A 48,554-nucleotide genomic window follows, 5' to 3' on the forward strand; every position below is an offset into this window, starting at 1 on the left:
CTTACACCACCAGCCAACCCCCCCACCCCCCCCCCCCCCCGCCCCCGCCGGCGGCGGCGGGCCCCCCCCCCCCCCCCCCCCCCCCGCCTCTTGGCTTCATGCCGCAGCCGTTCGCGGACACACCCACCCGAGTGCGGGTGCCCCCAGGCCAGCCTGCTCATCGACCGCTTCGGGGTAACTGTGCACCGAAGTGGAGTTGTTGGCTCCGTCGGGTAACGGACCCCGTGTTCGGGGCCAAGATCATCGTGTGCAGAATGACCGGTATGTCGAATGCGAACACTCCGCGGGCGGCTACGCCCGACGATGCGTCAACCGTCAGCACCACTCTCGCCCGTGCCTTCGGCGACGACCCGATGATGCGCTGGTTCTTCCCCGACGGCGCCTCCCGCGAGGACGGGATGCGGCGCTACTTCGCCACCCTCTTCACCCGGCAGTACGGCCGCCACGGCGTCTGCGAGCTCACCGACGCGGCCGCCTCCTTCTGGGTGCCGCCGCACGCCCTCGACAAGGCCGTGCCCGACGCGGAGACCGTCGCGGAGCTCCAGGGCATCCTCGGTGACCGGGCCGGCCTGTTCCGGGACGCCGTCGAGGCGGCCGCCGCGGCCCCGCCCAAGGACCCCCACTGGTACCTGGCCGTCGTCGGCGCCGACCCCGCCGCCCAGGGCCAGGGCCACGGGGCCGCGCTGCTGCGCTCGGGCCTGGCCAAGGCCGACGCCGAGGGCATGCCGGTCGCCCTGGAGTCCTCCAAGCCGGAGAACATCCCGTTCTACGAGCACTTCGGCTTCGCCGTGGTCGCCGAGATGGAGCTCCCGGGCGGCGGCCCCGAGGTGTGGGCCATGTGGCGCACCCCGCGCCCCGACGCCGGCTAGCGGTCGCGGGCAGTCGGCAGTCGGGCGGCGGTAGTCGGGTCCATCCGGGCGGGGCGTCCGGGTCGTACGGCATGGCGCCGGGGGTCGTCGCGTCCCGCGTCGGATGCTGGGCCTCCCCCACCCCCGCCGCAGGAGAGGCCCGTGAGCGATACCGGTCGCCGGGGAAGCCCGGACACCCGCGCAGCCCCGGGGCCGGCGCCCGCCGGGGCGGGTGACGACCTCCCCGTCCCCGGGGTCATCGGCATCGGGCTCGCGGCGGTGCTCACGTTCGCCCTCGCCCAGGGCTCGTGGCAGTGGTTCGCCACCTTCATCGGGGTGACACTCCTCGCGATCATGCTCGCCTTCCAGCGGCGGGCGGCGTGGTCGCCGGACATCCGCTCGCCGTACATGCGCGGCCTGGTCGCGTACGCCCTGGTCGTCGGCCTGTGCGTGGCGATCGCGCTCGCCCCCGCGCTCCAGCGGCGGGCCTGGCTGTTCCCGATGCCGCAGACGCGAGGCAGCTGCGCGCTGGCCGGCCAGTACGCGGCCCTGCAGGCGGAGGCCGCGTTGGGGAACCTGGCCGGCGGCGACGCCGCGGCCCTGGCGTTCGCGCAGGCGGACCAGAGCCGCCAGGCCGTCGCCGACTGCCTGGCGGCCACGACGACCCTGTGGCTGCCCGTGTACGCCGTGGGGGTGGCCCTGCTGGTGGGCGCGGTGGCGTGGACCCGCGACCGCGCCCGGGCGGCCGCCGGTGCGGCTAGTGCCCGGCGCGAGGGGTCGGGTCCAGGATGACCAGGGGGATCACGCGGTCCGTGTGCTCCTGGTAGTCGTCGAACGCGGGCCACAGGGCCGCCAGGGCCGGCCAGTACACCTCGCGCTCGTCGGCCGTTGCCCGGCGGGCCACGGCCGGGCGGACCACCGGCCCCACCTGGACGCGGACCTCCGGGTGCGAGGCCAGGTTCCGGTACCAGGCCGGGTGCCGCCGGGCGCCCCAGCCGGCGGCCGCGACGACGAGGCGGTCCTCGTCCTCGGCGTAGATCAGCGGGGTGCGGGAGGTGCGGCCGGTGGCCCGGTTCAGGGTGGTGAGCAGGAGGGTGGGGACCCCGTGCCAGAGATGGCCGTCGATGCCACCCGTGCGCACGTAGTCGCGTACGTGGTCCCGGGCGAGTTCCGGCGCGGGGTCGGCGGGGTGGTCCCAGTCGACGGTGATCGTCTGCATGCTGCCTCCGAGTAACGACCCCCGGCCGCCTTAACGATCCTTCAGGCCGGTCGGACACGGTGCGTCACACCCATGGCGCAACGCCGGCGGTCCGGACCTCCGCCGGCGCCGGGATCGGGCCGCCGACCGGGGCCAGCCGTCCCGCCGATCCGTGTCGTACCGGGACATGCCGGACGCGGGTGGTGAGGATGGTCCGCGCCGGGGCGGTCGACGCCGTCGACGGAAGCCGACGGAAGCCGACGGAAGGGTGGTGGCCGAGATGGCGGAGGACCCGGCGGGCGCGCAGGGCGCCCAGGACGCGCGGGGCGCGCAGGACGGCGGGAACGCCGTCGAGCTCGGGGGCTACCAGCAGGAGCTGAAGCGGACCCTCGGCTCCTTCCAGGTGTTCGCGATCTCGTTCGCGTTCATCTCGGTCGCGGTCGGGATCTTCGCCACGTACGACGACGTCCTGCAGAACGCGGGGCCCGTCGGCATCTGGCTCTGGATCGTCGCGGCCGTCGGGCAGACGCTGGTGGCGCTGGTGGTCGCGCAGTTCGCGGCCCGCATCCCGCTCAGCGGCTCCTCCTACCAGTGGGCCTCGCGGCTGGCCAACCCGAAGATCGGCTGGGGGTTCGGCTGGCTGTCCTTCTGCTACCTGGCGGTCGCCGTGGTGGCGATCGCCAACGCGCTCGCCAGCCAGGCGTTCATGCCGCTCCTCGGCATGCGGCCGGACGAGGGCACGGCGCGGGTGATCACCCTGGTGGTGCTGTTCCTGCAGACCGTGATCGCCCTGGCCTCCACGCGCCTCGTCAGCCTCATCAACACGGCGGCCGTGGCGCTGGAGGTCACCCTGGTCGTGGTGGTGGCGATCGCGCTCGTCCTCGCCGTCGTGATCACGGGCGACGGTGCGGCCGGCAACCTCGTCTCGCGCGGTGTCGCCGAGGACGCGCCCGGCTACTTCGCGATCGGCGGCGGGCTGATGATCGCGATGATCATGGGTCTCGCCACCCTCGTCGGCTTCGACTCGGCGGCGAACCTGGCCGAGGAGGCCAAGGACCCCTACCGCACCGTCCCCCGGGCGATCGTGGGATCGGTGGTCGCGGCCGGGGTGCTCGGCATGCTGTTCCTGATCACGCTCACCGTCGCGATCGACGACATCCCGAAGGTCACCGAGAGCGGGTCGCCGGTCGCGGCGATCCTGCGGGTCCAGCTCGGACCGGCGACGGAGAAGGTGCTGCTGGTCGCGATCACGATCGCGTTCTTCGGCGCCGGGATCGTGGCGATGGTCGCCTGCGCGCGGCTCGTCTTCGCGATGGCGCGCGACGGGCGCTTCCCCGCGCACCGGCTGATGCGGCGGGTCGGCCCGCGCACGCACACGCCGGTCCCGGCCACGGTCCTGATCTTCGTCCTCGGAGTGGTCCTGATGATCGTGCTGCCCGGTGCCGCCCTGTTGGAGCTGATCACGGCGTCGACGATCCTCCCGGCGCTCACCTACGCCGCCACGATCGTCCTGTACCTGTCGGTGCGGGGACGGCTGGGGCGGAAGGAGGGGGCGTTCGACCTCGGGCGGTTCGAGCTGCCGGTCGCCGTCTGCGCGCTGGTGTGGACGGTGATCGCGCTGTTCGTGCTCGTGGCACCCCGGGAGGCGCTGGTCTCCGTCGTGATCGTCGTCGGTCTGCTGATCGCGGGCGGGGTCTTCTTCCTGATCATGCTGAAGTACGACCGCCAGGCCCTCGAATCCGAACCGGGCCGCCTCCCGGTCTGACCGGCCCCCGCCGTCCCGCCGTCCCGCCGTCCCCGCCCGGCCGGTGGCCTGGTGCCGGCCTGCGGTGGTGCCGGCCAGCGGTGGTCACCCGGCCGGCCGGGCCAAGGGCAGGGCTTGGCCCCGGCCGGAGGGGTCCGGCCGGGGCCGACCGCAGCCTTCGTACGCGCCCCGTTACGGGAGGAAGCGCTCGATGACCGCCTTGCCCTCCTTCTCGATCAGCTTCCGGGCCTTCTCGACCCGCTCCGGAGTCGGGTCGGCGCCCGTCGCCATGACGAGGTCCTCGGGGTCGTACGCGCCCTCCCCGCCGGTGTTGAGCCTGACCGGCCGGGACGCGGCCTGGGGCTGCTGGTCCGATTCAGATCCCATCGGTGCCTCCATTGCAGTGCCCTGCGTGGTTGCCCCCATCCTCCGGCCGCGGAGTCATGAACGCACTTCGGCGGGCCGCCGGCCGCCCCCCGGCGCTACACGACGAGTGCCGCCACCCCCGTCGCCGCGACGATCGCCCCGCAGACCACCAGGTTGACCAACCGGTGCTCCCAGAACACGGCGACGAACTCGCGGATGGTGGCGCTCGGCCAGAAGTAGCGGGCCGTCGGGGAGCCCACGACCTGCCCGTTCACCCCGGCCTTGCGGGCGGTCATGGCGGCGCGGAAGGCGTGGAAGTTGTTGGTGACGACCACGCACCGGTAGTCCGGCCCGGTCTCCTCCTCCATCACCGCCCGGCTGAAGGCGAGGTTCTCGTCCGTCGTCCGGGACCGGTCCTCCAGCCGGACCAGCTGCTCCGCCACGCCCTGCGCGATCAGCCAGTCGGCCATCGCCCGCGCCTCCGCCAGCTTCTCGTCCGGGCCCCGACCTCCCGAGACCAGCAGCAGCGGCACCTTCCCGCCCCGCGCCGCCTGCGAGGCCTGGATCCGCCGGCCCTTCTCCAGGCGGGAGGCCAGCAGCGGGGGCACCCGCTCGCCGCCGATCAGCCCGGAGCCCAGCACCACCACGTAGTCCACCTCGCTGCGCACATGGGTCCGCCCGTACAGGAAGGCGTACGCGAGGAAGCACGCGAAGAGGAAGGACACGTAGCCGACGAGCAGCACCAGCCCGCCGACGGCCGCGTCCATGGCCGGCGAGCCCCGGTCGCCGGTGTAGGCGATCAGCGCGATCAGCCCGAAGATGCCCAGCCCGGCGGCCAGCGACAGCAGGTTGGCGGGGCGGCGGCCTTCCTTGCGGAGCATGGTGATGCCGTTGCGCACGAGGAACACGCCGAGCGCGAGCGTGCCCAGGGCCGGCACCAGCAGGACCAGGGCCACCGCGGTGATCGCGAGCACCGGCGGCAGCGACGGGATCAGGAACAGCACCCCGATCGAGGCCCATATGAGGGTCAGCCCCAGCAGGACGGCATTGCGGAAGCGCCGGCGGTCCTTCCACATGCTCGCCAGGAACAGCAGCAGCAGGACAGCGGCCGGCGCAAAAGCGATCATGCGTTCAGCCTAGGGGCGGACCGCCCCGTACAGATCAGCCCCGAGGAGGACCCGCCCCGGGGGACGGCCCGCCCCGAGGAGGAGACGCCGCACGGAACGGACACGACGCACGGAACGGAGACGCCGCACGGAACGGCCCGCCCCGGGCGGGGACGTCGTCCTCAGCGCCCCCGGTACGGCGTGCGGCGGACCGCCCGTCCCGCGAGGACGTCCGTGCGGCGGCCGTCCCGCATGACGAAGCGGCCGTCGACCAGCACGTACGGGATCCCGGCCGGCAGGGCCCGCGGGCTGTCGTACGTGGCCCCGGCCGCGACCGTCTCCGGGTCGAACAGGACCAGGTCGGCGCGGTGTCCCACCCGTACGAGCCCCCGGTCCGGCAGCCGCAGCCGGGCCGCCGGCCGGCCCGCCAGGTGTGCCACGCACTCCTCCAGCGTCAGCACGCCCAGCTCGCGCACGTACCGGCCGAGGTAGTGCGGGAAGGTGCCGTACGCCCGCGGGTGCGGCTTCGCGCCCTGCAGGATGCCGTCGGAGCCGCCGGTGTGCACCGGATGCCGCATGATCGCCCGGACGTTGTCCTCGTGGCCGACGTGCTGGAGTACGGTCGGCCCCAGCCGGTCGGCCAGCAGCAGCCGCCGGGCCTCCTCCCAGCCGCGCAGCCGCCGGCCCACCCACCCGCCGTGCGCCGGGTCCGCGGTCCCCGACACCTCGACCGCCGGCCAGTCCACCGGCACGCCGTGGCAGCCGTCCGACCCGGTCACCTCCAGGGCGTGCCGGATCCGCTCGGCGGTCGCGTCGTCCCGCAGCCGGGCCAGCAGCGCCCCGGGGCCGCCCTCGCCGGCCCAGCCCGGCAGCAGCGCGGCGAGGGTGGTGCAGCCGGGCGTGTACGGGTAGCTGTCCAGGGTGATGTCGGCGCCCGCCGCCAGCGCCCCGTCCAGCAGGGCGAGGAGCTCGGGGGCCCGGCCCGCGTTCTCCGGGAAGTTCAAGGTGGCGTGGGCCAGGTGCAGCGCGCAGCCGGTGTCCCGGGCCAGGGCGATCATCTCGGCGTACGCGGCGAGCGCGCCGCGGCCGTAACTGCGGTGGTGCGGGCAGTGGTAGCCGCCGTACGCGGCGACGACGCGGCACAGCGCGGCCAGTTCGCCGCCGGTCGCGTACGTGCCCGGCGGGTAGGTCAGCCCGGAGGACATGCCGACGGCGCCCTGCGCGAGGCCCTCGGCGACGAGGGCCCGCATCCGGTCCAGCTCGGCGGGGGTCGCGGGCCGGTCGGCCCAGCCGACGGCGTACGCGCGGACGGTGCCCTGCGGGACGAGGTAGGCGGCGTTGACGGCCGTGCCGGTGCGGTCGATCCGGTCGAGGTAGCCGCCGACCGTGCGCCAGGTGAAGTCGCCGTCCTCGCCCGGGCCGTTCCAGCCGGTGACGGCCGCCCGGACGTCGGCCAGGGTCCGGTCGTCGACGGGCGCGTACGACAGCCCGTCCTGGCCGAGGACCTCCAGGGTGATCCCCTGGGCGGCCTTGGCGCTGTGGTCCGGGTCGCGCAGCAGGGCCAGGTCGCTGTGGGCGTGCATGTCGGTGAACCCGGGGGCCAGGGCCAGCCCGTGTGCGTCGAGGACCGCTCGCCCGCCGGACCGGATCCGGCCGATCTCGGCGATGCGGCCGGCGCGGAGGCCGACGTCGGCGCGGTAGGAGGGCCCGCCCGTGCCGTCGACGACGCGGGCCCCCCGGATCACCAGGTCCATCAGCGGCCCCCCGGGGCCTCGGACGGGGACGGGGACGGGGACGGGGACGGGTCAGAAGAAGGTGCGCACGAACTCCGTGACCGTGCCGTCCGCCTGGACGACCGGGATCAGCGGCCACTTCTCGAAGATGGTGCACGGGTGGGACATGCCCAGTGCCACCCAGTCGCCCACCTCGACGGCGTCCGCGGAGTCGGTCTCCAGCCAGGCGTGCTGGTCGGACAGCTTCACCACCCGCACCCCGGCGGCGGGCCGTTCCTCGCCGGTCAGGGCGTCGCGGACCAGCTCGGCCGCGGGCAGGCCCAGGTCGTAGGCGATGTCGCGCTTGCCCGCGTTGACGAACGCCTGGGTGGGGGACGGCCGGGAGACGACCTGGGTCCACAGCCGGAAGGCGGGCCGCAGGCCGCCCTCCTGCGGTACGCGGTTGAACGGGGTCAGGCGGGTGTACCAGCCGTGGTCGTGGGAGACGTACGCCCCGGAGCGCAGCAGCCGCAGCACCGGCCGGGACAGCTCCGGCAGCTCGGCGAAGACGTCGGCGACGGCGTCGAACCAGGAGGAGCCGCCCGCGCTGACGACGATCTCCTCCAGGTCGGGGGCGAACCGCCCGGCCTTGTCGAAGTCGACGGCCAGCGCGGTGAGCCGGCGCAGCCAGGCGTGCACCGATTCCGGGTTCGCGTCGGGCACCTCCGCCTCGTACCCGGCGACGCCGACCAGGCGCAGGGATGCGGCGTCGGCGACCGCGTCGGCGACGGCCCGGCAGTCCTCCTCGGTCCGCGCTCCGGTACGGGCCCCCTCGCCCGCGCCGAGTTCGACGACGACGTCGACCACGGCCGCCCGGCCGCGCAGGGCCCGGTCCATGAGGTGGACGCCGCGCACGGAGTCCACGTAGCAGACGAACCGGAAGTCGGGGTCGGAGGCGAGCTCCTCGGCGACCCAGTGCAGGGCGGCCGGGTCGACGAGCTCGTTCGCCAGGAAGATCCGGCGGATCCCGAAGGCCCGGTAGACGCGGGCCTGGTGGGGCATGGCCGCGGTGATGCCCCAGGCGCCGTGCTCCAGCTGCCGCTCGAACAGCTGCGGGGCCATGCAGGTCTTGCCGTGCGGGGCGAAGGCCAGGTGGTGGCGGGAGGCGTACTCGCCGAGCGCGGTGAGGTTGTGCTCCAGCGCCTCGGCGTCGAGGGTCAGGACCGGGGTGGTGAACCCGCCGGTGAACAGGTTCCGTTGCTGCTCCGCGAGTCCGCCGACGGTCAGGGCGACCCGTTCGGCGTCCGGGGGCAGGCCCTTGAAGCGGTGGTCGACGAGCTCGTCGGCGAGCCCCCGGACTGCGTCGTTGCTGCCCATGCGGATCCTCCTCGCGTTGCACGCTCTGCAACGTTTGTTACGGGTAGTACCGCCTGCTGTCTAACATCCCGGGCGGCGACGGGTCCACCGGGACCGGGACCGGGATCGGGATCGTGACCGGAATCGGGACGGCCGCCGCCCGCAGCGGGAACGGGGCGCCCCCTGTCGGCGGGGGCGCCCCGGGATCACGTGCGCGGACGGAGCGCTAGGCGGCGCAGTACTGCGCCTCCTTGCCGATGGAGCGGTACATGCAGTCCGCGTTCTCCAGGAGTTGGAGCACCGCGTCCTTGTTGCGCGCCGTCTCCCGGTCGATCACCTCGTCCGGCGGGTAGAAGCCGCCGCCGCCCGACTCCGGGTACATCTCGAAGGTGTAGCCGAAGATCTTCTGGTCGCCCCACAGCCAGTCGTCGATGGTGCCGTCCGTGATGTACAGGTCGCTGGACTGCTCCGGGGTGTAGCCGTTGCTGCTCGCCATGCGCGTGCCGATGGTCTTGAACACGGCGAGGTCGTCCGCGGTCAGGCCGGGGGCGGTGTCGTTGTACGTCCACCCGTACGGCCACAGCACCAGCTCGCTGTAGGTGTGGAAGTCGATGGCGGCCTTGATCTGCTGCTTTCCGCCGACGATGCGGCTGCGGACGAAGTTCGCGACGGCCTTGACCTCGGGCGTCGACTCCGCGGCCGGGCCGCGGTAGGTCTCGGAGCCCTTGCTGCTGCTGGAGCCGCCGCAGCAGCCCCACTTGTAGTTCCAGTTGCGGTTCTCGTCCGTGCCGACGTAGGAGGAGCCGGAGTTCGGCTGCCGGTTCTTGCGCCAGGAGCGGTAGGAGCCGGTGGCGATGTCGTACTCGCCGCCGTCCGGGTTGAGGTCGGGGATGATCCAGATCTCCCGGGAGTTGACCGCGTTGGTGACGCGGGCGTCGCTGCCGTAGCCGGCGCCGAACTCCTTGAGCAGGTAGAGCGCCATCTCGACGGTCAGGTGCTCGCGGGCGTGCTGGTGGTGCGTGAAGAGGACCTCGGGCTCGTTCTCGTCGGTCGCCACGTTGTCGCTGATCTTGATGGCGACGAGGTCCCGGCCCTGGTACGACTTCCCGATCACCCGCTTGCTCATGATCGAGGGGTACTGGGCGACGCGCTGGTCGATCTCGGTGCTCATCTCGGCGTAGTTGTGGTACCTGGAGTCCGCGGACGGGAAGTCCATCGGGCTCGCCTTCACGCCCCGCTCGGACCGGTCCGGCGGGCCGGGCAGCGGGGTGAGGGTGTGGCCGAGTGCGCGCAGGGCCCTGGCCTGCATGGTGTCGGCGCTGACGACGACCGAGCGGGCGTCGACCTCGTCGATGGAGACGCCCGTGCGGAGCAGTGCGGTGCGCTCCTGTGGGGTGGCCGGGCCCTTGATCTCGTACTGGACGACGGCCTCGTCCTGGGTGGCGGTGGACGGTGCGGGCGGTGGGGCCGCCGTGGCGCTCATGCCGTAGGCGGGTGCGCCGAGCGCGAGAGCGAGCAGGGCCGCCGTGACGGCGGCCCTGCGTCGGGTGTGGAGCCGCATGCGTTCTCCTGGGTGGGGAGTGTGGGGGTAGCCGTGCGGACGCGCACAGCGTGCTCTTATGGCATGTCCCGGTCAAGGGCCCGGATTCGGCCAGATCCCGTGCCACCCCCACAGGTACCGCCTACGGCAGACCGTGGACCTTCGGACCCACCGCGTTCGACCAAGCACCACCCGCCTTGGCGTCCCAGTTGGTCGACCAGGTCATCGCGCCGCGCAGTCCCGGGTAGGTCTTCGACGGTTTGAAGGACCCGCAGTTCGCGCCCCTGGTCAGACAGTCGAGCGCGTTGTTGACGACGGTCGGGGAGACGTACCCGCTGCCCGCCCCGCTCGGCGAGGCCGGCACGCCGATGCCCACCTGCGAGGGGTCGAGGCCGCCCTCCAGCTGGATGCAGGCCAGCGCGGTGAGGAAGTCCACCGAGCCCTGGGAGTAGACCTTGCCGTCGCAGCCGTTCATCGACCCGCTGTTGTAGTACTGCATGTTGACGACGGTGAGGATGTCCTTGACGTTCAGCGCGGTCCGGAAGTAGCTGCCGGACGTGGACTGCATGTCGATGGTCTGCGGGGCCATCGTGAGGACGAGCGAGGGGCCGGCCTTGGCGGACAGGGCGCGCAGGGCCTGCGTCATGTAGGTGGGGTTGAGGCCGTTCTCCAGGTCGATGTCGATCCCGTTGAAGCCGTACTCCTGCATGAGCGCGTACGCCGAGTTCGCCAGGTTGGCGGCCGAGGCCGCGTCATTGACGGTGATCGTGCCCTTCTCGCCGCCGATGGAGAGGATGACGGACGTGCCGGCCGCCTTCTTCGCGGCGATGTCCGCCTTGAACTGCGCCGGCGTGTAGCCGCCGAGTCCGGCCGAATCGAGGGTGAAGGCGATCGCGCCCGGCGTGGCGGTGGCGTCGGCGAAGGAGACGGCGATGATGTCGTACTGCGCGGAGACGTCGGAGATCCGCTGCACCGTCGCGCCGTTGTCGAAGTTCTGCCAGTAGCCGGTCAGGGCGTGCCGGGGGACCGCCGGGTTCGGGTTCGGGCCGCCGCCCCCGGTCGTGGTGCCGGTCACCGACGCCGACCGGGGGCCCTCGCCCGCCGCGTTGTACGCGCTCACCTGGAAGGAGTACGAGGTGGAAGGCGCGAGCCCGGTGATCCGGGCCGGGGGAGCGTCGGCCGTCTGGACGCGGACGCCGTCCCGGTAGACGTGGTAGCCGCTCGCCCCGCTGACCGCGTCCCACGAAAGGGTCAGTGCGTCCTGGCCCTGGCCGGAAACGGCGGCGCCGGCCGGGGTGCCGGGCAGCGACGGACCGGGATCGGTCGGGCCGCCGCCGTCCGGGCCGACGACGCCGAACTCGTCGACGGTGTAGGCCGGCTGGCCGTACCAGCCGTGCGTCCAGACGGTGACCCGGGTGGTGGCCGGGCCCGTGGTGAAGGTCGTCGACAGCTTCTGCCAGCCGCCGCCCGAGCCGGGGGTCCAGGTGGACACGTCCCGGGTGCCGGTCCCGGTCGCGCCGAGGTACACGTACGAGCCCTGGACCTGCGTACTGAGCGTGTACGTCGAGTTCGGCTTGACCGTGACGGTCTGACTGCACTTCGCGTTGTCCTGGCCCGACGGCGCGGCCCGCAGGGCGGCCGTTCCGGAATGGACCGGCGAGGAGGTGACGGCCCCGCTGCCGGAGCTGCAGCTCCAGTGCGCGAGCCCGGACTCGAAGCCTCCGTTGCGGACGACGTCGACGTCGGCGGCCTGCGCCGGGCCGGCGGTGAGGGCGCTCAGGCCGCCTGCGGTGAGGGTCGCGGCGCCCAGGAGGGCGAGGGAGCGTATGCGGTTCACGTGGTCTCCGTGGGGGAGGAAGGGAGGTGAACGGGGGTGGGGAAGGGGTGGTGCGGAAGGCGGGGCAGCGGGTGGGGGAGCGGATGGGGAAGGGCCCGGGGAGCGAAGCGGGGGATCCCGCACTCAAGCTGGTCCAGACCAATCCTGGTGTCAAGGGTCTTTGCGAAGTGGCTTGAACTGATCGGCCGTCCGATCCCGGTTGTCCGGGTTTCCCGCCACCTGTGACATGTGCTCGTGGCACGGGAATTTCCAAGGCCCTGCCCTGCCAGGGGCGACGCGGATATGGTTCTGCGGCAAGGGGGGCAGCACGTCGGCCGTTTGCGGTCGCGCAGGGTGTGCGCGTACGCGGCGGCCGTGTGGGCTGCTGCGCGTGCATGGGGTGAACAGGGGGGTTCGCGTGCCGATCGCCATTGCCGTCACCAGCGCCGATCTGGTGCTGCCGGCCCCTGACCGGCACACCCCGACGGCCGCCGTCCTCCGCCCGCCGGGACAACTCGACCTCGAAGGCACCCTCGTCGAGGTGAGCACCCTGCTGGAGCACCACAGCCATGTCCTGGCCGTCGTACCGACCTGGCTGCCGCCCGCCACCGTCCGGCGGCTGCACACCGTACGGGCCATCCTCGAAACCGACCGGATCGCCCTCCTCGACGTCGACCTGCCGCCGCTCGGCACCGCCCTGCTGGTACGCCAGCTGCGGCAGCTCAGCATCTGCGACTTCAGCCCCGGCGTCATCGCCGCGGCCGCCCGCCTGCTGTCCCACTACATCCACGCCGGCGCCCTGCTCGGCTCGGTCGCCCGGCTCGACCGGATCCCCGTCGGGCTCAAGGCGCACGCCCGGTCCTGGTCGCCCGGGGCCCAGTTCGCCGTCCTGGCCCACCCGACACCGCACCTGGCGCGCCTCGGAACCGCGGGGCCGGCGGCGGGGGCGGGGGCCGGTGGATCCGGGGCCGGGGTGGAGCGGCGCGGGGGACGCGGCCGGCGGGGACGCGGGGCGCACGGCGCCCCTACCGGGGACGGGGGCGCGGGCGGCGGCGTCCTGCCCCCCGGGCCGGCGTACGCCACCCAGCTCACCTTTGCCCGCGGCCAGCTCGCCTCCGACTGGGTGACGGCCGAACTCGCCCCCGCCTGGCAGGTGCAGGGCGTGATGGAGAACCCGCTGCCCGCCGACTCCGCCGCCTGGTGGGCCACGCCGAAGCTCGTCGAGTTCGCCGCGGGCATCCCCGACCTGCCCGTCCTCTACCAACTGGTCGCCTCCGTCCGCCGCGACGAGTGCCGCTGGTGCGGCCTCGAACTCATCGGCGACCGGTGCGGCTTCTGCGCCGCCCCGCTGAACCCCCCGCAGCCGGCCGCACCGCCGCCGCCGGCCGCCGAGGCCGCGGGTGGCTCCCGCGCCCGGTCCAGACACTGACCCGACCACCCCGAACGAACGAAGAACGGCGAGGTAGTACGGCACATGAACTCACGCCAGCGCCGCGGCGTCATCCTGCTGCTCCTGTCGGTCCTGTGCGCCCTCGCGGCGTTCGGCGGGGTCCTCGTGGTGATCGGCGACGTCAACTCCAAGGTCGGGTCCGAGGTCGTCGCCTACCGGGCCAAGGCCGATATCGCCCCCTACAGCCCGCTGTCGGCCGGACAGTTCGAGGAGGTCAGCATCCCCCGGCGGTGGCTGTCCGAGACGGCCGTCACCGACCTCGGCGGACTCAAGGACAAGATCGCCCTGACCACCCTGAAGAAGGGCTCGCTGCTCCAGGCCGACATGTACGTCGACAAGCCGCAGCTCCAGCCCGGCGAGCAGGAGATCGCCATCATGATCGACGCGGCGACGGGCGTGGCCGGGAAGATCCACTCGGGGGCGAAGGTCAACATCATCGCCACCTTCAAGGGCGCCAAGGAGTCCGACCCGTCCCGGTCCGTGATCATCGTGGCCAACGCGCGCGTCATCAACGTCGGCAAGCTCACCGCCCTCGACAAGGACAGCGACCGCAAGGGCCCCGCCGAGGCCGTCCCGATCACCTTCGCCCTGAACACCAAGGACACCCAGCGCGTCGCCTACGCCGAGTCCTTCGCGGAGCACGTGCGCCTGGCCCTGGTGGCCCCCGGCACCGACTCCGCGCCCAGCGCGGCCGACCGCACGTACACCCTCGACGGGGACAAGTGAGGCCCGGATGACCACCCGAATCCTCCCCGCGGCCGGCGACCCGGACGCCGCCCGTGCCATCACCACCCTCCTCAGCCAGCTCCCGGCCGCCGAACCGGCCGCCCCCGTCCCCGACTCCGCCTCCCTCCTCGACACCCTGGGCCGGCTGGCCGCCGACTCCGTCGACGAACTGCCCGAGGTCGTCCTCGTCCACGAGCGGATCGGCCCGGTGCCCGCCCTCGACCTCGTCCGCGAGGTCGCCCTCCGCTTCCCCGCGGTGGGGGTCGTGCTGTTGTCGTCGGACACCGGCCCGGCGCTCTTCTCCGCCGCCATGGACTCCGGCGCCCGCGGCCTGATCGGGCTGCCGCCCTCGTACGAGGAGCTCGCCGCCCGCGTCCAGGCCGCCGCCCAGTGGGCCGCGGGCGTACGCCGCCACCTGGGCCGGCCCGCCGAGGCGCCGACCGGGCCCGGCGGCCGCGTGGTCACCGTCGCCGGGGCCAAGGGCGGGGTCGGCACCACCTTCGCGGCGGTGCAGTTCGCGCTGGCCGCGGCCGCGGCCGGGCGGCGCACCGCCCTGGTCGACATGGACCTCCAGGCCGGGGACGTCGGCTCCTACCTCGACGTGCAGTTCCGGCGCTCCATCGCCGACCTCGCCGGCATCCAGGACATCTCCCCGCGCGTCCTCCAGGACGCCGTCTACGACGACCGCACCGGCCTCGCCCTCCTCCTCGCCCCGGCGGACGGCGAGCGCGGCGAGGAGGTCGACGACCGGGCCGCCCGACACGTCGTCGCCGCCCTGCGCAGCCGCTACGAGCTCGTCGTCATCGACTGCGGCACCAACGTGACCGGCGCCAACGCGGCCGCGGTGGAAGGGGCCGACGTGGCGGTCCTCGTCACCACCCCGGACGTGGTGTCCGTCCGGGCGGCCAAGCGGATGGTCCGCATGTGGGAGCGGCTCCAGGTCCGCAAGGCCGAGGACACGGCGGTGGTGGTCAACCGCTGGAGCAAGCACACCGAGATCCAGCCGGCGCTGATCGAGAAGATCACCAAGACGCGGGTGGTGCGGACACCGGTGCCGGCCGCGTTCAAGGAGCTCCAGGCGGTGGTGGACGCGGGCCGCGTCCAGGACCTCGACAACCGCTCCAGCGTCAAGCAGGCCCTGTGGACGGTCGCAGCCGAACTCGGCCTCCTCACGGCCCCGGCCGCCGCCCCGGAGGCCCCGACGGCCGCCGCCGCGCTGGCCGCCGCGGGGACGACCCCCGCGGCCGCCCCCGGAGCGGCCCTCGCGGTCCGCACCCCCGGCCCCGTGGCCCGCCTGCGCCGCGGCGCGGGCGACCGCGGCGCCCTGGGCCCCTGGCTCCGCCGAGGCCGGGAGCACTGACATGCCCACTCCCAGCCCCGCTCCGGGTACCCGCCCCGCCGCCCGCGGCCGCCGCTCCGGCGGCGACCGCGGCCAGGTGGCCGTCGAGTTCGTCGGCATGGTCCCGCTGATCCTGCTGCTCGTCGCGGCGGTCTGGGAGTGCGTCCTGATCGGCTACGCCTTCTCCCTGGCGGGCAACGCGGCGGACGAAGCGGCGCGCGCGGGAGCGGTCAAGGGCGACGGGGCGTGCGCGGCCGCCGCCGCGGAGCACATCGGTAGCGCCTGGGGCATGAAACCGACCTGCGGCCGGGAGGGCTCGCTCTACAAGGCCGTCGTCGAGCTCAGGATCCCGGTGCTCCACCCGTCGCTGAACTTCGGGTCCATCACCGGCGAGGCCGGTGCGGCCATGGAGAGGGAGGAGGACTGACATGACGGGCCACCCCCACACCGGGCCCGGCACCGCCTCCCGCGGCGACCGCGGGCAGGTGGCGCTGGAGTACATCGGGTTCATCCCGATCCTGCTGTTCGTCGCGCTCTGCGGGATCCAGCTCGGCTGGGTCGCGTACGTGCACGAGCAGGCCGACACGGCGGCGCGGACCGCGGCCCGGGTGGAGGCCCGCAAGCCCGGGGCCGGCACGGCCGCCGGCCGGTCCGCGATCCGCTCCGGCCTCGCCGCGGACGTCCGCGTGGCGTCGAGCGGCGACGCGGTCACGGCCACCGTCACCATCACGGTGAAGTCCATCGTGCCCGGCCTGTCCCTCGACCCGGCCACGGCCACGGCCGTCATGCCCAACGACGATCCCGACCCCGACCCGAAGGGACCCTGACCATGAGCCTGCGTTCCCGGGTCGCCACCCCGGACGACCGGCACGGCCCGCGCGAGGACGGCCTGCTCGTCTCCTCCTACCGCGCCAAGCTGCTGGAGGAGATCGACCTCGCCGAGATGTCCGCGCTCAGCCCCGCCGAGCGGCGGACCCGGCTGGAGCGCGTGCTCGGGCACATCATCAGCCGTGAGGGCCCCGTCCTCTCCACCGCCGAGCGGGCCCAGCTCATCCGCCGCGTCGTCGACGAAGCCCTCGGCCTCGGCGTGCTCGAACCCCTTCTCGAAGACCCCTCGATCTCCGAGATCATGGTCAACGGCCCGGACCAGATCTTCGTGGAGCGCGCCGGCCGCGTCGAGCAGCTCCCCCTCCGCTTCGCCTCGCACGAGCAGCTCATGCAGACCATCGAGCGGATCGTCTCCACCGTCAACCGCCGCGTGGACGAGGCCAATCCGATGGTGGACGCCCGCCTGCCCAGCGGCGAGCGCGTCAACGTCATCATCCCGCCGCTCTCCCTCACCGGCGCGACGCTCACGATCCGCCGCTTCCCGCGCGCCTTCACCCTCCACGAGATGATCGCGCTCGGTTCGCTCGACGAGCAGATGCTCCTGCTGCTGTCGGGCCTGGTCCAGTCGAAGATGAACGTGATTGTCTCCGGGGCCACCGGCACCGGCAAGACCACCCTTCTCAACGCCCTCTCCGGCCTCATCCCGGGGGGCGAGCGGATCATCACCATCGAGGACTCCGCCGAGCTCCAGCTCCAGCAGGCCCACGTCATCCGCCTCGAATCCCGCCCGGCGAACGTGGAGGGCAAGGGCCAGATCACCATCCGCGACCTCGTGCGCAACTCCCTGCGCATGCGCCCCGACCGCATCATCGTCGGCGAGGTCCGCGGCGGCGAGACCCTCGACATGCTCCAGGCCATGTCCACCGGCCACGACGGCTCCCTCGCCACCGTCCACGCCAACAGCGCCGAGGACGCCCTCATGCGCCTGCAGACCCTCGCCTCGATGTCCGAGGTGGAGGTCCCCTTCGAAGCCCTCCAGGACCAGATCAACAGCGCGGTGAACGTGGTCGTCCAACTGACCCGGTTCGGCGACGGCTCCCGCCGCGTCACCGAGATCGCCATTCTCGACTCCCACGGCCGCGAACCCTTCCGCATCACCACCGTCTGCCGCTTCGCGGCCCAGCCGATGGCCGCCGACGGCCGCGTCCACGGCTGGTTCGAGTACCACCCGCTGCCGCGCCGCATCGCCGAGCGCCTCTACATGAACAACCAGCCGATCCCGCAGGCGTTCGGGGTCGCCACGTCGGACGACCAGCTCGCCACCCGCATCACCCGGACCGCCCCGTGAACCCACTCGTCCTCCTCACCCTCGGCGCCACCCTGCTGGCCTGCGTCCTCGTCATCGCGGGCGCACACGTGTACATGGCCGGCCGGGCCCAGCGCGCCGCCCTCATCGAACGCCTCGCCGCAGAAGGCGCCCCCGAACCACCCGGCCGCAGACGCCGCTTCACCGCCGTGGACCGCCGGCTGCGCACGACCGCACTCGGCAAGCGGATCGAGGTGAAGCTGGCCGTGACCGGCCTCGACCTCACCCCGGGCGAGTTCTTCGTCTACATGCTCATGTCGGTCGCCGGGATATGGCTGGTCGCCGCCAGCTTCCTCGCCCCGTTCTTCGGCCCGGTCGCCGGCCTGATCGGCCTGTGGGCGGCGGACGCCTTCCTCAACTGGCAGCGGGCGCGCCGCACCGAGCGGTTCATCAACCAGCTCCCCGAGCTCGCCCGCATCCTCGCCAACGCCACCCAGGCCGGCCTGGCCCTGCGCACGGCCATCGCCATCGCGGCGGAGGAGCTGGAGGCCCCGGCGGGCGAGGAGCTCTCCCGGGTGGCCGACCGGCTCGCCGTCGGCCACTCCATCGAGGAGTCCCTCGGCGAGATCGCCGAACGGCTCCCCTCCCGCGAACTCGTCGTCCTCGTCTCCACCCTCGTCCTGTCCGCGCGGGCGGGCGGCGCGCTCGTCGGCTCCCTGCGCAACCTGACGGTCACCCTGGAGCAGCGCAAGGAGACGCGGCGCGAGATCCGCACCCAGCTGTCCCAGGTGACGGTGACCGCCTACCTGGTGCCGGCGATCGGGCTCGGCTCGCTACTGCTGGTGAACCTGATGATGCCGGGCGCCCTGGACCGGATGACCGGCGCGTTCCTCGGCCAGAGCGCGGTGCTCGTCGCGATCGGGCTGTTCACGCTCGGCTTCGTGCTGATCCGCCGCCTGTCGAAGATCGACGTGTGAGGGGCGGACGACGACGTGATCGCGATCCAGCTGGCCCTGGGCCTGGCCCTGTTCCTGGGCCTGTCCGTCCTCGGCATCTTCCACGGCATCCGCCTCTACCGCGCCGAGACCAAACTCCCGTCCGACCTGGCCCTCGCCCTGGAGGTCGGCGCCACCCGCACCACCGCCGTCGGCTCCGCCGTCGACCGGCTCGGCATCCGCTGGGCCCCGCTCGTGCTGCGGCTGATGGGCCCGGAGCGGGTGGCGCGCAAACGCCGCCAGATCGACGCGGCCGGCAACCCGTCCGGCCTCACCATCGACCGCTACGCCGCCCGGCGCGCCGTGTACGGCTTCCTCGGCGCCCTCGGCGCCTTCGCGATGCTGATCAACGGCCAGCTCGTCCCCGCCCTGCTGATGGTCGCGTTCGGACTGTTCTGGATCGAGGTCGGCCTGTGGTCCGCGATCCGGATCCGCCGCGACCACATCGAGCGGACCCTGCCCGACTTCCTAGACGTCCTCGCGGTCGTCGTCAGCGCCGGGCTCGGCTTCCGGCAGGCGCTGGAACGGGTCGCCGGGAAGTACGAGGGCCCCTGGTCGGACGAGATCCGCATCACCCTCCAGCAGATGGACATGGGCGTCAGCCGCCGCCAGGCCTTCGACGAACTGCGCCGCCGCAACGACTCCGAGCAGGTGGCCCAGTTCGTCACCGCCCTCCAGCAGGGCGAGGAACTCGGCTCCCCGATCGTCGACACCCTGATCGCCATCGCCGAGGACATGCGCCGCACGGACGCGCAGAACGCCCGCCGGCGCGCCGCCCGCGCCGTCCCCAAGGCCACCTTCGCGGTGACCATGTTCATGCTGCCGGGGACGCTGATCCTGCTGGTGTGCGGGTTCGTGTACGGGGCGGACGTCGACTTCGGCGCGCTGTTCGGGGGCGGGTGAGCGGCGATGTCACTGCTGCCGGACACCGCGACGCTACGGCGGCCGTGGCCCCGGGGGAAGGTCGCCGGAGCCGCTGGGGCTTGGGGGGCTCCGGACGCCCGGGCTTCGTACGCGGATGCCGGAGCGGGCGGCTTCGGCTCCCCGGCCCTCCAGGCGAACGCCCTCCAGGCCCTGTGCCGCCGCGTCTTCGCCTTCCGCATGCTCGCCATCGGCCTCGGCGCCCCCCTGGCCCTGGGCCGTACCGCCCCCGGCGGGCCGACCTACCTCGTCGCGGGCGCGATCCTGCTCACCTTCATGCTCTCGTACGCCCTCTTCCGCGACTGGGAGCGCCTCGGCCCCCTGCTGCTGCGCCACCGCTGGCTACTCGCCTGCGACATGGCGCTCAGCGGCCTGCTCCTGGTCACCGCCACCCCCGCATCCCCCCTCGGCTTCGTCTCGCTGTGCACCCCGCTGCTGGCCGGCCTCGTCTACGGCTGGCGCGGCTCGGCCGTCTACGCCGCCCTCCAGGCCGTCGCCGTGGCTGCCCTCCCCGGCGGGCTCACCCTGCCCGTGCTGTGCCTCGTCGCCGGGGCCGCCGGCTCCTCGCTGCGCGACCTGCTGTTCCGCTTCGGCGCGGCGAGCCGGGCCCTGACCGAGACGCGGGCCCGCCTGGCGGTCGCCGAGGCCGTACGCGCCGAACGGGAACGACTGGCCCGCGACATGCACGACTCCGTGGCGAAGACCCTGCACGGCCTCGCCCTCGCCGCCGACGCCCTCGCCCGCACCGACGACCCCGACGCCGTACGCCGCCGAGCCGGCCTGCTGTCCGACGCCGCCCGACAGGCCGCCACGGAATCCCGCGCACTCCTCGCCGACCTCCGCCAGGAGACCGACACCCCCGGCGTCCACCTCCCGCCCGAACTCCACCGCCTGGCGGCGGCACAGCCGGGGCCGGCCGGGGCCGCCGGGGCCGCCGCGGCCGAAGTGACCACCAGCTCCTCCGGAACCCTGCCGCTGCTCCCGCCCCCGGTGGCCCGCCACCTCCTGGCCGTCGCCGCGGAAGCCGTCGACAACGCCCGACGCCACGCGGACGCCACCCACATCCACATCACCCTCACCGCCGCCACTGCCGCCGAGACCGCGCACCTCACCCTCACCGTCGAGGACGACGGCCGCGGCCTCCCCGCCGACGGGCCCGACCTCGCCGCCCTGCGCGGCGCCGGCCACTACGGCCTGCTCGGCATGGCGGAACACGCCGCCGCCGTCGGGGCCCGCCTGCACCTCGGACCCGCCGACACGCCCGCCGGCCCCGGCCGGCCCGGCACCCGGATCCGCGTGGACCTCCCGCTCGCGGCCCTCACCCCCGAAGGGAGCCCGTGATGGCACCGCTGCGCATCCTCATCGCCGACGACAACCCCGTGGTCCGGGCCGGCCTGGCCGCCCTCCTCGGCACCGCGGACGACCTCACCGTCGTGGCCCAGGCCGCCGACGGCCGCGAAGCCCTGAGCCTGACCCGCCGCCACGCACCGGACGTGATCCTGCTGGACGTGCGCATGCCCGGCGTCGACGGCATCTCGGCCCTGCCCCACCTCGTCCGCCTCGCCCCCGTACTGATGCTGACGTACAACCAGGAATCGGAGATTGTCCGAGAAGCGCTCCTGCTGGGCGCAGGCGGCTACCTGGTCCACGGCGAGTTCACGCCGGACGACCTGATCAGAGCAGTCCACGACGTCCGCGAGGGCCGCGCCCATTTCACGACGACGGCGGCCAGCACCCTCCTCGCGGATCTCCGCACCTCTTCGCAACCGCAACGAACTGTGGCACAGTCGACGGAGCGCCTGCACAACTCGGTTCTCTTCGGCTTGAGTTCGAGGGAGGTGGAGATCATGGATCTGATCGCGTCCGGGATGAGCAACCAGCAGATCGCGGCCACCTGCTTCATCAGCGAGAAGACGGTGAAGAACCACATCAACCGCATCTTCGCCAAGCTCCAGAGCGCCAGCCGCAGCGAGGCGATAGCCCGCTGGCTGGGAACCGCCCGCCCGGGGGTGACGGGACATGGCTAGACGGACTGACCAGTGGGTCCGTAATTGGGCCCCGGGACCCTTGGTGACGACCCGTAACGCGCCGTACGGTCCGCAAACCAACAGCGCCACCGGACCGGGAGGGACCCCTCATGAAGCAGAGCACGCTGGCGCGGCTGCGGAAGCGGTACGAGAAGACCGGCCGCGACCGCGGCCAGACAGCGTTCGAATACCTCGGGATCATCCTGGTGGTGGTAGTCATCATCGGCGCCATCGTTGGCACGGGCATCGGCCAGGCGATCACCACCAAGATCACGGGCGCAGTTGCGAGTATCACCGCAGGGAAGTGAGCCGGCGGAGGTTGTGGGACGACCGCGGACAGGCGTTTCCGATCTACGCCGTCGCCGTGGTCGGACTGCTCTTCGCCGCGCTGGCGTTCTTCGTTGTGGGTCAGGCCGGCGTTACGCGCAGCAACGCGCAGGGTGCCGCAGATGCGGCTGCCCTCGCGGCTGCCAGGGAGGCGAGGGACAACGCCTTCCTGGGCCTCGACCTGATCAACCTCAAGCCCGATGACTGGGAGAAGCTCTTCGATGGCGACCTTCTCACCGGGCGGGGCGTGTGCCGAAAGGCTGACGAGTTCGCTGCTCTGAACGACGCCACAGCGGAGTGTGAGGCCGCCATCCCCATGGTGACAGTCCGAGTGACCACGAACAGGACTGTCGGGAAGTCGGTGATACCCGGTACTGAGGGAATGCCAGGCAAGGCAACGGCCAAGGCCAGCATTAAGCCCCGCTGTTCTCTATGGTCAGCCCCGGTTCCTGTCCCACCCGTCCAGTCGCCGAATCCGTCGCCCACTCCGAGCCCCACTGTTTCGTCAGGAACGGGGGACGTCACCTTTGTCTGTGACGGGAAGTCGCTCACCTTGGACCCGGCGAAGCCGGGCCCGCTGGCCAAGCTGGCAAGGGTGCTCTTCACGGTTCGACTGGTCGACTGACAAGTACGCGAGAAAAGGAAGCTGCATAGATGAGCACTCGGCACTCGGCGAAGATCCGCGGGGGAGCGGCTGCCGCGTTGGCAGTCGCTTTGGCGATCACGGTGGCGGGTTGCGGCGGGGGAGACGACAGCAAGGCCAAGTCGGCCCAGGATCCGTCGTCGAAGCCGCAGGGAGACGCGCCGAAGTCACAGGCCCCGAGCGGCAGCCCCAAGGCGACGCCTACCGAGGTACTGGCCACCGTCAACGGTGAGGCGGGCATGACGTTGACGATCAATAGGGCTGCTCGCGAGGCGGGTGGATTTCTCACCGTGGAAGGTCAGCTGAAGAACACCGGGACCGCCCCCTACGTCAATACGGCGCCGTGGCGCGGGAACGAGCTGAACTCCAGCGGGGTTTCGGTGGCGGGAGTCACCCTGGTCGACAAGGCGGGGAAGAAGCGCTACTACGTGCTCCGTGACACCGACGGCAGGTGTCTGTGCACCACTGGCCTCGCCATCATCGAGGCCGGGCAATCGGTTCCCTTCTTCGCACAGTTCCCGGCGCCGCCGACCGCTACCTCGGAGGTGGAGTTGAGCCTCCCCACGTTCGCCACGGCCACCATCAAAATCTCTGGGTGACCCCATGACAAAACGCCACCGCACCGCCGCGTCAGTAGCCGTCATCGGTCTGGTCATGGCCGGGGTCCAAGCCGTCGGGGTCGGCGTGGCGAGCGCCGATGACGTCAAGCCGTCGGTACCCCCCGGCACGGAGCCCTCCGCCGCCGCCCCCGTCCCCATCGACTCCAAGGCCCCCGGCCTGAAGATCCCCCAGGGTGGGACCCTCGCACCCATCAAGGTGCTCGACATCGCCGAGGTCGTCGAAGACCTCGGTGGCGAGCAGCGTCGCCAGGAGACCAACCAGACGGTCATGATGGCGCTGCAGTCCGAGGTCCTCTTCCCGGAGAACAGCGCGGTCTTCAACGCCCAGGCCGCCGCCCGCATCCAGGCCATCGCGCAGGAGATCAACACCCAGAAGGCGACGCGCATCCGCGTCTTCGGTTTCACCGACGACCAGGGCAGTTACGAGCACGGCAAGGAGCTCTCGAAGCAGCGTGCCGACGCCGTGCAGGCGGAGCTGGCCAAGACCGTCAGCGTGTCCGGCGTGGTGTACGACGTCCGCGGCTACAGCGAGGACTACCCGATCGCCGACAACAGCACCGAGGAAGGCCGCAAGAAGAACCGCCGGGTCGAGATCACCTTCCCGCGCGGCGCCGGAAACTAGCCGCCCGCCCCCGCCCTGGCCCCCGGCCCCGCCTCGGTCGTCGCCGCCGCCCGCACCAGCGCGGCTGCCGCCGCGCCCGCGCGGCGGGCCGGGGCCGGGCCGGGGGCGAGGGCGGCCACGGCCGTGGCTCCCTCGACCAGGATCAGGAGCTGGTCGGCCAGCTCCTCCCGCCCCGGCCCGGCCGCCTCCGCCAGGAGGGTCCGCAGCTCCGCCTTGTGCCGGCGTACGACGTCCAGGACCCCGGCCGGCCCGGCCGCGCCGAGCTCCCCGTACGCGTTCATGAACGCGCACCCGCGGAATCCCGGCTCCGAGAACCACGCCGCCAGCCAGTCGAAGACGGCCCCCACCCGGTCGGACGGGGCGGCGGCCACCGCCGCCCGGAGGCTGCCCATCCAGCGCCGGTCGCGCCGCTCCAGGTAGCCCGCGACCAGCGCCTCCTTGGCCGGGAACACCTTGTAGAGCCGCTTGAGCGGTACGCCCGACTCCGCGCGGATGCGGTCCATGCCGACGGCCTGGATGCCCTCGGCGTAGAACAGCGCCTCCGCGGCGTCGAGCAGCCGGATGCGGGCCTCTTCGTCGTCCATGGCGGCAGCGTAACCCAGAACCGCTTGCGCGGAGAACGATCGTTCTCTAAGGTCGCCGCATGGGTGGAGAACGATCGTTCTCCACCGCCTCCGCCCCGCTCCGTCGAAAGGTATGTCCGTCATGACCTCGACCTCGACCTCGACTTCGACCTCACCCGGCGTACGCCCACCCGTGCCCCCCTTCACCGAGGAGTCGGCCCTCGCCAAGGTGCAGGCCGCCGAGGACGCCTGGAACACCCGTGACCCCGAGCGGGTGGCGCTCGCCTACACCGAGGACTCCGTCTGGCGCAATCGCGACCGCTTCCTCACCGGCCGCGCCGAGATCCGCGCCTTCCTCACCGAGAAGTGGGAGCGCGAGCTCGACTACCGCCTCCGCAAGGAGCTGTGGGCGTACACCGGCAACCGCATCTCCGTCCGCTTCGAGTACGAGTGGCACGACGCCTCCGGCCAGTGGTGGCGCAGCCACGGCAACGAGCAGTGGGAGTTCGACGACAACGGGCTGATGCGCCGCCGCGAGGCCAGCATCAACGACGTCCCGATCGAGGAGGCGGACCGCCGGCTGCGCTGATCCAGACGTGTGGCGTTCGTGAGGCGTTCGGCGCCGCCCCGGCGTTCCCCGGCCGGTCGCGGCGCCGGACGGGAGGAGGGTCGGCTCCGTCGAGCACCGCACCGCAGGAGGCCGCCATGTCCGAACCGATCCCGTCCTCCGACTGGGAAGACCGCATCACCGCCCGGCTGGCGCAGTCGCAGTCGCAGTCCGGCGGGGATGCCGGGCATTCGTTCCCGCCGCGCCCCGAGGCCGTCCACGTGACCCCCGCCCACCTGTCCGCGCTGGACCGGGAGATCTCCCACGAGGTCGACGGCTACCTGCCCGAAGGCGTCGCGGTCAGCGCCGTCCCGCGGCCCGTGCCGCCGGAGCAGGTGCGCCCGCCGCTGTGGCGGCGGCCCCCCGGCCGGGAAGGGGACGACGACCGGGGCGAGGCCACCGGCGTGTTCCAGCCGGACGACCGCGTCGAGTTCTTCGACACCTCGTTCCCGTGGCGCACCTGCGGCCGTGTCCAGACCCCCGCCGGCTGGGCCTCGGGGGTGATGGTCGGGCCCCGGCACATGCTGACCGCCAGCCATTCCGTGCCGTGGCTCGCGAGCGGCGGTACGGACTGGATGACCTTCACGCCCGCCCAGTTCGACACGAGCACGCCGTTCGGCACCGCCCACTCGACCCGCGTCTATTCCTGGCTCCGCGCCAACGCGGCCGACGGGATCGACTCCACCGAGGCCGCCTTCGACTACGTCGTCTGCGTGCTCAGCCAGCGCCTGGGCGACACCGTCGGATGGATGGGTTCGCGGACGTACTCCACCGCCTGGGACGGCAAACCGGTCTGGGGGCACGTGGGCTACCCCTTCGACATCGGCTCCGGGGTCCGGCCCGTGTACCACCCGCGCGGGGTGATGGACCGGACGGTGGGCGAGAGCACGGCCGGCCGCAACTCGTTCCGGATCGTGCACCGCAACGACGCGGTGGGCGGGCAGTCCGGCGGCCCGTTCTTCGGCTGGTGGGACGGCGACCCCTGGCCGCGGGTCGTCGCCGGGCAGAGCGCCGAGAACTGGGGCGGGTTCGGCGGCCCCAACGCCGCGGGCGGCGGAGCCGCCCTCCCCGCCCTGATCGACTACGCCCGCTCGGTCGAGCCGTAACCCCCCGCCCGTCCGCCTCGCTCGGAACGCCCGGCGCCCGGTGCCCGGTGCCCGGTGCCCGTGCCCGGCGCCGGATGCCGGGTGCCGTTCTCAGCGGAAGAAGTGGGCGTGTTCCCTTGCCCAGGCGTCGAACGAGCGGGGTCGGCGGCCGGTGATCTCGTGGACGCTCGGCCGCTGGGCGAGGGTCCACCGCGTGAGTTCGGCGAGCCGGGCGCCGTACTCCTGGAGTGCGTACAGGGTCACGTCGATGCCGTCGTCGGGCCAGCCGCGCCGACGCCAGGCCTCGCGGCTCTCGTCGGGCGTCGTCTCGACGGCGGCGATGCCGCGACCGACGGCCCTCGCGATGCTCGCCACCCGCGCGCGGGTGCCGAGCGGCGGTCCGACCGCTTCGACGATCCTGCCGACGTGGTCGTCGGCGCACAGCGCCGCCGCCGCGACGGCCGCCAGGTCCTCCTCGTGGATGAAGGGGTAGTGGCCGCCGTTCAGGAACGCCTCCCGCACGACGCCGCCGGTCCTGATCGTGTCGGGCCAGTCGGAGCCCGTCGCCGGATAGGTGCCCTCGATGACCGCTCCCATCACCGCCGACGGGCGGATGTGCGTCCACTCCATGCCCGATCGCTCGACGGCCCGCTCGACGGCCAGCCAGAACCACGTCTCGGGCGGGTACGCCTCCTCGTACTCCGGCCCGTGCGACGACAGCACCACGATCCGCCGCACTCCGGCATCCCGGGCGGTGTCCAGCACCGCCCCGACCGTCGCGGGAACCGCGCCGGCGAGGAAGACCGCGTCCACGCCGTCGAACGCCTCGGCGTACTTCGACGGGTGTCGGCTGACGGAGCCCTCGACGACTTCGGTGCCGACCGGCCAGTCGTGGAGCTGGTCGGATTCCGCGAGGACGCGCACGCGGTCGCCGGTGGCGGCCAGTTGCCGGGCCAGGCAGCGCCCGACGATTCCGGTGGGGCTGCTGCCCGCGCCCTTCCGGGGGCTGACCGCGGTCAGCAGGTGCAGTCGGCCGCGGGACGTGTTCGTCATCGGTGCGACACCGGACATGGCAAGATCCTCCAACGCGCGACAGCGGAGATCTTGCGCCGTCCCCGGCGAGCGAGGGGCGGGTGCGGATCAGGGGCGCCAACGTTAGCAGGGGCCACCTTGCCCGCGTTGGGTCGTGGAGCACGGCCACCTCTACCCGGCGCTGCGGTCGGTGCCGTCCCCGTCCGGACCGGAGACGTCCTGTCCCAGGCCCCGACGGATCGCAATCTCCACGGGTGAGTACGCGTCGTCGGCCCGCTCCAGTTCGTACGGCGCGGCCGGCATCAGCGGCGGCTGGGCCATGAAGCGCGGCCGCACCCCGTGGTGCGGTTGCGCCGCGTGCACCAGGAACGGATGGCACAGGAACACGTCGCCCGGGGACCCGGTGGCGAGGGCGACTGGCCGGTGGTCGGACGCCGCCACCAGATCGGGGGCGAGGGTCAGCCCGCTCGCCCCGTCCTCCCCGTACTTCTCCAGCACCTTCGGTACGTCGAGGTGTGAACCGACCCGGATCCGGGTCGGGGCGTCCTCCTCCCCGACCTCGCTGAACAGGAACAGCATCAGCAGCGCCCGGCCCCGGGAGCGCAGATTCGTGAAGTACCAGCTCTCGCCCTCCGGCAGGTAGCTCCCCTCGACGTGCCAGCCCGCGTCGTCCGGCTCCTCCTCGTGCGGGAAGCGCAGCGGGAACGTGCCCAGCGAGTAGCGCGGCTCCCAGCGTCCCGCGCCGACGAGCAGGTCGTACGCGTGATGCAGGGACGGGGAGTTGGGTGCGGCCGCGAACGGGCCCTGGGCCATGCCGCCCACCCAGTGCACGGGCTGCGTCCAGGTCGAAGGGTCGTCCGGGGCGCAGCCCGTCTCTCGCCACAGCAGCCGCGCGCAGTCCGCTGCCACGCGCGGCGCGACGGCGCCCTCCAACTTCACGAAGCCGTCGCGGAGGAAACGGGATACCAAGGTCGTGTCATCCATGCCCCCAGCGTGCGGCGACACCGGCCCCGAGCACCCGACATTCCCCGCACCGCCTTTGTCGGGTGAGAGGACGGGCGTGTGGTTCACCGGGCTGGGTGGGTCCGTCGCCGCCGGGTGATCGGCCGGGCAGCCCTCAGTCGCCGAGGAGGTGGTCGGCCTTGCCGGCCTTGATGTCCCGGATCAGCTGCCGCAGGGCCTCCGCGCTGTCGGTGAGGTACGCGGCCTCCTGCCCGGCGACCGCGATGTAGCTGTTGCCGTCCCCGTCCACCCCGATCCGGTAACAGGCGCTGCCTTCCGCGCAGAAGGCGTCTTCCCAAGTGATGTCGGCCATCGTTCCCCTCAAAGCTCGTGGGTGAGGCTGCGGATGAAGTCCCGTGACGCCGCCGGTGTCAGGCTGAGTCGTTCCATCCAGTCCAACTGGACGCGATATTTCGCTAGTTGAGCCTCAGTGTGCAGGAAGTCCGGTCCGTGTGTGCTGTCGATCTGCACGGTGTCGAGCTGGGGGACCGGCCCCTCCAGGTAGTTGACCGTTTGTCCCGCTCCGGGGAAACCGCCGGCCTTGAACGGCTGGACGCGCAGTGTCACGTTGTCCCGTTCCGACACGTGCAGCAGGTGCTTCAACTGCGCCCGGGCAACGTTGGGGCCGCCGAACTCCATGCGGAGCGCTGCCTCGTGGACGACGGCAACGTACTCGGGCGCCGACTCGCGGTCCAGGACCTGCTGCCGCTCCAGCCGGTGTGCGAGGCGCAATGCCACTGCTTGTTCCGGAAGGGTGGGGACGGCGAATCTGAAAATGGCGAGGGCGTGGTCGCTGGTCTGGAGCAGGCCGGGGATGTGGACCGAGTGCCCACACCGCATGCGCCGCGCGTGCTGCTCCAGCTCGGCGATGTCCAGCACCGCGGCGGGCAGGGAGCCCCGGTAGCGCTCCCACCAGCCGCGCTTGCCGGGCTGAGCCAGGGAGACGAGGGCGTCGATGTACGCCGTGTCCGCACAGTCGCAATGGCAGGCCAGCGACCGCAGCCGCTCCTCGCTGATGGTGCGGATCCCTTGCTCGATCGCGGAGACCTTCGAGCGGTCAATGCCGAGCAGCCCGGCCGCGGACTCGGCGGACACGCCCGCCGCGAGTCGCATCCTCCGCACCTCGGCGCCCAAGCGCTTCTGCCGTTCCGTGGGTGTGGTCCTGGGTGGCATGCGTGCAGTCTGCCGTGCGTGCCCACTCCCTCACCACAAGGTGGGCCCATCACCGGGATCCGGTGGCGAATAGGCCACCCGGGCGGCTACAGTCCGTATCGCACCGCTCACGCAAGGCAGTTGAAGTGCATCCCCGAGCCGCGCCATGTCCTGCTTCGGGGACGAAGCCACAGCGCCCCGTATTGCGTAGCCATCCGTGCGCGTCGACCTCACCGCAGCCACGCCAGTGCCAACCGCCGTGTAGTGCTTGAGGAGTTCGAGATGTCCGTGCCGTCCTTCGCGTACCCGTCCGTGGACAGCTTCGCCGCCTGTCCGACCGCCCGCGCCGATGCCCCGGCCCGCCGGGGGCCGTTGCCCGACATGCTGGCGTGCAGCCTGAGCGTGCCGGGGGAGGCCTGGAGCGCGCAGATCGCGCGGTCCGCGGTGGAGGCGGCCCTGCACGCCCACGGGCTGGACCGGCTCGTGCCCGCCGCCGTGCAGGTGACCGGGGAGTTGCTGGCCGCGGCCTGGCGGCTGGATCCCGGTGGTCACGTGTACCTGTCCGCCCGCTACCGCGACGACACCCTGCGGCTCGCCGCGTACGACGGCCACCAGGCCCACGGCCACCCCCGGATCGCCGCCCACTGCGAGGCCCGGCGGCGGGCGGCGCTCCGGCTGCTGCGGGCGGTCGTACGGGAGTGCGGCGGGGAGTGGGGGTTCGGGGACTCCCGGGAGCCGGGCGGCGGGACGCGGACCTGGGTGACGCTGCCCCGCGCCGGCGCCCTGGGGTACCTGCCCGGATAGGGAGTGGCCGGCCGCCCCTGCCCCATCCGGGGCGAGGCGGTTGAAAGCCCAACCTGGTAGGCCTGTTGACCGGATGCGTCCCTGGTGCGGCGGTGGTTCAGTGGGAAGAGGGGGACGGGGAGGGGGGAAATTCCGAACGCGGGGGAGAGAAACGATCGAGGGAGGCCGTGATCATGAACGGCTTCACGCTTGGCGAGCCCCTGGACCAGAAGCGGGACGACTTCACCGCCACCGCCCCGCCGGTGGTGTTCAGCACCCAGGCGACCGGATTCATACCGCTGAAGACACCGGAGGAACTGCGCGCCTGGGAGCAGGCCGTGCGGACCACCACCGGCCTGGAGCTTTCCGCCGACACCATCGCGGGCCACGCCTGCGAGACCGGGTGCGGGCCTCACTGCTGCTCCGACATGTGTGACATGGCATGATCCTGGCCCTGTCGTTCCGCGACGACCTGCACGCCATCGCGGTGCAGCACGCCGTGCGCGCACGCGGCCAGGAGTTCCACATCGTGGAGTGCGACGCGGTGAGCGGCAGACCGGGCCTGGCCTGGCGGCTCCCCGGGGAGCCGGACGGTTCCGGCGCCTCGGCCGCGGTGCCGACCTCGGAGGGCCGGACCGTGTCCCCGGCGCAGGCGGAGCTGCTGTGGTGGCGCCGCGCGCGGGCGGACCAGCAGCTCACCATGTCCGCCCCGGCACCCGACCCGGGTTTCGGGGCGCAGCAGGTCAGCCTGGTCAACAACGACTGCCGCGGAGCGCTGGCGGGCATCCTGGCAGCCTCGTTCCGCGGCGAGTGGATCTCGCCGCCGGAGGCGACCGACCGGGCGTCGGACAAGGTCTACCAGCTGTGGGTGGCCCGCCAGGCCGGCTTCCGGGTGCCGCGGACCCTGGTCACGCAATCCCGCGACGAGGTGGTCGAGTTCACCCGCGAAGTCGGGCGGGTCGTCGTCAAGCCCGTCGTGGGCGCGCGCGGCCCGTCCTTGTACACCCGGTGGATCGAGGACCCGCAGGCGCTGCCGGCGGAATCCTTCGCGGTGTGCCCCGCGACCTATCAGGAATACGTTCCGGGCCGGCACCACGTCCGGCTCAACTGCTTCGGCGACCGCATGTTCGCGGCGTTGATCGAGACGGAGGAGTTGGACTGGCGCCCCGACCTGAACGTCCCGATCTCGCGCTGGCCGGTCCCCCGGGACCTGGCCCGACGCGTCCGCACGGTGCTCGACCGGCTCGGGCTGCGCATGGGCGTGATCGACCTCAAGCTCACGCCCGGCGGCGAACCCGTGTGGCTGGAGGTCAACCCGCAGGGGCAGTTCCTGTTCCTGGAACCGCTCACCGGCGAGCCGCTGACCGAGCACTTCGCCGACTACCTGGTCACCGCGGCCACGGCCGCGACCGGCGGCCCACCGCCGGTCAGGAGCCGTGGTGGGCCTGGGTGATGAGGTCGATGGCGACCTCCAGCGCGGCCACGCGGGTCTCCTCCGGGTCGCCCTCCACGTGCTGGAGGAACATCATGCCCGCGTGCAGCGTGAAGAGGGCGCTGACGCAGCGGACCTGGTCCGTGAGCGGGCCGTCGTCGTTGCGCAGCAGCTCGACCAGGATGAACAGCCGCCGCTTGACCGTCTCGCCGATGCTGAGCTCCCGCATCGTCGCCTGGTTCTCCTGCATGAAGCGGTACAGCTGCGCGCCCGCCGCCATGGCCTCGCTGTAGCGGCGCAGCACCTCCCGCTTGGTCTCCAGGGTGCACGGCCGCGGCTGCTCCTGGGCCCAGGTGATCAGCTCGTCGATGGGGCGGGTCACGTCCTCGAAGACGCTGATGATGATGTCTTCCTTGGTCTTGAAGTGGTAGTACAGCGCCGCCTTCGTGACCTCCAGGCGCTCCGCGATCTCGCGCAGCGACGTCTTCTCGTACCCCTGCTCGGCGAAGAGCTCCAGTGCGACGTCCTGGATGCGCTGGCGCGTGTTGCCACGTCTCCCCTGCGGACTGCTGCTGGACATGCATCTCCCCATGAACTTACTTGACGCCCGGCTAGTGACGGGTCTACCGTCCCCAGTGTAGTGAACTAGCCGGGCGTCAAGTAAGTGCCGCGAGGGTGCTGAAGAAGTCGTCGCCCGGCGCCGAGTGATGTGTCAACGGGGAGCGGAAGCATGGTCGACAGCGTCAGCAAGACGGGCGGGGCCTCGGGGGAGGTGAAGCCGCGCAGCGTACGGGTCGTCCTGATGGCGCTGATGATCGCGATGCTGCTGGCGATGCTCGACAACATGATCATCGGCACCGCGATGCCGACGATCGTCGGCGAACTCGGCGGCCTGGAGCACCTGTCCTGGGTGGTCACGGCCTACACCCTGGCCACCGCGGCCTCCACCCCCATCTGGGGCAAGCTCGGCGACATGTACGGGCGCAAGGGCTCCTTCCTCACCTCCATCGTCATCTTCCTGATCGGCTCCGCGCTGAGCGGCATGGCCCAGGACATGGGCCAGCTGATCGGCTTCCGCGCCGTCCAGGGCCTCGGCGCCGGCGGTCTGATGGTCGGCGTCATGGCGATCATCGGTGACCTGATCCCGCCCCGTGACCGCGGCAAGTACCAGGGCATGATGGCCGGCGTGATGGCCCTCGCCATGATCGGCGGCCCGCTGGTCGGCGGCACCATCACCGACCACATGGGCTGGCGCTGGTCCTTCTACATCAACCTGCCGCTCGGCGCCGTCGCCCTCGCGATGGTCACCGCCGTGCTGCACCTGCCCAAGAAGAAGGCCCAGGGCAAGATCGACTACCTGGGCGCGGCGCTGCTGACGGTGGCCATCACCTCCACCGTGCTCGTCACCACCTGGGGCGGCACCGAGTACGCCTGGGGCTCCACCGAGATCCTCGGCCTGATCCTGCTGGGCGTCGTCTCCGTCGGCGCCTTCCTCTTCGCCGAGACCAAGGCCGCCGAACCGGTCATGCCGCTGCACATCTTCCGCAGCCGCAACTTCACCCTCATGTCGGTGATCGGCTTCCTCGTCGGCTTCGCGATGTTCGGCGGCGTGCTCTACCTCCCGCTGTTCCAGCAGGCGGTCCAGGGCGCCTCCGCCACCAACTCCGGCCTGCTGCTGCTCCCGATGCTGCTGTCGATGATGGCCGTCTCGCTGGTCGCGGGCCGGATCACCACCAGCAGCGGCAAGTACAAGATGTTCCCGATCATCGGCGGCGCGCTCATGGTCGTGGGCATGTACCTGCTGGCGACGATGGACACCGGCACCAGCCGCCTCGTCTCCGGGGTGTACATGGCCGTGCTCGGCGCCGGACTCGGCTTCCTGATGCAGATCACCATGCTGGTCGCGCAGAACAGCGTCGACATGAAGGACATGGGCGTCGCGTCCTCCTCGGCCACCCTCTTCCGCACGCTCGGCGGCTCGTTCGGCGTGGCCCTGATGGGCTCCCTGTTCACCAGCCGGGTCGCCGACGCCATGGTCGAGCGCCTCGGCCCGCAGGCCGCCGACTCCGTCGGATCCGCGCAGCTCGACGCGGCGAGCCTGGCCAAGCTGCCGGAGGCGGTGCGCGAGGCGTACCAGCACGCGGTCGCCGCCGGTACGCACTCCGCGTTCCTCCTCGGCGCGTTCGTGGCCGTACTGGGCTTCCTGGCGGCCTGGTTCGTCAAGGAGGTCCCGCTGCGGGGCGCGGGTCCGGCCCCGGCCGAGGCCGGCGCGAACGGTGCCGGGAAGCCGGCGGCGGCGGAGCCGGTCGCCCACTGACGGACCCTCAACGGGCCCGTCCCCCTTCTCGCGCAGGCCCCGGCCCCGGGCGCACCCCGGCGGGGGCGGGGGCCTTCCGCATGCCGTCCAGGGGCCGGCCGCTGCCGGTTTCGTCCCGGTTCAGGACTTTATTTCGGCGGATCGAGGACCAAGGTCATCAACCGGTGCCAGTGGGGCAATTGGTGGGAACCCGATCCCCGGCGCGCACGTCATGAACCTCAGAGTGCGGCACACGTGGAGAGGGGAGTGGCCGGTTCATGGACTTCACGGCACACATGCGCAGGCTGGGTACGCGTTCCCGGATCGCCGTCGCGGCTTCGGCCGTTGCGGTGGCGGCGACGATATGGGGAGTGGCGACCCTCGTCGAGCCGGACAACGGCACAGCCCAGCAGAACCTCTCGCGGGACGGCGACGCGACCACCGGCGGCAGCACCGGCAACGGCGCGAACGGCGGCGCCCAGGGCAGCCCGAACGGCAGCCCGAACGGCGGCCCGGCCGCCGGCGGCAGCACCCCGAACGGCGCGAACGGCGGCGCGCAGGACGACGCCAAGGGCAGCGGCCCGCAGATGCCCGAGTCCATAGCCCACTCCTCCGAGAGCGGCGGGAACGCCGTGAACATCACCATCGACGACGGACCGGACCCCAACTGGACCCCGAAGATCCTCGACGTGCTGAAGAAGTACGACGTGAAGGCGACCTTCTGCATGGTCGGACCGCGCGCCAAGGCCCACCCCGACCTGGTCAAGAAGGTCGTCGCGGGCGGCCACCGGCTCTGCGACCACTCCATGGACCACGACACCGCCATGGACAAGAAGCCCGTCGAGTACCAGGAGAAGCAGATCCTGGACGCGAAGAAGCTGATCGAGGAGGCGGCGGGCGGCGGCGCCAAGGTCGAGTACTACCGCGCCCCCGGCGGTGCGTTCACCCCGGACAGCCGGCGCATAGCCGCCGCCAACGGCATGCGCCCCCTCGGCTGGAACGTCGACACGAAGGACTTCCAGAAGCCCGGGGCCGCCGCCATCGTCGACGCCGTCAAGCGGGGGATCGGCAACGGCCCCACGATCCTGTTCCACGACGGCGGGGGCGACCGCCGGCAGACCGTCGAAGCCCTCGACCGCGTACTGGCCTGGCTGGACGAACAGGGCCGCCCCACCGGCTTCCCGGTGCGCACCGCCCCCGACACGCCCTGACACGCCGTCCGGCGGCGAACGGGTGAGGGTCGGCGGCAACCCGCCCCGCCGGGTGTTCCCTGAGCGTACGGGCGCACCAGCGCCCCCGCGCCGAGGAACCGACCAGGAGCCCCCGTGACCATCGCCCCGAACAAACTGTCCGACCCGGCCGTCAGAGCCTTCGTCAACGCCGTCAACGCCCACGACGAGGAGGCCTTCTACGAACTCCTCATGCCCGACGCGACCATGTCCGACGACGGCTCCGACCGCGACCTGCGGGTCTGGGCCGACAAGGAGATCTTCTCCTCCGCCGGCCACATGGACGTCGTCACCGAGACGCAGGGCGGCCGGGGCCTCGTCGTCAACTACCGCAACGACACCTGGGGCGAGATGCGGACCGCCTGGAAGTTCACCGTCACCGACGGCGGCCGCATCAGCCGCTTCGAAACCGGCCAGGCCTGACCACGCCGGCCCCGGAACCGGCCCCGCCCCCGGAACCGGCCCCGCCCCCGGAACCGGCCCCGCCCCCGGAACCGGCCCCGGCCCCGCCACGGCTGGCCCGCGATCGAGGCCAGCCCCGCGACCATAGGAGCACTATGGTCGCCCCATGGCCCGTACGACCGTCCAGGTCACGAAGCAGACGCGCGACCACCTCGCCGAGCTCGCCGAGGAGCGCGGGCTGAGCATCGGGCAGCTGGTCGCCGCGCTGGCGGCCGCGCAGCCCACCGCCGCGCAGCGGGCCGAGCAGGTCGACGCGGCGCGCGCGCATGCGCGTGAGGTGATCGGCGTCGACGTCAGCGACGAGGAGTTCGCCTCTCTCGACGTGCTCGGCAACCTGCGGCGGATCGCGGCGGAGAAGGTCCTCGCCGTGCCCGACAGGGACGCCCCGTGACCCTTCTCGGCGCCGGTGCCGCGATAGCCCTGGACCCGGACCCCGGCGGGCGGGCCACCGCCCGGACCTTCGGCCGAGAAGGAAGCTGCGGCCCCGTCACCCGGGCAGTGCGCGGATCCACCGAGAAGGGGGCGCGTCAGTTACCGGGCCCGGGCCGCCTTCAGGACCGCCGCCGTCAGGCGCTTGTTCTCCGGGGCCGGGCCGCCCGGGAAGGCGAACCGGCGGCGCACGTACCCGTACGCGATCCCCGTCGACGGGTCCGCCCAGCCCAGGCCGCCCGACGCCCCGCAGTGCCCGAACGCCCGCGGGCCGACCGCCGGCTGCTGCTCGAAGCCCAGCCCGAAGTGGTCCGACTCCGGGGTGACCCGGTCGTCGCCCGGGGTGTGCAGCCGCGCCCACTCGGCCGCCGTTCCCGGCTCCAGCAGCGCCGGGCGGCCGTCCGCCGCGCCGATCGCCGCCGCGTACATGCCCGCCACGCCGCGCGCCGTGCCGACGCCGCCCGCCGAGGCGGGGCCCAGCTCCCGCACCCTCGGGTGGTTGGCGAACACCACCAGGTCCATCGGTGGCTCCCGGTGCGCGTTGAACGCCACCGGCAGCAGCTCCGGCACCGCCGGCGCGCCCTCGGCCGGGCCCGCCGGCGGCCCGGGCGGCGCGAGCATCTCCAGCACCGGCTTCCAGCGGCCCTCCAGCGCCCGCGGCAGCCCCAGGTACAGGTCCAGCCCGTACGGGGCGCGGATCCGCTCCTCGTACACCTCCTGCAGGGACTGCTCTGTTACTCGCCGCACCAGCTCGCCGGTCAGCGCGCCGATGACGAAGGCGTGGTAGCCGTACGCGGTCCCGGGCTCCCAGTACGGCCGTGCGCCCGCCAACCGGGCCGCGATCAGCGCGTCGTCGGCGATCTCGTCGTAGTCGAAGCCCTCCTCGGTGTTGATCAGGCCCGACTGGTGCGCGACCAGCTGCCGTACCGTCAGCCGCTCCTTGCCGTGCCCGGTGAACTCCGGCCAGTACGCCGACACCGGGCGCTCCAGGTCCAGCAGCCCGTCCTGCACCAGCAGCGCCACCACCAGGTGCGCCGCACCCTTGCTGATCGAGTACACACCGGTCAGGGTCTCGGGGCCGGTGTCCTCGCCGGCCCACAGGTCGACCACGCGGCGGCCGCCGTGGTGGACCGCCAGCTGCGCCTCGGGGGAGTGCTCCGCGGCGGCGGCGAAGGCGGCGAACTCCTCCCGCACCGGCTCCCAGCCCGCCGCCACGGTCCCGTGCACCTGCGTACCCATTCCGACTCCCTCGCCATCGTGTGCAGTTGGTCGGCACCGGAAACGGAAGACGATCATGAGATATTCCTGGGCGGGCCCCGTACGGGTGAAAGCAGGCCATGCCACGTTCCAGCCCGCCGCGGCCCCCGTTGGACCGGGCATGAAGCGCACCCGCACCGCCGCTCTCGCCCTCGCCGCCGCCGCGGCCGCCCTCACCCCCACCCTCGGCCAGGCCGCCGCGACCGCCGCGGAAGGCACCTACCTTCAGGACCCGGGCGGCGGCGACAAGACGATGAAGTCGATGTGGACCGACGACGACATGCACAAGGTGGAGGCGCACCTGCGCTTCTACCCCGGCATCCGGTACAAGTCGGTGTCCCGCCCCGGGCACCCCGACGCCCCCGACTACCCGCGCCGGACCGGCGACCCGAAGACCCTGGCGTGGCAGCCCGACTTCGACTTCGGCTGGGCGGTGTCGGACTCGATGCTGGTGAAGAAGGCCGTGACGACGAAGGACGACCGGCACCCGATCGTCGTCCACGCCGTCCTGCGCTCGCCGCGGCACGGCAAGGTGCTGGAGGTGCGCAAGGAGCTGGCGGACCAGCCGGCGCAGGGGCGCGCCAAGGTCCCCGGCAACAAGCGGATCGCCTGCGACACGGGGGACTACACGGTCGAATGGTCGGTCACCCGCACCGGCTACGGGACGCTCACCGGCTCGATGCCCTGGAACGCGAGCTGCGAGAACCACCGGACGGCCTTCTCGGCCGGCAAGGGGGGCGCGAGCGGGGGCGGCAGGGGCTAGCGGGGCAGAGGTGGGGGAGGGCCGGCCGTCCCGTGCACCTTGTGGGTGCGCCGCGGGCGGCTGGCCGGCGGTCCCGGATCGAGGGCCGCGGCAGCCATTCTGGCGCACGGGGTGGCATGCGGCAGAGGCAGAGATCGTTTTTCGGTCAGGGTTCCCCCGGACGGAGGACGGCGCGACCGCAGGGGGTGACGCTGCCGCTCAGCGCCGCTTGGCGGCCTGGTTCGCCTTCGCGGCGATCTCCTCCAGGACGGCCTCGGGGTCCCCGCTCGGCTCGACGGCGCGGCCGATGTTGCGCTTGATCGTGTCGCTGACCTCCACCCACGAGGGGGCGTTCACCGGGTAGAGCTGTGCACCGCGCAGGGCGGTCAGGAACAGCTCGTCGTTCTTGTCCAGGCCGCCGGCCGGGTTGCGGGAGGCCGAGACGGTCGAGGGCAGCAGGTGGTAGCGGCCCGCGAAGTCGGCCAGGTTCGTGTCCTGGTAGACGTAGTCCAGGAACGTCCCGATCTGCTTCCGCTTGCCGTGCTGCTTGAACGCCATCATCCAGTCGGCGACGCCCACGGCCGGCGGGGTCTCCCCGGCACCCATCGTGTCCGATACCGGCATGGCCACGGTGCCCACGCCGATCCCCTTGGCCCGGGCCTCGTGCCAGAGCGACGGGTAGCCGTTGAGCATGCCGACCTCGCCGCGCAGGAAGGCGGCGAACGCGTCGGCCCGGTTGAGCTGCGACGGCGGCACCGGACCGGTCAGCCCGGGAGCGACCAGGTTGTCCTTGATCCAGCGGAACGCCTGGATGTTCTGGTCCGAGGCCAGGTTGTAGTTGCCGGCGCTGTCCGCGTACCCGCCGCCGTTGCTCAGCTCCCAGATCATCGCCTCGGCGTGCGCCTCCTCCGGGCCCAGCGGCATGGCGTACGGGGTCTTCACGCCCTTGTCCTTGAGCGCCTTGGCGGCGGACTTCAGGTCCGACCAGTTCTTCGGGGCGGCGAGGCCGGCCTGCTTGAACAGGCCCTCGTTGTAGAAGAGGAGCCGGCTGCTCGCCACCCACGGCAGGCCGTAGAGGGTGTTGCCGACCGATCCGGCCTCGGCGAGCGGCGGGAGGAAGTTCGCCTCGGCGCTGATCGACAGGAGCTCCTCGGCGGAATACAGCTGGCCCTTGGCTGCGAAATCCGAATACGAGCCCATGAGCGCCATGTCCGGGGCGTTTCCGGCCTTCGCCATGCGGGAGACCTCGCGGTCGATGTCGGCCCAGGGCAGGAGCTGCACCTCGACCTTGATGTCGGGGTTGGCGGCGGTGAATTCCTTGGTGACCTTGTCCCAGAAGGCCTTGGAACTGGTGGCCTGGTTGGTGCCGTATTCGGCGGCAACCAGGCGCAGGGTGCCGTCGTCGCCGGCGCCGCTGTCGGAACCGCAGCCGGACAGCGGGACCAGCAGGCCGAGCACGACCGCCACCGCGGCCGTGCGGAAGGTTCTTCGTTGCACGGGTCTATTCCCCTGAATTTCTTGTGTTCCCGTCAGTGCCTGTTCATCGCTCCGGGCCAGGGGTGTCCGTCCGCGGCCCGCTGGCCGGAATTCTCCCCTGTCGGCGGGCGATTCGATCCACGGGGGCGGGGTTTGTGTCCAATGCTCCAAGCGCGGCTTTTCCGAATGGTGTTTTCCGATATGGGGCCGAGAAATGCGACGCGCGTAGACATGCCGAAAGGCCCGTTTCCGTCGGATGCGCTCCGGGAAACGGGCCGAGGGGCCCGATCAGGTCAGTCGGCGAACTCGCCGGCGTACGGGTCCGGGTCCCCCGTCCAGGGGTTGCGGCCCTCCTGCCAGCGGCGCTGGGCCTTGCGCCACTGCACGAAGCTGAGCCGCCCGCCGTCCCAGAAGGTGAGGCCGACGGGGCTCACGTCGAACTCGTCGGAGCACAGCCGCAGCAGGAAATCGGCCATCCCGTACGGGTACACGGCGAAGGCGTCGGCCGTGTGCCGGCCGATGACCAGGACCGGCCAGCGGTCCGGATCGGGGTCGGTGGCCAGCCAGCACAGGATGTCGGAGCCGCCCGTGACACCCCAGGCGATGATCGACTCGGGCTCCACGTCGAGGGCGGCCCGGCCGCCCTCCTCCTCCCACCGCTGCCGGGCGTTGGCGGTCTCCTCGGCCATCTCGGCCGGATCCCACTGGAGTCCGGGCTTGGGCAGCGGCAGCAGGACGCTGGCCTCGCCGTTGATGGTGCCCGCCCCGAAACGGCCCATGAAGGCCACGAAGTCGGACGGGAACCGGGTGCCCCAGACGGCCTCGGCCCGCTGCCAGTCGATGTCCTCATCGGCGCCGTGGGTCGCGGGCATGATCTGCTCCAGCGCCCTGACCCGCCCGTTCTCCGTCATCCGCTCCCCTGCCACCCCGGCTCAACCGCCCCAACCTACCGCCGGGCAGGCCCACCGCCCAGCGTGGGATGAGACGGCCCGGCCACCGACACCCGCGAGCCGACCCGGAGCCCCCAGGCCGCCATCGCCCCCGCCTCCGCCTCCAGGACGTGCCGGGACCGCAGCCGCGGCAGCCCCAGCCGGCCCGGGGCCATGGTGACCACGGCGATCACGCGCAGGTCCCGGTCCAGGTACGCCACGTCGATGGCGAACCGCATCCCGAAGGTGTGCACGCTCCCGGCCGGGGTCAGCAGCAGGGCGCCGGCGATCCCGTCCCGGCCGAGCAGGCCGCGGGTACGGGCCCGGTACGAGGCCGCGATCTCCAGCGGCACCGGCACACCGTCCGAACCGCCCGAACCGTCTGAACCGCCCGAACCGCTTGCGCCGTCCGCGCCGCTCGCGCCGTCCACCCGCAGGACGCCCTCGCCGTCCGTCCACCGCCGCCCCCGCCCCATGCCCGCCACCTTAGGGCGCCCAGCCGGACCGGGGCCGTGCCGACGACGCTTCCCGGCCATCCGCGGACGGCCCGACCGTCGGCCGGGGTTGGGTCCACGGGCCCATGCCGGACCGGGCGCCGCCGCCTACCTTCGGCGGATGGCCGTGGTCGTGATCATCCTTGCCGCCGGGTACGGCGTCGCCGCCGGGCTGCTGCTGCCGCGCGCCGCCTACCGGCTCTCCGTCGAGCCGGACGCCCCCTGGCGCGGCCACTGCCCCCAGGGGCACCCGCTGCACGGCTGGTGCGGCCCCGCCCGCTGCCCCGACACCCCCGATCCCGACACCCCCGATCCCGACACCCCCGATCCCGGCGCTCCCGGTCCCGACTCCGGCTCCGGCACCCCCGGCCCCGGAGCTCGAGGCATCTCCGGCCACCGCTACGGGGTCCGGAGCGGCCGGGTCGCGGCGCTCACCGGTGTCGTCTGCGCCGCCCTGGCGTGCGCCGCCGGCCCGCGGCCCGAGGTGGCCGTCTTCGCCGGGCTGGCACCCGTACTCGTCCTGCTCGCGCTCGTCGACCTCGCCGTTCACCGCCTGCCGGACGTGCTCACCCTGCCCCTCGCCGCCGCTGCGGCCGCCGCCCTGGGCGCCGCCGCCCTCGTGCCCGGCGCCGCCGGCTCCTGGCGACTCGCGCTCCTCGGCGGGGCCGCGCTGGGCGCCGCGTACCTCCTGCTGTTCCTGATCAACCCCGCCGGGATGGGATTCGGGGACGTCAAGCTGGCGATCGCCCTGGGGGTCGCCCTTGGGTGGTACGGGTGGGGGGTATGGCTCTTCGGGGCCTTCCTCGGCTTCCTCTACGGGGCCCTCTACGGCCTCGGACTGGTCCTGCGCAGCCCCAATGGGCGGAAGCAGTCCTTCCCCTTCGGCCCCTTCATGGCGGCCGGCGCCCTCACCGGTCTGCTCCTGGGTGGTTTCGGAGCGTAATCATTCGGCGTGGATGCACACATCACGCTTTACGAAGGGTTATGGTGGAACCCCCCCCCTCGGGCCGGTCCGTATCCCCCCCACGGACCGGCCCGTTTTCTTTTCTGCCGGATCTGCGCGCCCCCCTCGACAAAACCGCAGGTCAGCCGCGCTGGGCCCAGAGGTTGGTGCCCGGGGTGGAGACCGCGAAGGAGTCGATCTCCTTCAACTCCTCCTCCGTCAGGGGCGAACCCGTGAGCGCGGCCACGTTCTCCTCCAGCTGCCGGACGCTCGACGCGCCGATCAGGGCCGAGGTCATCCGCTCGTCCCGCAGCACCCAGGTCAGCGCCAGCTGCGCCAACGACTGCCCGCGCCGGGCCGCGATCTCGTTCAGGCCCTCCAGGCGGCGCTGCACCTCCGGCGAGAGCAGGCCCGGGTCGAGGGACTTGCCCTGCGCGGCGCGCGAGCCCTCCGGGATGCCCCCGAGGTACTTCCCGGTCAGCAGGCCCTGGGCCAGCGGCGCGAAGGAGATGCAGCCCATGCCGGCCTCCTCCAGGGTGTCCAGCAGGCGGTCCTCCTCCGTCCAGCGGTTGATCATGGAGTACGAGGGCTGGTGGATCAGTGGCCGCACGCCCATGCCGCGCAGGATCCGCGCCGCCTCCGCCGTCTGCTCCGCGGTGTAGGAGGAGATGCCGACGTAGAGCGCCTTGCCCTGCTGGACCGCGGACGCCAGGGCGCCCATGGTCTCCTCCAGCGGGGTCTGCGGGTCGAAGCGGTGCGAGTAGAAGATGTCGACGTAGTCGAGGCCCATCCGCTTCAGCGAGGCGTCGAGGGAGCTGAGCAGGTACTTCCGGCTGCCCCACTCGCCGTACGGGCCGGGGTGCATCAGATAGCCGGCCTTGGTGGAGACGATCAGCTCGTCGCGGTACGCGGCGAAGTCCTCGGCGAAGATCTTGCCGAAGTTCAGCTCGGCCGAGCCGGGCGGCGGGCCGTAGTTGTTCGCCAGGTCGAAGTGGGTCACGCCGAGGTCGAAGGCCCGGCGCAGGATCGCCCGCTGGGACTCCAGAGACTTGTCGTCGCCGAAGTTGTGCCAGAGGCCGAGGGAGATCGCGGGAAGCTTGAGGCCGCTGAGGCCGCTGCGGCGGTACTCCATGGAGTCGTACCGCGCGGGCTCTGCCCGATAGGGATTGTTATCAGTCACGTTGTCCTCTCTATCACGGACTTGTGACAGGCCGAGTTGGGTACCGGATCCCCCTGCGCAGTAATGTGGCGGACCGGGGGACGGACCGCATTTCGCACGGGGGCACTGCACGGAGGGGCTCGAAGATCGTGAAGCTGCGCGACCTGGTGTACAGGCTGTACGCACGCCGGGTGGAAGGCCGCCTCGACCACGCCGCGTCGCCCAAGCACATCGGTGTGATCCTGGACGGCAACCGGCGCTGGGCGAAGGCGTCCGGAGGCACCACCGAACAGGGCCACCAGGCCGGGGCCGACAAGATTTCCGAGATGCTGGGCTGGTGCACCGAGACGGACGTCGAGGTCGTCACCCTGTGGATGCTGTCCACGGACAACCTGGACCGGCCGGAGGACGAGCTCCGCCCCCTGCTCAACATCATCGAGAACACCGTCCGGGGCCTCGCCGAGGACGGCCGCTGGCGCGTCCACCACGTCGGCAACCTCGACATCCTGCCCGCGCGGACCCAGAACGTGCTCAAGGAGGCCGAGCAGGCCACGCACGACGTCAAGGGGATACTCGTCAACGTCGCCGTGGGCTACGGCGGCCGACAGGAGATCACCGACGCCGTCCGCTCGCTGCTCCTGGAGCACGCCGCCAAGGGCACCTCCATCGAGGAGCTCGCCGAGATCCTCGACATCGACCACATCGCCGAACACCTCTACACGCGCGGCCAGCCCGACCCGGACCTCGTCATCCGCACCAGCGGCGAGCAGCGCCTGTCCGGGTTCATGCTGTGGCAGAGCGCGCACTCCGAGTACTACTTCTGCGAGGTGTTCTGGCCGGCCTTCCGCAAGGTCGACTTCCTGCGCGCACTGCGCGACTACGCGGCCCGCCACCGCCGCTACGGGACCTGAGGGCGGGGGCGTCTGACGCCCCCTCGACCCCCTCCTCCCTCTCCCGCCCCTCCGGTCACCACCGCAAGCCTTTCACCTGGGGTTCACCGAGCGTCCGTCATATGCCAAGGCATGGCCGAGGCTGTTCGGGGAATATCCCTTCCAGGTCGATGCCCGATCCACGGGTGTCGAGTCTCAGCGGACGGCACGGGGCCGTCCGCCCGGGAGGCCCTTTGCACCAGGACGCACGTGCGGTTCGCACGGACGAAACGGGAGGGCCGGAATTCGGCTCTCGCAGGGGTGCCGATGACCGGTCCGGTCTTCAAGGCCCGACCTCTTACGAGGGGGTACGTCCTTCCGTGGTGACCAGCACTAAGCGCCGCCTGCCCGACAGGCGGACCTACGTCCTCGACACCAGCGTCCTGCTGGCAGACCCCAACGCCATCACCCGCTTCGACGAGCACGAGGTCGTGCTCCCGATCGTGGTGATCACGGAGCTGGAGGCCAAGCGCCACCATCCCGAACTCGGCTACTTCGCCCGCCAGGCCCTGCGCCTGCTGGACGACTACCGGGTCCGCAACGGTCGGCTCGACGCCCCCATCCCGATCGGGGAACTCGGCGGCAGCCTGCGTGTCGAACTCAACCACTCCGACCCCGGCGTCCTGCCAGCGGGCTTCCGGCTGGGGGACAACGACTCGCGGATCCTGGCTGTCGCCCGCAACCTCCAGGCCGAGGGCTACGACGTCACGGTCGTCTCGAAGGATCTCCCGCTGCGCATCAAAGCCTCCTCCGTGGGGCTGCTCGCCGAGGAGTACCGCGCCGAGCTCGCGATCACCGGTGCCGGTTGGACCGGCATGAGCGAGCTCGCCCTCTCCGCGGACCAGATCGACCTCCTCTACTCCGAGGAGCGGCTCTACGTCCCGGAGGCCGCCGAACTGCCCGTGCACACGGGACTGATCCTCCAGTCCGAACGCGGCAAGGCCCTGGGCCGGGTCACCGCCGACGGCAACGTGCGGCTCGTGCGGGGCGACCGCGAGGCCTTCGGGCTGCACGGCCGCAGCGCCGAGCAGCGCGTCGCCCTCGACCTGCTGCTCGACCCCGAGGTCGGCATCATCTCGATGGGCGGCCGGGCCGGCACCGGCAAGTCGGCGCTGGCGCTGTGCGCGGGCCTGGAGGCCGTACTGGAGCGGCGGCAGCACCAGAAGGTGATGGTCTTCCGGCCGCTGTACGCGGTGGGCGGACAGGAGCTGGGCTACCTGCCCGGGGACCAGTCCGAGAAGATGAGCCCCTGGGCGCAGGCGGTCTTCGACACCCTCTCGGCGGTGGCCGGGCGGGAGGTCATCGAGGAGGTGCTGAACCGGGGGATGCTGGAGGTCCTGCCGCTCACCCACATCCGCGGCCGCTCGCTGCACGACGCGTTCGTCATCGTGGACGAGGCGCAGTCCCTGGAGCGCAATGTCCTGCTGACCGTTCTGTCCCGGATCGGGGCGAATTCGCGGGTGGTCCTGACCCACGACGTCGCCCAGCGCGACAACCTCCGGGTCGGCCGGTACGACGGAGTGGTCGCCGTTGTCGAGAAACTGAAGGGGCATCCGCTCTTCGCCCACGTCACGCTGACCCGCTCCGAGCGCTCGCCGATCGCGGCCCTGGTGACGGAGATGCTGGAGAACCTGTAGGAGCGTACGGGGGCGAAAACCCCATAGCGGGACAGTTGGTTGACGCCGCCCGGCAAAGGCCCAGGAGCCTAGCCGGGTGGCGTCATGCTGCACAGCCCTTCGGTGAAACAAGTCGCGACATGCCAGGTGTGACCTTTCCCACGCAACGTGGAATTGCCTTGCGGTGTCGGGGTCCGGCAGAGTCTGTTTTCCGTCAGGCCCCGCATACGGCACAGCTGTATCTCCCATGAGATGCGTGCACCACCACAACTCCACAACCGTTCGCCGTATGCCGCCCGAGCATCACGCGGCAACCCCCGCAGGGGAGTTGCCCACGGGTCCGCGCCTCCCGTGACCGAAGTTCCACGGAGGCCAGCGTCAGGGGCACTCTTGCGCCCGCCCGGTCATCGCGGACGCTGCTGGAAGGACATCGTGTGAGCCGGATCTCGGTCCGGGGGTTCGCAGTGGCGTCGGCCACCGCGGTCACCACCGTGGGCGCAGTCGTGGGCGTCGCCGCAGGCGACCCCTCCGCGAACGACCTGGAGACCACCGCGTCCGGGGCCACCCTCCTGGCCGACATCCCGGTCGGCGAGCAGGCCGAGGTCCAGAGCGGCTCCCTGGCGCAGCAGGCCGACACCATCGCGCAGGGCGCCGACACCGAGGCCCGCCGGTCGGCCGAGGAGGCCGCCCGCCTCCAGGCCGCCGAGGACGCCAAGGCCAAGAAGGCCGAAGCCCAGAAGGCCGCGGACGAGAAGGCGAAGAAGGAGCGCGAGGCGAAGGAAGAGATCGCCAGCCGCTCCGCCACGCGCAGCGCCGACGACTTCACGCCCCAGAGCTCCTACACGGTCGCGCAGGTCAAGGACATCGCCCGGCAGATCGTCCCGGGCGGCCAGTTCCAGTGCTTCTCCAACATCGTCAACCAGGAATCCACCTGGAACTACAAGGCCGTGAACCCGTCTTCGGGCGCCTACGGCCTGGTCCAGGCGCTCCCCGGCTCGAAGATGTCCTCGGTCGGTGCCGACTGGCGCACCAACCCGGCCACCCAGATCGAGTGGGGCCTGAAGTACATGAACGAACGCTACGGCAGCCCCTGCGGCGCCTGGAGCTTCCACCAGGCCAACGGCTGGTACTAGACCCGGCCCGAGCCGCAGCCGCTCGACTCAGGAAAGCCCCGCACCGTTTCGACGGTGCGGGGCTTCCCGCGTGTACGGTCTGTCGAAGTGCGTCCGCAGGTGGGGGGAAGGGAACGAGATGGGGATCAGGGCAGGCTGGCTCGGCCGGCTCGGAAACAGGCTGAGTCGGATGGATGCCCGACTGGCCGCCCGGCGCGCCGTGGTCGAGGCCGAGGCCGGGACCGAGGGCGGGACCGAGGGCGAGGGCCCCGCCCGGACCGCGGCCGCCGGACCGCCGAGCCCGGCGCCCGGCACCTCCGCCGAACACCCGGACCGCCCGGCGCGCCCGGCCGACCCGGCCCCGCCCGCACATCCCGTGCTGCCGGGGCGTCCCGACCCGGCGGCCGTGATCCCCTGGGGCATGCGGGTCGCCGCCGAGGCCAGCTGGCGGCTGCTGCTGCTCGCGGGGATGCTCTGGGTCCTGATGAAGGTGATCAGTGAAGTCCGGCTGGTCGTCCTCGCGTTCGCCGCGGCCATGCTGGTCACCGCGCTGCTCCAGCCCTTCGTGGTCCGGCTGCGCCGGCTCGGGCTGCCGCGCGGTCTCGCCACCGCCGTCACCGCCGTCCTCGGCTTCGTGGTCATCGGCCTGGTCGGCTGGTTCGTGGTCTGGCAGGTCATGGAGAACCTCGACGACCTCTCCGCCCGGGTCCGCGACGGCATCAACGAGCTCAAACTCTGGGCACTGGCCAGTCCGTTCCACGTGACCGAGAAGCAGATCAACGACATCGCGAAGAACCTCAGCGAGACCATCGGCACCAACACCGAGCAGATCACCTCCGCGGGCCTCCAGGGCGTGACCGTCCTCGTCGAGGTGCTCACCGGGATGCTGCTCGCGATGTTCTCGACGTTGTTCCTGCTCTACGACGGCGCGCGCATCTGGAGCTGGGCGTTGGGCCTGGTCCCGGCCGGTGCCCGGCCGGGCGTGGCCGGCGCCGGCCCGCGCGCCTGGCGGACCCTGACGGCGTACGTGCGCGGCACCGTCCTCGTCGCGCTCATCGACGCCATCTTCATCGGCCTGGGCATCTACTTCCTCAACGTGCCGATGGCGGTGCCACTGGCCGTGTTCATCTTCCTGTTCGCCTTCATCCCGCTGGTCGGCGCGGTGGTCTCGGGTGCCCTCGCCGTGGTCGTCGCCCTGGTGACGCAGGGGCCGGTCACCGCCCTGCTGGTGCTGGCCGTGGTGCTGGCGGTGCAGCAGATCGAGGGGCACGTGCTCCAGCCGTTCATCCTCGGCCGGGCGGTGCGGGTGCACCCGCTCGCGGTGGTGCTGGTGGTGGCCGCGGGCGGCATGGTCGCGGGCATCGGCGGGGCGGTGGTCGCCGTTCCGCTCGTCGCCGTCACCAACACCGTGGTCGGCTACCTGAAGGCCTACTCGCGCGACCAGCTCCTGCACGGGGCCGCGCCGATCGGCCCCGGCCCGCACGGGGCGACCGCGTTGGAATGCGCCGCGCGGGAGGCCGGGAATGATCAGCGAGCCTGAGCTGGAGGACGACTGGGACGACGACCGGCCCGCCGTGCCGGCCGCGCCGGCCGGGCAGGACGATGCGGACGCCGCCGTGCGCAGGGCGCGTGCGCCCTGGGTGTGGGCGCTGGGCGGGGCCGTGCTGGCCTCGGCGGTGTGGGCGGCCTTACCGGTGCTGCAGGACCGTTCCTTCGGGGCGCCGCGCGTCGCGTACCGGCACACCGAGGACCTGTGCAAGGAGACCCGGCTCGACACGCTCGTGAAGACCACCGCGCCCGTGATGTCGAACCACCGGGCCCACCGGGAGAGCCCGGCCCTGGACTGGTCCCACTGCGAGTACTTCACGGAGTGGGAGGAGAAGGGCACCTCGTACCAGATGCAGATCATGGTCGAGCTGCACAAGGAGACCGATCCGGCGGCGGAGTTCGGGGTCGCCCCCGGCGTCTTCCGGGAGGTGCTGTCGAACACCGGCGAGGTGGAGCAGGTGGCGGGGCTGGGCGAGCGGGCCCTGATGAGCAGCAAGTCCCCGTACACCTCCGGCCCGAGGCTCCAGGTGCTCGACGGCGGGGCGGTGTTCACGCTGTCCGTCGGGTGGCTCGGGGACATCGACGAGGCGGGCGCCGAGGGTCCGCAGCCCGACGAGGACGCCGTCAAGGCGGCGATGATCGAGGACATGCGGATCCTGATGGCCCGGCTGGGGAAGTAGGGACGGAAAGACAGGGGCGGGGCGGCCGCGGCCGGGCGCCCGGCGCCCCGGCGGCCGGGGGGGGGCTTGAGCGGGCCGGCCCCGGCCGCCCGCGGCGCCCCCGCCCC

The 48,554-nt window shown here is 72.3% G+C and carries 51 protein-coding genes; 33 read left to right on the forward strand and 18 right to left on the reverse strand.

Features of this window, described 5'->3' with window-relative positions:
• Window positions 1–254: 254 nt before the first annotated feature.
• Window positions 255–869 carry a GNAT family N-acetyltransferase gene (locus ACFVGY_RS19285; RefSeq protein ID WP_385678615.1) on the forward strand — a complete coding sequence of 205 codons (615 nt, stop codon included), beginning with the start codon at window positions 255–257 and terminating at the stop codon, window positions 867–869.
• Between the two features lie 141 nt (window positions 870–1,010).
• Complete coding sequence (locus ACFVGY_RS19290; RefSeq protein ID WP_385678618.1) at window positions 1,011–1,640, forward strand: hypothetical protein; 630 nt, start codon at window positions 1,011–1,013, stop codon at window positions 1,638–1,640.
• On the opposite strand, the gene ACFVGY_RS19295 is transcribed toward ACFVGY_RS19290, so the two are convergent.
• Window positions 1,606–2,067 carry a nitroreductase family deazaflavin-dependent oxidoreductase gene (locus ACFVGY_RS19295; RefSeq protein WP_385678621.1) on the reverse strand — a complete coding sequence of 154 codons (462 nt, stop codon included), beginning with the start codon at window positions 2,065–2,067 and terminating at the stop codon, window positions 1,606–1,608. The two genes, ACFVGY_RS19290 and ACFVGY_RS19295, sit on opposite strands and share 35 nt — an antisense overlap.
• Window positions 2,068–2,326: 259 nt before the next feature.
• Between ACFVGY_RS19295 and ACFVGY_RS19300 the strand changes: the two genes are divergently transcribed.
• On the forward strand, window positions 2,327–3,811 hold the full coding sequence (locus tag ACFVGY_RS19300) for an APC family permease (RefSeq protein ID WP_385678785.1): 1,485 nt from the start codon (window positions 2,327–2,329) through the stop codon (window positions 3,809–3,811).
• A 171-nt stretch (window positions 3,812–3,982) separates the two neighbouring features.
• Here ACFVGY_RS19300 and ACFVGY_RS19305 read toward each other — a convergent pair whose 3' ends face one another.
• The 6 genes from ACFVGY_RS19305 to ACFVGY_RS19330 all read right to left on the reverse strand — a co-directional run bounded on the left by ACFVGY_RS19305 (window position 3,983) and on the right by ACFVGY_RS19330 (window position 11,707).
• Window positions 3,983–4,177, reverse strand: a complete 195-nt coding sequence (locus ACFVGY_RS19305; protein WP_385678624.1) for a hypothetical protein — start codon at window positions 4,175–4,177, stop codon at window positions 3,983–3,985.
• Between the two features lie 95 nt (window positions 4,178–4,272).
• Window positions 4,273–5,283 (reverse strand): YdcF family protein, encoded by a 1,011-nt coding sequence (locus ACFVGY_RS19310; protein WP_385678626.1) that lies wholly within the window; start codon window positions 5,281–5,283, stop codon window positions 4,273–4,275.
• Between the two features lie 161 nt (window positions 5,284–5,444).
• Window positions 5,445–7,016 carry an amidohydrolase family protein gene (locus tag ACFVGY_RS19315; RefSeq protein WP_385678629.1) on the reverse strand — a complete coding sequence of 524 codons (1,572 nt, stop codon included), beginning with the start codon at window positions 7,014–7,016 and terminating at the stop codon, window positions 5,445–5,447.
• Window positions 7,017–7,067: 51 nt separating this feature from the next.
• Window positions 7,068–8,351 (reverse strand): alanine racemase, encoded by a 1,284-nt coding sequence (locus ACFVGY_RS19320; RefSeq protein ID WP_385678632.1) that lies wholly within the window; start codon window positions 8,349–8,351, stop codon window positions 7,068–7,070.
• Between the two features lie 205 nt (window positions 8,352–8,556).
• Window positions 8,557–9,891 (reverse strand): M14 family metallopeptidase, encoded by a 1,335-nt coding sequence (locus tag ACFVGY_RS19325; RefSeq protein ID WP_385678635.1) that lies wholly within the window; start codon window positions 9,889–9,891, stop codon window positions 8,557–8,559.
• 121 nt (window positions 9,892–10,012) lie between these two features.
• Window positions 10,013–11,707 carry a chitinase gene (locus ACFVGY_RS19330; RefSeq protein WP_385678638.1) on the reverse strand — a complete coding sequence of 565 codons (1,695 nt, stop codon included), beginning with the start codon at window positions 11,705–11,707 and terminating at the stop codon, window positions 10,013–10,015.
• Window positions 11,708–12,104: 397 nt separating this feature from the next.
• Between ACFVGY_RS19330 and ACFVGY_RS19335 the strand changes: the two genes are divergently transcribed.
• The 14 genes from ACFVGY_RS19335 to ACFVGY_RS19400 all read left to right on the forward strand — a co-directional run bounded on the left by ACFVGY_RS19335 (window position 12,105) and on the right by ACFVGY_RS19400 (window position 23,490).
• Window positions 12,105–13,115, forward strand: coding sequence for a hypothetical protein (locus ACFVGY_RS19335; RefSeq protein WP_385678641.1), 1,011 nt, complete (start codon window positions 12,105–12,107; stop codon window positions 13,113–13,115).
• Window positions 13,116–13,160: 45 nt separating this feature from the next.
• Window positions 13,161–13,862 carry a Flp pilus assembly protein CpaB gene (cpaB, locus tag ACFVGY_RS19340; protein WP_385678644.1) on the forward strand — a complete coding sequence of 234 codons (702 nt, stop codon included), beginning with the start codon at window positions 13,161–13,163 and terminating at the stop codon, window positions 13,860–13,862.
• A 7-nt stretch (window positions 13,863–13,869) separates the two neighbouring features.
• The gene (locus tag ACFVGY_RS19345) at window positions 13,870–15,222 is read left to right on the forward strand and encodes a CpaE family protein (RefSeq protein WP_385678646.1); all 1,353 of its coding nucleotides are present in this window, start codon (window positions 13,870–13,872) and stop codon (window positions 15,220–15,222) included.
• 1 nt (window position 15,223) lies between these two features.
• Window positions 15,224–15,628 (forward strand): TadE/TadG family type IV pilus assembly protein, encoded by a 405-nt coding sequence (locus ACFVGY_RS19350; RefSeq protein WP_385678649.1) that lies wholly within the window; start codon window positions 15,224–15,226, stop codon window positions 15,626–15,628.
• Between the two features lies 1 nt (window position 15,629).
• Complete coding sequence (locus tag ACFVGY_RS19355) at window positions 15,630–16,028, forward strand: TadE/TadG family type IV pilus assembly protein (RefSeq protein ID WP_385678652.1); 399 nt, start codon at window positions 15,630–15,632, stop codon at window positions 16,026–16,028.
• A 2-nt stretch (window positions 16,029–16,030) separates the two neighbouring features.
• Complete coding sequence (locus tag ACFVGY_RS19360; protein ID WP_385678654.1) at window positions 16,031–17,377, forward strand: CpaF family protein; 1,347 nt, start codon at window positions 16,031–16,033, stop codon at window positions 17,375–17,377.
• Window positions 17,374–18,312, forward strand: coding sequence for a type II secretion system F family protein (locus tag ACFVGY_RS19365; protein WP_385678656.1), 939 nt, complete (start codon window positions 17,374–17,376; stop codon window positions 18,310–18,312). Before ACFVGY_RS19360 ends, ACFVGY_RS19365 begins: the two co-directional genes overlap by 4 nt.
• Window positions 18,313–18,342: 30 nt before the next feature.
• Window positions 18,343–19,233, forward strand: a complete 891-nt coding sequence (locus ACFVGY_RS19370; RefSeq protein WP_385678787.1) for a DUF5936 domain-containing protein — start codon at window positions 18,343–18,345, stop codon at window positions 19,231–19,233.
• 6 nt (window positions 19,234–19,239) lie between these two features.
• Complete coding sequence (locus ACFVGY_RS19375; protein ID WP_385678659.1) at window positions 19,240–20,592, forward strand: sensor histidine kinase; 1,353 nt, start codon at window positions 19,240–19,242, stop codon at window positions 20,590–20,592.
• Window positions 20,592–21,278 carry a response regulator gene (locus tag ACFVGY_RS19380; protein ID WP_385678661.1) on the forward strand — a complete coding sequence of 229 codons (687 nt, stop codon included), beginning with the start codon at window positions 20,592–20,594 and terminating at the stop codon, window positions 21,276–21,278. The genes ACFVGY_RS19375 and ACFVGY_RS19380 overlap by 1 nt, the downstream gene beginning before the upstream one ends.
• Window positions 21,279–21,388: 110 nt before the next feature.
• Window positions 21,389–21,586 (forward strand): hypothetical protein, encoded by a 198-nt coding sequence (locus tag ACFVGY_RS19385; protein WP_385678664.1) that lies wholly within the window; start codon window positions 21,389–21,391, stop codon window positions 21,584–21,586.
• The gene (locus ACFVGY_RS19390; protein ID WP_385678667.1) at window positions 21,583–22,230 is read left to right on the forward strand and encodes a pilus assembly protein TadG-related protein; all 648 of its coding nucleotides are present in this window, start codon (window positions 21,583–21,585) and stop codon (window positions 22,228–22,230) included. The genes ACFVGY_RS19385 and ACFVGY_RS19390 overlap by 4 nt, the downstream gene beginning before the upstream one ends.
• Window positions 22,231–22,259: 29 nt before the next feature.
• Complete coding sequence (locus ACFVGY_RS19395) at window positions 22,260–22,847, forward strand: hypothetical protein (protein WP_385678670.1); 588 nt, start codon at window positions 22,260–22,262, stop codon at window positions 22,845–22,847.
• A 4-nt stretch (window positions 22,848–22,851) separates the two neighbouring features.
• Window positions 22,852–23,490 carry an OmpA family protein gene (locus tag ACFVGY_RS19400; RefSeq protein WP_385678672.1) on the forward strand — a complete coding sequence of 213 codons (639 nt, stop codon included), beginning with the start codon at window positions 22,852–22,854 and terminating at the stop codon, window positions 23,488–23,490.
• On the opposite strand, the gene ACFVGY_RS19405 is transcribed toward ACFVGY_RS19400, so the two are convergent.
• Window positions 23,487–24,074, reverse strand: coding sequence for a TetR/AcrR family transcriptional regulator (locus ACFVGY_RS19405; protein ID WP_385678675.1), 588 nt, complete (start codon window positions 24,072–24,074; stop codon window positions 23,487–23,489). The two genes, ACFVGY_RS19400 and ACFVGY_RS19405, sit on opposite strands and share 4 nt — an antisense overlap.
• 121 nt (window positions 24,075–24,195) lie before the next feature.
• Between ACFVGY_RS19405 and ACFVGY_RS19410 the strand changes: the two genes are divergently transcribed.
• Window positions 24,196–24,642, forward strand: a complete 447-nt coding sequence (locus ACFVGY_RS19410; RefSeq protein ID WP_385678677.1) for a nuclear transport factor 2 family protein — start codon at window positions 24,196–24,198, stop codon at window positions 24,640–24,642.
• A gap of 116 nt (window positions 24,643–24,758) precedes the next feature.
• Window positions 24,759–25,766 (forward strand): trypsin-like serine peptidase, encoded by a 1,008-nt coding sequence (locus ACFVGY_RS19415; protein ID WP_385678679.1) that lies wholly within the window; start codon window positions 24,759–24,761, stop codon window positions 25,764–25,766.
• 90 nt (window positions 25,767–25,856) lie between these two features.
• Here ACFVGY_RS19415 and ACFVGY_RS19420 read toward each other — a convergent pair whose 3' ends face one another.
• The 4 genes from ACFVGY_RS19420 to ACFVGY_RS19435 all read right to left on the reverse strand — a co-directional run bounded on the left by ACFVGY_RS19420 (window position 25,857) and on the right by ACFVGY_RS19435 (window position 28,952).
• Window positions 25,857–26,816: an NAD(P)H-binding protein gene (locus ACFVGY_RS19420; protein ID WP_385678682.1), complete on the reverse strand. Its 960-nt coding sequence runs from the start codon at window positions 26,814–26,816 to the stop codon at window positions 25,857–25,859.
• Between the two features lie 132 nt (window positions 26,817–26,948).
• Window positions 26,949–27,761 (reverse strand): phytanoyl-CoA dioxygenase family protein, encoded by an 813-nt coding sequence (locus tag ACFVGY_RS19425; protein ID WP_385678685.1) that lies wholly within the window; start codon window positions 27,759–27,761, stop codon window positions 26,949–26,951.
• 133 nt (window positions 27,762–27,894) lie between these two features.
• Window positions 27,895–28,092 (reverse strand): hypothetical protein, encoded by a 198-nt coding sequence (locus ACFVGY_RS19430; protein WP_385678688.1) that lies wholly within the window; start codon window positions 28,090–28,092, stop codon window positions 27,895–27,897.
• Window positions 28,093–28,100: 8 nt separating this feature from the next.
• Window positions 28,101–28,952 (reverse strand): helix-turn-helix domain-containing protein, encoded by an 852-nt coding sequence (locus ACFVGY_RS19435; RefSeq protein WP_385678691.1) that lies wholly within the window; start codon window positions 28,950–28,952, stop codon window positions 28,101–28,103.
• A gap of 261 nt (window positions 28,953–29,213) precedes the next feature.
• Here ACFVGY_RS19435 and ACFVGY_RS19440 point away from each other — a divergent pair, with 261 nt between their 5' ends.
• The 3 genes from ACFVGY_RS19440 to ACFVGY_RS19450 all read left to right on the forward strand — a co-directional run bounded on the left by ACFVGY_RS19440 (window position 29,214) and on the right by ACFVGY_RS19450 (window position 31,167).
• Complete coding sequence (locus ACFVGY_RS19440; RefSeq protein ID WP_385678694.1) at window positions 29,214–29,735, forward strand: ATP-binding protein; 522 nt, start codon at window positions 29,214–29,216, stop codon at window positions 29,733–29,735.
• 173 nt (window positions 29,736–29,908) lie between these two features.
• Entirely contained in the window at window positions 29,909–30,160 is a 252-nt protein-coding gene (locus ACFVGY_RS19445) for a hypothetical protein (RefSeq protein ID WP_385678697.1), read from the forward strand.
• Window positions 30,157–31,167 carry a RimK family alpha-L-glutamate ligase gene (locus tag ACFVGY_RS19450; RefSeq protein ID WP_385678699.1) on the forward strand — a complete coding sequence of 337 codons (1,011 nt, stop codon included), beginning with the start codon at window positions 30,157–30,159 and terminating at the stop codon, window positions 31,165–31,167. Before ACFVGY_RS19445 ends, ACFVGY_RS19450 begins: the two co-directional genes overlap by 4 nt.
• Here the strand turns inward: ACFVGY_RS19450 and ACFVGY_RS19455 are convergent.
• Window positions 31,142–31,726, reverse strand: a complete 585-nt coding sequence (locus tag ACFVGY_RS19455; RefSeq protein WP_385435097.1) for a TetR/AcrR family transcriptional regulator — start codon at window positions 31,724–31,726, stop codon at window positions 31,142–31,144. The genes ACFVGY_RS19450 and ACFVGY_RS19455 overlap by 26 nt on opposite strands.
• Before the next feature lie 150 nt (window positions 31,727–31,876).
• Here ACFVGY_RS19455 and ACFVGY_RS19460 point away from each other — a divergent pair, with 150 nt between their 5' ends.
• The 4 genes from ACFVGY_RS19460 to ACFVGY_RS19475 all read left to right on the forward strand — a co-directional run bounded on the left by ACFVGY_RS19460 (window position 31,877) and on the right by ACFVGY_RS19475 (window position 35,524).
• Window positions 31,877–33,463, forward strand: a complete 1,587-nt coding sequence (locus ACFVGY_RS19460; protein ID WP_385678702.1) for an MDR family MFS transporter — start codon at window positions 31,877–31,879, stop codon at window positions 33,461–33,463.
• A gap of 257 nt (window positions 33,464–33,720) precedes the next feature.
• The gene (locus ACFVGY_RS19465; RefSeq protein ID WP_385678705.1) at window positions 33,721–34,653 is read left to right on the forward strand and encodes a polysaccharide deacetylase family protein; all 933 of its coding nucleotides are present in this window, start codon (window positions 33,721–33,723) and stop codon (window positions 34,651–34,653) included.
• A gap of 114 nt (window positions 34,654–34,767) precedes the next feature.
• Window positions 34,768–35,094 carry a nuclear transport factor 2 family protein gene (locus ACFVGY_RS19470; protein WP_385678708.1) on the forward strand — a complete coding sequence of 109 codons (327 nt, stop codon included), beginning with the start codon at window positions 34,768–34,770 and terminating at the stop codon, window positions 35,092–35,094.
• A gap of 145 nt (window positions 35,095–35,239) precedes the next feature.
• On the forward strand, window positions 35,240–35,524 hold the full coding sequence (locus tag ACFVGY_RS19475) for a hypothetical protein (protein ID WP_385678710.1): 285 nt from the start codon (window positions 35,240–35,242) through the stop codon (window positions 35,522–35,524).
• Between the two features lie 140 nt (window positions 35,525–35,664).
• Here the strand turns inward: ACFVGY_RS19475 and ACFVGY_RS19480 are convergent, their stop codons facing one another.
• A complete protein-coding gene (locus tag ACFVGY_RS19480) occupies window positions 35,665–36,801 on the reverse strand; it encodes a serine hydrolase domain-containing protein (protein WP_385678713.1) in 1,137 nt (378 codons plus the stop codon).
• 139 nt (window positions 36,802–36,940) lie between these two features.
• Here ACFVGY_RS19480 and ACFVGY_RS19485 point away from each other — a divergent pair, with 139 nt between their 5' ends.
• The gene (locus ACFVGY_RS19485) at window positions 36,941–37,582 is read left to right on the forward strand and encodes a hypothetical protein (protein WP_385678716.1); all 642 of its coding nucleotides are present in this window, start codon (window positions 36,941–36,943) and stop codon (window positions 37,580–37,582) included.
• A 198-nt stretch (window positions 37,583–37,780) separates the two neighbouring features.
• Here the strand turns inward: ACFVGY_RS19485 and ACFVGY_RS19490 are convergent, their stop codons facing one another.
• The 3 genes from ACFVGY_RS19490 to ACFVGY_RS19500 form a co-directional block, all read right to left on the reverse strand.
• The gene (locus ACFVGY_RS19490) at window positions 37,781–39,058 is read right to left on the reverse strand and encodes an ABC transporter substrate-binding protein (protein ID WP_385678719.1); all 1,278 of its coding nucleotides are present in this window, start codon (window positions 39,056–39,058) and stop codon (window positions 37,781–37,783) included.
• A gap of 272 nt (window positions 39,059–39,330) precedes the next feature.
• Window positions 39,331–39,948, reverse strand: coding sequence for an SMI1/KNR4 family protein (locus ACFVGY_RS19495; protein ID WP_385678722.1), 618 nt, complete (start codon window positions 39,946–39,948; stop codon window positions 39,331–39,333).
• A gap of 35 nt (window positions 39,949–39,983) precedes the next feature.
• Window positions 39,984–40,442 carry a DUF192 domain-containing protein gene (locus ACFVGY_RS19500; protein ID WP_385678725.1) on the reverse strand — a complete coding sequence of 153 codons (459 nt, stop codon included), beginning with the start codon at window positions 40,440–40,442 and terminating at the stop codon, window positions 39,984–39,986.
• 139 nt (window positions 40,443–40,581) lie between these two features.
• Between ACFVGY_RS19500 and ACFVGY_RS19505 the strand changes: the two genes are divergently transcribed.
• Window positions 40,582–41,403 carry a prepilin peptidase gene (locus tag ACFVGY_RS19505; protein WP_385678728.1) on the forward strand — a complete coding sequence of 274 codons (822 nt, stop codon included), beginning with the start codon at window positions 40,582–40,584 and terminating at the stop codon, window positions 41,401–41,403.
• Window positions 41,404–41,545: 142 nt separating this feature from the next.
• Here the strand turns inward: ACFVGY_RS19505 and mgrA are convergent, their stop codons facing one another.
• Window positions 41,546–42,583 (reverse strand): L-glyceraldehyde 3-phosphate reductase, encoded by a 1,038-nt coding sequence (gene mgrA / locus ACFVGY_RS19510; protein ID WP_385678731.1) that lies wholly within the window; start codon window positions 42,581–42,583, stop codon window positions 41,546–41,548.
• Between the two features lie 128 nt (window positions 42,584–42,711).
• On the opposite strand from mgrA, the gene ACFVGY_RS19515 reads away from it, so the two are divergent.
• From ACFVGY_RS19515 to ACFVGY_RS19535, 5 genes are all read left to right on the forward strand, one after another.
• The gene (locus tag ACFVGY_RS19515; protein ID WP_385678733.1) at window positions 42,712–43,473 is read left to right on the forward strand and encodes an isoprenyl transferase; all 762 of its coding nucleotides are present in this window, start codon (window positions 42,712–42,714) and stop codon (window positions 43,471–43,473) included.
• A 338-nt stretch (window positions 43,474–43,811) separates the two neighbouring features.
• Window positions 43,812–45,128 (forward strand): PhoH family protein, encoded by a 1,317-nt coding sequence (locus ACFVGY_RS19520; RefSeq protein WP_385678736.1) that lies wholly within the window; start codon window positions 43,812–43,814, stop codon window positions 45,126–45,128.
• Between the two features lie 413 nt (window positions 45,129–45,541).
• The gene (locus tag ACFVGY_RS19525) at window positions 45,542–46,240 is read left to right on the forward strand and encodes a transglycosylase SLT domain-containing protein (RefSeq protein ID WP_385678739.1); all 699 of its coding nucleotides are present in this window, start codon (window positions 45,542–45,544) and stop codon (window positions 46,238–46,240) included.
• Between the two features lie 118 nt (window positions 46,241–46,358).
• Entirely contained in the window at window positions 46,359–47,759 is a 1,401-nt protein-coding gene (locus ACFVGY_RS19530) for an AI-2E family transporter (RefSeq protein WP_385678742.1), read from the forward strand.
• On the forward strand, window positions 47,743–48,447 hold the full coding sequence (locus ACFVGY_RS19535) for a hypothetical protein (protein WP_385678745.1): 705 nt from the start codon (window positions 47,743–47,745) through the stop codon (window positions 48,445–48,447). Before ACFVGY_RS19530 ends, ACFVGY_RS19535 begins: the two co-directional genes overlap by 17 nt.
• Window positions 48,448–48,554 lie beyond the last annotated feature (107 nt).

The organism is Streptomyces sp. NPDC127106 (genome assembly GCF_042677605.1).
GTDB lineage: Bacteria > Actinomycetota > Actinomycetes > Streptomycetales > Streptomycetaceae > Streptomyces.

What these genes read in the sequence shown, in the direction of transcription:
- ACFVGY_RS19285 (WP_385678615.1), top strand. Translation starts at nt 255, where the DNA reads ATGACCGGTATGTCGAATGCGAACACTCCGCGGGCGGCTACGCCCGAC.
- ACFVGY_RS19295 (WP_385678621.1), bottom strand. Translation starts at nt 2,067, where the DNA reads ATGCAGACGATCACCGTCGACTGGGACCACCCCGCCGACCCCGCGCCG.
- ACFVGY_RS19300 (WP_385678785.1), top strand. Translation starts at nt 2,327, where the DNA reads ATGGCGGAGGACCCGGCGGGCGCGCAGGGCGCCCAGGACGCGCGGGGC.
- ACFVGY_RS19305 (WP_385678624.1), bottom strand. Translation starts at nt 4,177, where the DNA reads ATGGGATCTGAATCGGACCAGCAGCCCCAGGCCGCGTCCCGGCCGGTC.
- ACFVGY_RS19310 (WP_385678626.1), bottom strand. Translation starts at nt 5,283, where the DNA reads ATGATCGCTTTTGCGCCGGCCGCTGTCCTGCTGCTGCTGTTCCTGGCG.
- ACFVGY_RS19315 (WP_385678629.1), bottom strand. Translation starts at nt 7,016, where the DNA reads ATGGACCTGGTGATCCGGGGGGCCCGCGTCGTCGACGGCACGGGCGGG.
- ACFVGY_RS19320 (WP_385678632.1), bottom strand. Translation starts at nt 8,351, where the DNA reads ATGGGCAGCAACGACGCAGTCCGGGGGCTCGCCGACGAGCTCGTCGAC.
- ACFVGY_RS19325 (WP_385678635.1), bottom strand. Translation starts at nt 9,891, where the DNA reads ATGCGGCTCCACACCCGACGCAGGGCCGCCGTCACGGCGGCCCTGCTC.
- cpaB (WP_385678644.1), top strand. Translation starts at nt 13,161, where the DNA reads ATGAACTCACGCCAGCGCCGCGGCGTCATCCTGCTGCTCCTGTCGGTC.
- ACFVGY_RS19345 (WP_385678646.1), top strand. Translation starts at nt 13,870, where the DNA reads ATGACCACCCGAATCCTCCCCGCGGCCGGCGACCCGGACGCCGCCCGT.
- ACFVGY_RS19350 (WP_385678649.1), top strand. Translation starts at nt 15,224, where the DNA reads ATGCCCACTCCCAGCCCCGCTCCGGGTACCCGCCCCGCCGCCCGCGGC.
- ACFVGY_RS19355 (WP_385678652.1), top strand. Translation starts at nt 15,630, where the DNA reads ATGACGGGCCACCCCCACACCGGGCCCGGCACCGCCTCCCGCGGCGAC.
- ACFVGY_RS19360 (WP_385678654.1), top strand. Translation starts at nt 16,031, where the DNA reads ATGAGCCTGCGTTCCCGGGTCGCCACCCCGGACGACCGGCACGGCCCG.
- ACFVGY_RS19375 (WP_385678659.1), top strand. Translation starts at nt 19,240, where the DNA reads ATGTCACTGCTGCCGGACACCGCGACGCTACGGCGGCCGTGGCCCCGG.
- ACFVGY_RS19380 (WP_385678661.1), top strand. Translation starts at nt 20,592, where the DNA reads ATGGCACCGCTGCGCATCCTCATCGCCGACGACAACCCCGTGGTCCGG.
- ACFVGY_RS19385 (WP_385678664.1), top strand. Translation starts at nt 21,389, where the DNA reads ATGAAGCAGAGCACGCTGGCGCGGCTGCGGAAGCGGTACGAGAAGACC.
- ACFVGY_RS19395 (WP_385678670.1), top strand. Translation starts at nt 22,260, where the DNA reads ATGAGCACTCGGCACTCGGCGAAGATCCGCGGGGGAGCGGCTGCCGCG.
- ACFVGY_RS19400 (WP_385678672.1), top strand. Translation starts at nt 22,852, where the DNA reads ATGACAAAACGCCACCGCACCGCCGCGTCAGTAGCCGTCATCGGTCTG.
- ACFVGY_RS19405 (WP_385678675.1), bottom strand. Translation starts at nt 24,074, where the DNA reads ATGGACGACGAAGAGGCCCGCATCCGGCTGCTCGACGCCGCGGAGGCG.
- ACFVGY_RS19410 (WP_385678677.1), top strand. Translation starts at nt 24,196, where the DNA reads ATGACCTCGACCTCGACCTCGACTTCGACCTCACCCGGCGTACGCCCA.
- ACFVGY_RS19415 (WP_385678679.1), top strand. Translation starts at nt 24,759, where the DNA reads ATGTCCGAACCGATCCCGTCCTCCGACTGGGAAGACCGCATCACCGCC.
- ACFVGY_RS19420 (WP_385678682.1), bottom strand. Translation starts at nt 26,816, where the DNA reads ATGTCCGGTGTCGCACCGATGACGAACACGTCCCGCGGCCGACTGCAC.
- ACFVGY_RS19425 (WP_385678685.1), bottom strand. Translation starts at nt 27,761, where the DNA reads ATGGATGACACGACCTTGGTATCCCGTTTCCTCCGCGACGGCTTCGTG.
- ACFVGY_RS19430 (WP_385678688.1), bottom strand. Translation starts at nt 28,092, where the DNA reads ATGGCCGACATCACTTGGGAAGACGCCTTCTGCGCGGAAGGCAGCGCC.
- ACFVGY_RS19435 (WP_385678691.1), bottom strand. Translation starts at nt 28,952, where the DNA reads ATGCCACCCAGGACCACACCCACGGAACGGCAGAAGCGCTTGGGCGCC.
- ACFVGY_RS19440 (WP_385678694.1), top strand. Translation starts at nt 29,214, where the DNA reads ATGTCCGTGCCGTCCTTCGCGTACCCGTCCGTGGACAGCTTCGCCGCC.
- ACFVGY_RS19445 (WP_385678697.1), top strand. Translation starts at nt 29,909, where the DNA reads ATGAACGGCTTCACGCTTGGCGAGCCCCTGGACCAGAAGCGGGACGAC.
- ACFVGY_RS19450 (WP_385678699.1), top strand. Translation starts at nt 30,157, where the DNA reads ATGATCCTGGCCCTGTCGTTCCGCGACGACCTGCACGCCATCGCGGTG.
- ACFVGY_RS19455 (WP_385435097.1), bottom strand. Translation starts at nt 31,726, where the DNA reads ATGTCCAGCAGCAGTCCGCAGGGGAGACGTGGCAACACGCGCCAGCGC.
- ACFVGY_RS19460 (WP_385678702.1), top strand. Translation starts at nt 31,877, where the DNA reads ATGGTCGACAGCGTCAGCAAGACGGGCGGGGCCTCGGGGGAGGTGAAG.
- ACFVGY_RS19465 (WP_385678705.1), top strand. Translation starts at nt 33,721, where the DNA reads ATGGACTTCACGGCACACATGCGCAGGCTGGGTACGCGTTCCCGGATC.
- ACFVGY_RS19475 (WP_385678710.1), top strand. Translation starts at nt 35,240, where the DNA reads ATGGCCCGTACGACCGTCCAGGTCACGAAGCAGACGCGCGACCACCTC.
- ACFVGY_RS19480 (WP_385678713.1), bottom strand. Translation starts at nt 36,801, where the DNA reads ATGGGTACGCAGGTGCACGGGACCGTGGCGGCGGGCTGGGAGCCGGTG.
- ACFVGY_RS19485 (WP_385678716.1), top strand. Translation starts at nt 36,941, where the DNA reads ATGAAGCGCACCCGCACCGCCGCTCTCGCCCTCGCCGCCGCCGCGGCC.
- ACFVGY_RS19495 (WP_385678722.1), bottom strand. Translation starts at nt 39,948, where the DNA reads ATGACGGAGAACGGGCGGGTCAGGGCGCTGGAGCAGATCATGCCCGCG.
- ACFVGY_RS19500 (WP_385678725.1), bottom strand. Translation starts at nt 40,442, where the DNA reads ATGGGGCGGGGGCGGCGGTGGACGGACGGCGAGGGCGTCCTGCGGGTG.
- ACFVGY_RS19505 (WP_385678728.1), top strand. Translation starts at nt 40,582, where the DNA reads ATGGCCGTGGTCGTGATCATCCTTGCCGCCGGGTACGGCGTCGCCGCC.
- ACFVGY_RS19530 (WP_385678742.1), top strand. Translation starts at nt 46,359, where the DNA reads ATGGGGATCAGGGCAGGCTGGCTCGGCCGGCTCGGAAACAGGCTGAGT.
- ACFVGY_RS19535 (WP_385678745.1), top strand. Translation starts at nt 47,743, where the DNA reads ATGATCAGCGAGCCTGAGCTGGAGGACGACTGGGACGACGACCGGCCC.